The sequence below is a fragment of the Vibrio sp. 10N.261.46.A3 genome (assembly GCF_041472995.1).
Taxonomy (GTDB): Bacteria; Pseudomonadota; Gammaproteobacteria; order Enterobacterales; family Vibrionaceae; genus Vibrio; species Vibrio coralliirubri.
Genome location: NZ_JBFRRH010000082.1, coordinates 1 through 57,671 on the forward strand (window position 1 = coordinate 1; position 57,671 = coordinate 57,671).

The following is a 57,671-nucleotide window of genomic DNA, read 5'->3' on the forward strand; positions in this document are numbered from 1 at the left end:
TCAATGATCACGGGTATAAAACAAAAGTGAGATTCAATTAGTTTTTCTAAAAAGAATCACCCATTTCAAGTTAGTTTTTTTCATTCGTGAAAATTTAGTTTGTCCCTTACATTACGCGCCTAGACTATTCACAGATCAACCCTTCAACCTTAAAGTACGCTAACTGGAGATCGCTCTCATGCAAGGCTTAGAACTCGCAATCTTTATGCAATTCTTCCTTGGGCTTGTTGCTGCCGTAAACCCTATCGGCATCATGCCTGTTTTTGTTTCTCTTACTGCTCATATGCCGCCAGAAGAGAGGAACAGGACAGCCTTACAAGCAAACATTGCTGTTGCCGTGATCTTGATTGTGTCGCTTGTTGCGGGGCAAATGTTGCTTGATATGTTCAGCATTTCACTAGACTCATTTCGTGTGGCAGGTGGTTTGTTATTACTGAGCATCGCGTTCTCGATGATGAGCGGTAAGCTCGGTGAAGATAAGCAGAACAAACAAGAAAAATCTGAATACATCAGCAAAGAGCAAATCGGTGTTGTTCCACTGGCTATGCCGCTAATGGCAGGTCCGGGTGCAATCAGCTCGACCATTGTTTACGGGTCTCGCTACCCTGCTGCTATTGATACGGTCGGCATCGGTATTAGTATCATCGCTTTCGCAACATGCTCTTGGCTTTTGTTCCGTTCAGCGCCGGTTATCGTTCGCTTTTTAGGTCAAACGGGTATCAACGTGATCACTCGTATCATGGGCCTGATTCTTGGTGCATTGGGCATCGAGTTCATCGCCAATGGTCTACGCAATCTGTTCCCAGGTTTGGCATAACGTTTAACGACATTTCGGTGCTCTATAAAGGGCAACAATATTGAAATATAGATGAGGCGAGTAAAGCAATTGGGCTTTCACTCGCCTCGTTATTATGAAGCTTGTATAATGACTGTTAATGCATTTAACAGAAGACGAACCTCTCCTTATGTCACGCAAGCCACTCAAGCATCATTTGTACGTCATTATCTTTGGTACTCACACGCCAGCCGGACGTGCATTTGATATATCTCTGATCGTTGCAATCTTGGCTTCGCTGTTGGTTCTGATCTTAGAATCCATTCCTAATGTGATGACCGAATGGTCACAACAGCTGCGTTATATCGAATACACCTTCACTGCGCTCTTCACTCTTGAGTATTTGTTAAGGCTCTATTGCTCTCCAAAACCAAAATCTTACGCCACCAGCTTTTATGGTGTCGTTGACCTATTGGCGATTCTTCCGACCTACCTAGCGATCATCTTCCCAGGCGCTTCATTTATGGGTGTGGTGAGACTGCTGCGTGTGATGCGTATCTTCCGAATCCTAAAGCTGGTTCGCTACCTGCAAGATTCCAATATTCTGTTGCGCTCACTATTAATGGCACGACGAAAGATACTGATCTTCTTTAGCACCGTCGGCATCTTGGTGGTTATCTTTGGCGCACTGATCTTTGTTATTGAAGGTCCTGACAATGGCTTCACCAGTATCCCTCACAGTATCTACTGGGCGATCGTGACTATCACTACGGTCGGTTATGGTGACATGGTGCCGCAGACCGCGCTTGGTAAAGCCATAGCCTCACTGACCATGTTATTGGGTTACTCTATCTTAGCGGTGCCGACCGGGATCATTACTGCAGAACTCAGTAATGAGATGAACTCACACAAAGAGTTGGTTAAGTGTCCTAACTGCAACCGAGCGGGTCATGATTCGGACGCCATCTATTGCAAGCACTGTGCTAGCGAATTAGCAGATCCAGACAAGCGGGTCGTCACCGACGAGACCGAATAAAAGCCAAAAAAAGAGCTCCTAAGAGCTCTTTTTTGTTAACTATCTAACTAAAGCAACTAACAACCATCTGTGAAAACTTCCACTTGGTAGTCATCATTTGCTTCCATTGCAGCCGTGTATTTCACATAGCACTGGGTCTTCTCGATAGCGGTATTGAAGTCATTAGGAAGAACGTCCGACAAATATTCCGATCGGGTAATCAGCCATAGGTCTGGGTCGCTCACTGGCCCATTATTATGCGCTGCCCATGTCCACTCTGTAGTCAGGTCATGAAACCCTGAATCAATCGCCAAAAAGTTTTCCATTCCCCCTTTTTCAACCGCGGGGTAACCAAACTTCACTCGCCCGTACTCAGGAATCAAATATGATTCTTGGTCTTCCATACCTTCTACTGCGGCTTTTTCAAACGCCAAATCAGCCGCAGTATGGACCGATGCTCCTAGCCCTTCCATAACCGAAGCCCTAGCGTCATGTTGTATGTTTAAAAACCTAGGTGCTGCGACAACAGCTAAAACACCAATAATGACGATAACAACAATCAACTCGATAAGAGTAAAACCTTTAAGGTTTGCTTTCATTTTCTAGCTCCAACTTTAAGACGCACGAAAGGTAAGGTTTTAAAGTCAGGCTTCTGTCATCAGAAACAAAAAAAGCGCCCTAAGGCGCTTCTTCGTAAATTATTCTCAAAAGTGAGGCAGTTACGCTTTCTCAGCAAGGATAATGCGCAGAGTACGACGTAGTGGTTCTGCAGCACCCCAAAGCAGTTGGTCACCAACAGTGAAGGCGTTTAGGAAATCGTTACCCATCGACATCTTGCGTAGACGACCGACTGGTACAGACATTGTGCCTGTTACTTTCGCTGGTGTTAGCTCCTGTGCCGTGATGTCACGGTCATTAGGAATCACTTTAACCCAATCATTGTGCGTTGCGATGATCTCTTCGATCTCGTCCATTGGCACGTCTTGCTTAAGCTTGATCGTTAGTGCTTGAGCGTGACAACGCATTGCACCGATTCGTACACAAGTACCATCGATAGGGATTGGTTGACCATCTAGACCAAGAATCTTGTTTGCTTCAACACCGGCTTTCCACTCTTCTTTGCTCTGACCGTTTTCACGCTTCACATCGATCCAAGGAATCAGTGAGCCTGCAAGCGGAGCACCAAATTGGTCTGTTGGGAATGAAGATGAACGAATCGTATCAGCCACTTTCTTATCGATATCAAGAATTGAACTTGAAGGGTTCGCTAACTCAGAACTTACGCTGTCGTTGATCACACCCATTTGTGAGATCAGCTCACGCATGTTCTTAGCACCCGCACCAGAAGCTGCTTGGTAAGTCATGGCACTCATCCACTCAACCATGCCTTTCTCGTACAGGCCACCTAGAGCCATAAGCATTAAGCTCACAGTACAGTTACCGCCAACGAACGTGTTGGTGCCACTGTGAATGCCTTGCTGAATTTGAGCCAAGTTAACAGGATCAAGAGTGATGATTGAATCAGCGTCCATACGCAGAGTAGAAGCTGCATCAATCCAGTAACCTTTCCAACCTGCTTGACGCAGTGCTGGGTATACTTTTGATGTGTAATCGCCGCCTTGACAGGTAATCACAGCATCAAGCTGTTTTAGGCTATCAATATCAAAAGCGTCTTGAAGTAGACCCGCATCTTTACCACCTAAAACAGGGGCAGGAATACCAATCTGAGATGTGCTGTAATAAACAGGCTCAATCAAGTCGAAGTCTTTCTCTTCAACCATACGTTGCATCAGTACAGAACCAACCATACCGCGCCAACCAACTAGACCTACTCTCATCGCTCACTCTCCATGTATAAATTAAAAATTGCTCTCCCCCATCTATAAGTTTTTCAGAAACAGAACTCAAGTGCTTTTTGTCAAAAAGTGTAACTTTTTCGTTTCTTTTAAGTGAACGTAATGAATCGTGCAGTTATCTCTGTATCGACATTCCATCTCCACCTCATTGATTAAGCGCTCATTATCGTCAGATTCAAACATTTACATCGCCAAAATCGATTCAATCGACGCTCATCACAAACAGTAAATCCCTCTTTTAAACCAAGGTTAATCAGAGTTTTATTTTACAAAATGAAAACAACGTGCGACAGATTTCAACATGTAACAATCATGAATGTAACAAAAATTTAGATTATGAAACCACAATTGATTGAGTTAACAGTCAAATATCACAACTTGGACGTATTTTTTCGATATAATAAACTAATTACTGTAGTGTCCGTTTTGCACCACACACTATAACGAAGCACTATAAATGCTCGAAATCACAAGAGGCTTTTATGAAGCAGAGTAAAACTCGCCTACCGAACCTATTGCAGGTATTCATCGCGTTAGGACTATTTCTATCCCTTGCTTTTTCCTTTACTGCAAAGCTTGACCTTCCAATTCAACTTGCCTTGTATATTGGCTGGTTCATTATCATGGTTCTTGGTATTCGTCTTGGACACCAATACAAAGACTTAGAAAAAGCAGCACTCAAAGGAATATCCAATGGCTTAGGCGCAGTTTTAATACTTTTAGCCGTTGGCGCTCTTGTTGGTACTTGGATCTCAGGCGGGATCGTACCTACTATCATTTACTATGGTCTGAAAGCTATCCACCCTTCTATCTTCCTTTTAGCGACCATGATCATCTGTTCTCTAACTGCATTGGCGACCGGTACTTCTTGGGGTGCTGCGGGTACAGCAGGTATCGCGATGATGGGTATCGGCCAAGGTCTAGGTGTTCCAGCACCGATTACTGCAGGTGCCGTGCTGTCAGGTTGTTACTTCGGTGACAAGATGTCTCCGCTTTCTGATTCAGTGATTCTGGCTTCTTCAATGTCTGGTGTTGAAGTAGTTGAACACATCAAGGGCATGTTGCCAGTTGCGTTAATCAGCTACGTAATTACCGGTATCATGTTCACTGCGTTTGGTTTCCACTACGCAGGCAACGTTGATATGAGCCAAGTAGACTCTGTCATCAAAGCGATGGAAGTTCAGTTCTACATCACGCCTTACTCATTCGTTCCAGTACTTATCGTACTTGGTCTGTTGGCTTTCCGTATGCCTTCATTCCCGGTCATCAGCTTTGGTTCTCTGCTGGGTATTATCTGGGCAGTCATGATCCAAGATATCGACTTCCTAACGGCATTCAACACTGCTTGGGCACCGTTCTCAATCTCATCTGGCGTCGAGTTTATTGATTCGATTCTTAACCGTGGCGGCATGTCTTCAATGCTAGGTTCAGTTGCGGTTATCGTATTTGGTCTAGGTTTCGGTGGCTTACTGGATAAAGTGGGCGTACTAGAGACAATCGCTAAGGTGTTTGAGCGCCGCGTAAACAGTGCAGGTTCACTAGCGACGAGCACAATTGGTACGGCTTTCATGGGTAACGTGTTCGGTTCTGCAATGTACGTATCGTTAATCCTTACGCCAAAAATCTGTGCGAAAAACTACGACCGTTTAGGCTACAAGCGTAAGAACCTATCTCGTAATGCTGAGTTTGGTGGCACGCTAACGTCGGGTATGGTTCCGTGGAGTGACAACGGCATCTACATGGCGAGTATTCTTGGTGTTGCGACGCTGTCTTACGCACCCTTCATGTGGTTAAGCTTCATCTGTATCATCGTGACTATAGTGACGTCTTACATGGGTTGGTTCGTTGATAAGTGTGAACCAACAGCACCAGCGTTTGAAGCTGAAGACGCGACAGAGTTAAGCAAGCAACAAGCTTAAGTTCAGGAGCTAACGCTTTCGAACTAACTCAAAACGTTAATAGATAAATGCAAAAAGAGCGCCCTAGAGCGCTCTTTTTTTGATCTGCTGATTTACTTATTTATCTATCTATCTATTGGCGGTTCGTTTACCCAACCAGTAACCGATACCTAACGGGGCAAAGAACACCACTAAGATAAACAGGATGAAGTAAATAATCACACCTTTGATTAACTCCATCAGTTTATCAATTGCAAGTACCACCACCTCTTGAGAGACACGATCAAGGTCTTGAGTGAACAACTCTCTTTCTGAAGTCACAATGCCAGCAATCTCGATGCGCTCTTTCGCAATCATCTCTACCAGTGCTTCTCTCTCACGTGTGACCATTTTTTCTAACGCCACACGTTCATCGCTCAGCATCGCTAATTTTTGGTCGGTTTTATCGCTCAGGTCGTTGAGCAATGGCTGCATTTCTGTCGACATAATAGAAGCCAGTGTTTGCATGTATTCCGGGTTGTTCTCAATGAAGTCTTGCATGCTTGCTGATGTTTGACGAAGGCTTTCCAGCGTCATCGATAGGTCTTCACCCGTTAGTGAGCTATTCAATGCAACCAGCTCCGCCTTCCACGACATCAGTTTCGGTGTCTGGTCAGCCATAAGGCTTAAACGATCAGATGCGTCACTCATGGCTTCTGGCATGGTGCCTAAGCTCTGAACGATTTGCGATTCGTCTTTACCAAGGTAACTTAGCCATTCACGGTAAGCAGGTGTGCTTCTGAATGTGAGGTCTTTAAACGGGTGGCTAGCAGCAAACTGAGCAACGAACGCTTTGCTGCTTTTGAAATCACTCGAGCTCAATACACCCTTTGCCAGTTTCTCGGCTTCTTGGTCAAGAAAACGAGCAGTCTCTACAGCATCATCCGTGGCGAACAGATCCGCACCATCGCCTTGGCTATAAAACTGATTCATTTGGGCAGTGAAAACCCACGAGTCAATTAATGCAGACATAGGGGAAGTTTGGTAAGCCGCTTGTTGTAAGCCCTGCTCTGCATGGATCTTCCAAAGCAACACATAAGACTGATGTAAGGTGTCATCAGCAGGGTAAGATTGCGCGATAAGATCGGCCGAGTCTTCTACTCGAGTAAAGAACATCTTGGCGTATTCACGCGTCATGATCCGAGCATTTAACTCTTGTTGAGTGAGAGGCGTCGTTTGACTATCTAACTTAACTTCTAAGAGAGAACAACCACTTAGCACAATGCTAAGCACCAACACCATCCAACTTCGACTCGAAACTCGTAACATATAAACCTCTGACAAAGACTAAGGGCGCGGATTGTATGAGCGCTTCGTCAGAGTATTGTCAAAAATCCTGTAAAAGTTAACGCTGACTGTCTAAATATTCATGAGCAGAATCCACAGAGGCTTTTATAGCCTGCTCTAGTTCAGCCAAATCATGTTCACTGATCGCTCTGGACTGCTTCATTGTCATTTCAATACTTGCGGCAATGATGGCTAACCGAGACGCTTTAATACTGCCAGCCACACCTTTTAAGCTATGTACAATGCGAGCCGCGGAGGTTTCATCTTTAGTCAACAAAGACTTAAACTTCTCGTAGTCACCGGCGTGGTCTTGTACAAACACACCAAGTAAGAGTTCGACAGATTCAGCATCACCATCGAGCGTTTCTAACATGTCTTCAATATCAATCGCAGGCTTTGAATCTGTGACACTGGCAATGTGTTTCTCGACTACTGATGCCTGCTCAGAGGCTTGCTGAATAGAGTCTTGCGGTACAACGGGTTGGCTTGTAACGTTAATACTCTGCGGAGGTTGAGAGGCGGAATACTGGCGCGTTGGCCTGTTCTCGGATACATAAGCGTCGCTATCTGCTTGTTTCACTGCTGAGGAAACAGCATCGCTATAAGAAGCGTCTTCCTTACTTGAATTAATTTCTAGTTCAGAGCTGAATTCTTGGTCTGCTTCTTTCATCGTTTTTGTGGACCTAACGCCCCAAAACACTATCCCGCTCATCGCTACCAAGCTTAAACCTAGCATCACCAACAATAGGTTAAATTGACGATCATGAAACTCAGCTTCGAGTTTTATGATCTGTTCATTCACTGAGTTTTTCTTAATCTTATCAACCAAATAGTTAAGCTGAGCGTAATCACTCAACAACGCTGACGCATCCGCCAGTAACTGCTGGAGTGCATCTTGCTCTTCGGTTTCTAGTGAATAAGATTTTTCCAGAATGGAATCAAAGGCGCGATAAGTCGCTGACGAACTTTGATTGTCAGAATACATGGCTTCAAATACTACAACTCCGAATTCGTTGAGGAGTGGTTTTAGCTTAGGGGAAAGCTCTTTATCAGCACGCAAAATCTTAATGTTATCAACGATGTCTTGAACTTGGCTTTCGATTGGAATGAACTCATCGAACTTTTCAAGGAACTGATCAGCTACGTACAACAGTTGGTTCACATCAGGACGAAACAAGGCGTGTTGGAAATCAGATTCAATCTGCAGTCGGATCGAATAAACCAACTGAGCGTCGAGTGCGAGATCATTGATACGGGAAACTCGCAGCGGTTCTGAGAAATAAAGCGATTGCCTCAATTCATTGACTCGAATACCGAGCTCTTCGATTTGAGCAAGAGAATGGGTGTAGGAACGGCTTAGATTAAGAAGAGCCAATGAAGGAAGTAGCCACAGAGCCAAGAGCACAACCAAGAAAGTGGCTGGTTTTTTAAAGCGTTTGGGCTTTGCTACTGATTGTTCCATCTATATTCCTTGTGCGTGTTAACTTGAAGCCATGACCGTAGCTAAAAGATTAAGCACAAAATAAGCGACAACGTCCTGCTGCCGCTTTTATCCGTTAACTTCGGACTATGACTTATTGCGAGTCAGTTGGTCACGTAAGTTCGGTGGAGTGCCTTTAATCGTTAGCGTGTCTGTCTCCGGATCGTAAAAGATACGTTCGCCTAGAAGCAGACTATCAAAACTAACATTCAAACCGCCACCAGCACCAACAAATTTTGTTAGTTTACGCATAGTTGCGCGATCGGCTGGGAAGCTGTCTTCTAACTCGTAGCCTTGCTCACTAGTATAGTCAAAGAAGCTTGTGCCATCTGTGCTTGCTGGCAACTCACCAGAAAGTTCACGAACTTGCACTTCATCGCCCGCTTTGAGTTGCTCGTTACAGTAATCCGCAACCTGCTTTTTGTAGCTGATCGCTTCTTCTTTCTCTAATTTAGAGTCAGAAACGAAATCTTCTACCGCTTGCATCAGTACTTGGTTTTGCTGTTTCGCATCCAAACCCACTTCAGCTTGTAAGAAATCTAAGAAGAAATCCGCGACTTTACGGCCAACACGTCCTTTAATATAAGTTAAGTAACGGTTTGACTCTTTATCAGTCTCATAAGTTGAAAGGTCTAGGCGAGCCGCGATATCCATTTTTGAGATATCAAGGTAGTCAGTCGCACTAATATCAAGCCCTTCAGTGACCTTTAGGCTTTGGTTTGAAGGCAATAAACCAATGAAAAGGTAATCTGTTGCAAGTGACTGATATTCAGCCATTACCAAGATACCTTCGTCAGCGAATGGGTACTTTGATAGTTCGTCTTTTAGACGTTGCGCACTCTTTTGAGAAAAATCGTAAAAGTTTGTCTCACCAGCACGAAGTTGATGCAACCACTGCTGGAATTCGCTGTCAGATTTGAAAGAACCAAACCCTTTGCCTGCTTTTGAATTAAAAACACGGTGAAGTTCAGCAACTAGGCTTTCAGATGAAGCATCGTTTTCTAGAGATTCAGCACGATAGTTAACAATCAGCTCATCCTGATCGTTCTTGCTCAGCTGGTGTAAAATTACGTTGGAAAGGTGAAGGCTCATAGTGAAAATATTACCGTTCAGGTTTCAGTTGTCGTGCATAGTAGGTTATCATAAGCCGCTTTTACTATCATTATTAGAGTCCTTATGCCGATTATATCTAAATACACAGATGATCAAGTTGAAAAAATCCTAGCTGAAGTAGGTGCTGTACTAACTAAGCACAAAGCTTCGCCAGAACTTTCACTGATGATCGCTGGAAATATCGCAACCAATGTCTTAAATCAGAATGTTGCTGCTTCACAACGCAAAGGAATTGCTGAAAAATTTGCCGAGGCTTTAATTTCTTCTCTTGAAGATAAAAAGTCTCACTAAATTTGATTGACGGATAAAAGAATTATAAATGGTAGACAGCGCAAACTCATATAGCGATCGTGTATCTCGACTGGTTGGTTGGGGTCACTGGTTTGCATTTTTCAACATCATTGCTGCGATGTTGATTGGTACTCGTTATATTACTCAATCTGCTTGGCCAGAAACCTTGCTAGGTCAATTCTATTTGGCTGCATCGTGGGTTGGTCATTTTGGCTTTTTAGTGTTCGCGCTCTATCTATTAGTGCTGTTCCCGCTCACTTTTGTTCTTCCGTCGAGGAAGTTATTACGTTTGGTTGCCGTTATCTTCGCGACCATAGGTTTAACTGTCCTGTTGATTGATACCCAAACGTATCAAAATATAAACCTCCACCTGACGCCTGTCGTGTGGGAGGTTTTATTCAGTGGAGAGGAATCTGCATTCACGTCTGATTTGCAGCACCTCTTCATTGTTATGCCATTTATCTTCTTACTACAGCTTGGTCTGTCTGAGTGGGTTTGGCGTAAGCAGCGTAAACTGTCTCATAAACACATTGGCCGTCCGATTACCGCCGTCTTCTTCTTGTGTTTCATCAGCAGCCACTTGACCTACATGTGGGCTGATGCGTATTTCTATAACCCAATTACTAGCCAGAAAGCGAACTTCCCACTGTCTTACCCAATGACAGCGAAAAGCTTTATGGAAAAACATGGTCTATTAGACCGTGAAGAGTACCTTGAGCGTTTAGAAGCGAATAAAGAGACCGTAAACCTAGTTAGCTACCCGCTAGAAAAAATTCAATACAACCGCCGCAGTGATGATCTTAATATCCTGATGGTGAGTGTGAACAACCTTCGCTCTGACGCACTTAATGCGACAGCGATGCCAAACAGCTATGCCTACGCACAACAGTCGATCAACTTCACCAACCACTACAGTTCAAGTAACGATATGTTTGGTATTTTCGGCTTGTTCTACGGCCTACCGAGCAGCTACGCAAGCAGCATCGAAGCTCAAGGGTCAAGCGCAGTATTGCTCGATGTTTTAGAGAATCACGATTACAAGTTTGCTGCTTTCAGTGGCGACAACTTTAGCGATGCACTTTACTCGGATATTATCTTCCGAGGCCGTGATGTGATGCCAGAGCAAGCAACTTATGATGACCAGAGTGCAATAAAAGCTTGGTCTGACTGGATTCAATCACCGCAAGCTAAACGCCCTTGGTTTAACTTTATTGAACTAACTACACTGGATAACTTCGCCAGCTACGATTCAAGTTCAGAGTCGGACTCAACGTTAACGACAGCAGAGCGTTTTGCAGCAGACTATCAAAAGTCCGCGACAGCGGCCGACGATCAGTTAGCAACTATCTACGCTGAACTGGAACGCTTAGAGCTCGCCGACAACACAGTGGTTATCATTACCTCTAACCACGGTACTGAGTTTAACGAAACCAAAACCAACAGCTGGGGTGCAAACTCCAACTACAGTCGTTATCAGTTACAAGTACCACTGTTTATTAGCTGGCCTGGTAAGTCTGCTTCTGAATACACTCACCGTTCTAGTCATCTAGACGTGTCAGTAACACTGATGCAAGAGCTATTGGGTGTATCTTCGAACCCAACGGATTTCAGTAGTGGTCGCAGCCTGTTTAATGAACGTAACAGAAAGTGGATCCTCGCAGGCGACTCTCGTGAACTTGCGCTTGTTACTGATCAGCAAACAACGGTGTTAGATAAATTCGGTAACTACAAATTGTACGACCAGAATTACAAGCGCCTGAAAAACGTAAGCCCTCGCTTACCTGTGTTGATGCAAGGCCTGACTGAGCTACAGCGTTTCTACACAAAAAATGACTAAATAATCAGCAAACAGAAAAGGGAAGCCAATGGCTTCCCTTTTTTATTGCCGTGAATGATTAGAAAACAAGCAACAAAACAAAATTATGAAAATTAAGGGTTTACAAGATCCTCTGCCCCTTATATTATTCACGCCACTGGAGGGATGGCTGAGTGGTCGAAAGCACCGGTCTTGAAAACCGGCAACCGTTAATAGCGGTTCTAGGGTTCAAATCCCTATCCCTCCACCACATTAAAGAAAGCCGCTGAGAAATCAGCGGCTTTTTTGTATCTGGCGTTTACGTAAAGAACTTACGTAGTTTCTACTACGCCACCTTTCGGCTCACTTCAAAACGCCCGATCAATTGGTCTAAGCGGCTCAATGCATTGCCCATCAAGGACACTCGACGCGCGAGTTGCTTAGTCGACAGTTGTAAGTCAGATATTGAACGTTGCGCTTTATCTGCCGTTTGCCCATTTTTCTGACTATTCTCATCTAGGTTAGACATCGTGGTAAAGAGATCGCTCACCGCTGCTTGAATTTGCTCACTGCGAGCATTTGAGTCGACTGTTAAGTTTCCTTTACTCACATTCTCAACGCCTCGCTCCATGGACTCAACAGCACTGCGAGACTTACTATGCAGCTCTTTCATTAGGTCACTAATATGATTAGCGGCTTGTGAAGTACGATCAGCCAGAGTTCTTACTTCAGAAGCGACGACAGAGAACCCTCTCCCGTGTTCACCTGCTCTTGCCGACTCGATGGCCGCATTCAAGGCCAAAAGGTTAGTCTGCGCGGTAATGTCAGTAATGATATCTATAATGTCAGACACCTTGGTCATTTCATTATTCACCTCATTCACGCTATGCGCCGAGCTTTCTACGATATTGCGAACAATCTCCATGCCTTCGACAGACTGGTTGTATTCCTTTTCCGCGCTCAGGACGGCTTGTTTCATCACCGTATCCATTTGCGTTGCTGAGACACTCGCATGAGTAATTTCACTCTGTTGATGCTGACTCAACTGAAGCATATTGCTTAACGCTTGTGATGCATCATCACTGGTTTGCTTCATCACGACACTGCGACGAAACATCGATTCAGAAACCTCTCTAACTTCGTGACTCGCATGGATCAACTCACTCACCGTGTTATCTAAATTGTCGATAAAACTGTTAGTCCAGCGCCCTAAGTTGCCAAGTTCATTATGACTGAATGTGGTGGGATCTAGTCTCCGACTTAAGTTGCCATCACCTTCGGCTAAGGTCTGCATTACCCCGGTCATTTCGTGAATCTTCTTCGCTAGTGGTTTGGCGCTAACTAAACGGAATAAGCCCAATGAAAGGAAGGCACAAGCGAACATAATGCCGCTCTGCATAACAGGTGTGAGTGTATAAAGGTTGGCAAACAATAATGGAACAAATAGAGGCAGTAGCATGCAGCTGATGAAGTGTTTAGATAAGGTATAACTTAGGCTTCGGTCTCTGTAGACCTCTTCTAAATCGGACTCACACATCATGCCAAAGGTATCTGGTGAACCATCCAATTGAAAGGTGATACCTTTGCCAATAACGGGTATGTGGCGATAGTCGGAATACCCGGGATAATCTATAAACAGGTTACTGCCATTTTTAATGGTTTCTCTTACGCCTGGGTGAAGCTGGTTGGTGGCTGGGTTCGTAAAGCGAATCTCAAATTCGGTGTGCTGCTGGATCTTAACCGTTCCCCAATCAGTATGAATCCCTTGCTTTAAGTTCTCGCCGTGTGAAAAGGTATTATCTTCAAAGCGAGAACGAGAGAGCGCAACCCCCGGCTGAGTATGAGGATCATGAATGGAGTCGACCATAAAGATATAGTTATCACCCGACTCGCTATAAATATGCCCCGCTTCTCTTTGAATAATGTCACCAATAACATCATTAGGAACACGACCACATAGGAATTGCTGGGCACCTTCATCCCGAGAAAAGGGGACATAAAACATCAGCGTTACTTGATCATGAAACGATGAACTCGACGCCCCTACGTTCAACGTGCGTTGATCCATATACGGCCCATGAAGATAACGCTTTGAAGCCCCTTCAACTAAAGCCTTCTTGTCTCCAAGAGTAACCCCAATATGTTCATGATAACTCGATGCTTGTGCGACCCCCTTGGCATCGACGATCGCCAACTCAGAAAAATCCGTACTGCGTTTAAGAAGGCTAGCTAACGTCCCCTGAGCTTGTTCTTCCGTTCGACTTGCTAAATAAACCGCAGAGTCTTCTAAAAAATCCCATTGATTCTTGACCCAGTTATGCAGAAGTTGAACTCGCGTGTGAGCAATACTTTCAAAAGCTTGTTCAAGCTCCTCCGTCCTACTTCGATTGAGGAAACAAGCTCTGCGCATAGCCAGTTTTCCTGTTGCGCCAAACCAATTAAGCCAACTGCGTTCCTTGTCCGTCAGGTTCATTTTTATCCCTTGTGTTTTTATAGACACATGGGTAAAGCAATTTACAGACCACAATTAATCACACAAATACGTAACTAATTAATAAAAAAGTACTTTATATGAATCATAATGGTGCAAGCGTGTCTTTTATGGTGCAAGAGGCCTTATTTCACACCATCATTTCAATGAGCTATCAGTCGCCAATTTGAGAGGTTAACCGTAAACATGATAAGCCGCTTTTAACAGCTGCATGTGAATCGGCACCAAATCTTGATGTTGAGTTCGATATCCGCCACCGACTACGCAGGCCATCGGAATAGACTCTGATTTCGCTAATTCAATCATGAAACAGTCGCGTTCAAATATCCCTTGTGTCGAGACATTCAAATAACCCAGTTCATCGTCTTGATGGATATCGATCCCCGCATCATAAATAATCAGATCAGGTTGATGGTGAGCAATCGCTAACTTAGTGACTTGTTCAAAACAACGTAAGAACTCTTCATCTCCTGTTTCACGACTTAACGGCACATCTAAATCAGACAACGGTTTTCGTGCAGGGAAGTTTTTGTCGCAGTGGAACGACAAAGTAATGATGTCGTCATTCTCTTGGCAAAGTGTTGCTGTGCCATCACCATGATGAACGTCGCTATCGACGATCAGCACTTTATCGATATGTTCAAAGGTCAGCGCATGTTTTGTCGCTAAAACCAGATCGTTCAACAAACAAAAGCCACTGCCAAAATCATGATGCGCATGATGATAACCACCACTCAAATGAATCGCTAAACCACTCTCTATTGCCATTTCAGCGGCCAAGCAGGTTCCACCACTTGAGTAGAGTGTTCTCTCAATAAGTTGCTCGCTCCACGGGAAACCGATGCGTCTCATTTTAGCCGCAGGCAAATTACCAGACACGAGCAAATCGACATATTCGCTATCGTGAACCTGTTTTACCTGTTCAACCGAAACCGGCGTTGGTTGGCACACTTCAAACTTGCTTTTCCATCGAGGTTCACGATCCATCAGCGCCTCAACAGCACTATGCAACAACTGATATTTGTTGATTGGGTAGCGATGACCTTCGGGTAAAGGTAACTGTGAATAGATTGGGTGGTAAATTAAAGGAATCATAATCAGGTTAATTGCGTATCTTTCTCAAAATCATAACAGTCTCAGACTTGGCGACAACCTGAATTAATGATAATGATTATCGTTACTATCAATTAACGAAAAGAGACAACAATGAAAAGCGTAATACTCATCTTTGGGGTGATCTGCGGCTCAGCGGCAGCAGTAATGATTTTTGTAGGAATGCTAATGGCCAGTTGGTGGAGCGTTGATTTTCTCGTGTTAAGCCATCAAACTTAACTAATTGAACTGAAAAGGAATCACCATGAGCGTTATTTTTATTACTGGGGCGAACCGCGGCATTGGCTTAAGCCTGACTCAACAATACCTGGAAGGTAACCACAAGGTGTACGCGACTTATCGTGATGACAATTCAGCAAAAGAACTGCTCTCACTCGCAGGCCACAACACTAACCTGACCTGTATTCAATTAGAGATAACCGATTACCAAGCAGTAAGCCAACTCCCTTCGCACATGGAGTCGATTGATATCTTGATCAACAACGCTGGCTACTATGGACCAAAAGGCTATGGGCTGGGTAATACCGATGTTGAAGAGTGGCGTCGTGTATTCGAAGTCAACACCATCGCTCCACTAAAGCTTGTCGAAACGCTATTGCCGCTACTAGAAGACAGCCATATCAAAAAGGTCGCTTGTCTATCCTCTAGAGTCGGCAGCATGACCGAAAACACCTCAGGCGGCGGTTATATCTATCGCTCCTCTAAAGCCGCTCTAAACTCCGTGGTGAAGAGCCTAAGCAACGACTTAACCGAGAATGGCTTTACGGTGTTAGCACTGCATCCAGGTTGGGTACAGACCGAAATGGGCGGCCCTAATGCTCTGATCGACACCGACACTTCAGCTTCTGGCCTGATTGAAGTCATCGAGTCCGCGAATACTGAAGTAAGTGGTCACTTCTTCAATTTCGATGGCAGCGAAATAGACTGGTAACCCGCAGATGAATGTAGGCCCTCTCTCAAACCTAGTAAAGCACTCAACGCTGTTTTGTCTGACAGTGATGCTAGCTGGCTGTTTCAGTGATGGCCCCAGCGACTTGTTCGACGACTATCAAACCAAGATAGCCAGAGTACAAGATGCTGACAAGACAAAAGAGGAATGGGAATTTGAAAACCTACCGAGAAAGCGAGAACTGCTTCTTGACGTGCCCTCACTCTCTATCGGCCTCATCGACAGCTACCAGCTTCGTCAGTGTGGACTGTTCAATCTGATTGCAGAAAGAAATTCGGTTCTGGGCAAGGTCGCGGATGAGTTTCGTAATTACGATTATCAAGTCGCGCTACTTCAAGGCGTGGGCAAGTGTTTATCCAGCAATGAATTAGACCCAGAGATCGTAGAATTGTTAAGAGACATTGAGCAACAGAAACTCGCACAGTTTCCACTGCATCAATGGAATCTAATCTATGCCAGTGATGCGATGCAGTCACAAATGCGGGGTAGTCAGTGGTTACGCGCTGATATCGGCGATCAGGTACGACAAACCAGTGATGCCTTAGAACACATCAATCAAGCGTTAAACACATCGCTCGTTTCCGGCAAAACCATTGAGGTTCAAGAAGTACTAGAGAAGAGTTCGACCCTTGGGGATTTGTACTACTCGCTCACGCGAGCTTCGGCCGAACTTGATACCATTACCAAACAGCTGACAACTTTTGATGCCAACATCATCTGTGGTAAACAACGAGACACGACCAAGTTTCGTTATCTCAACAATGTGTTCGAGCAACAGTACATAGGTAAGGTTCAGCCTTACATGGCGCAACTGGATGGCTACTATCAACAGTTAGCCCCGCAACTGGGGATGTTTGACGCGCAACCTGAACTGCACAGTTATTACTTTCCCATTCAAGATGCGCATCACGCCTTTCGAGCATCAACTCGTCGCCATGTCGACTATTGGCAGCAACTGTTTAAACGTTGTGGCCGTAAAGTCGGACGTTAATCCCAACCTCAATAAGTCTTAGCTTTTAGTGCCCTTCTTAGCGGAAGTACCTTTCTTAGCATACGTACCTGTCTTGGTATAAGACTTCTTCGCACCACCGCCTTTGCGACGTTTAAAAGCCGGTCTTTCGACTTTAGGAAGATGACGCAGAGACTCAGGAACTTCGCCTGTTTTTACCTTGCCCATCAAACCATCAATCTTGCTTTCTAGCGCTTGCATGAAAGGTTGATACGCTTGATTTCGTTCTGCCATGCCTTGCAACTGGTGCTCCCAATGTGCCGTCATGTCTGGGAAGGTCGAATCCTCAGGTAAGGCATGAATCAAACCTCTGCCCGCAGGGCTACTATGAATGCTCTTACCTTGGCGCGTTAGCAGTTGCCTTTTGAATAGAGTATCTAAAATGCCCGCACGGGTTGCTTCTGTGCCAAGGCCGTCGGTCTCTTTCAAAATGGCTTTAAGGTCTTTGTTCGCGACAAAGCGCGCGATACCTGTCATCGCTTGTAGCAAGGTCGCTTCCGTGAAGTGTTTTGGCGGCTCGGTTTTCTTATCGCCAATCACACCTTCACGACACGTCAACACAGAACCTTTATCTAGCGGTGGAACCGCATCAGTTCCATCCCCCTTCTCTTCGGTATCTGTTTTACCCATCAACGCCTTCCAACCAGGGTTAATAAGCTGACGCCCTTTCGCAATGAACACGCCACCAGCAATATCAAAGACCAGCTTAGCATCAGCAAAAACCGCGGGTGGGTAAAACTGCATTAGATACTGGCGAGCGATTTGCTGATAGATCTTCATCTCATTAGCAGATAAGCCATTCACCGATGATTTCTTCGGTGTCGGGATTATTGCGTGGTGAGCGTCGACCTTGCTGTCGTTCCATGCTTTTGATTTAAGAGAAAGATCCGCACCTTGAGCTCCACTTTGAAGCTCTTTCGCATTGTTAGCGATTGCGTCTACTACCGACTCTCTTTGTGAGTAGTGATCTTTAGGTAAATAACGACTATCAGAACGAGGGTAAGTGATGAGTTTGTGTTTCTCGTACAAAGACTGACACGTGTCGAGAACCTGCTGAGCACTCATACCGAAACGCTTAGACGCATCAATCTGCAGTGCTGACAGCGAGTAAGGCAGTGGCGCAGCTTGTTTACTTTGCTTTTGCTCTGATTCCGTTACCGTCGCGGGTTGATTCGCAATTCGGTTAGCCACATTCTCAACCAGCTTTCGATTGAGCACGCGCCCTTCTTCATCTTGCCATGGTTTACATGCTTCGCTTGGCTTCCAACGCGCGCGAATATCAAAGCTCTGGCCGTTATTTTGATAAGGGATCAAAGCGTGCAGCGTGAAGTAATCTTTGGGAATGAAATTTTCGATCTCTTCATCGCGCCTTACGACCAAACCAAGTACAGGCGTTTGTACTCGCCCGACCGACAACACACCTTGGTAGCCCGCCTTTTGACCTAACAAGGTGTATGCACGAGTCATATTCATGCCATATAGCCAGTCGGCTCTAGAGCGTGCTAATGCAGAAATAGAAAGTGGGATAAAGTCGCGGTTACTGCGCATTTGAGAGAGCGCACGCTTCACGGCTGGTAAGTTCAAGTCGCTGATTAGCAGCCTGTCCATCGACTCTTTCTTAGCCTTGGATACCTTGCAGTAATCGATTACTTCATCCACCAGCAGCTGCCCTTCTCTATCCGGGTCACCCGCATGGACAATTTGGGTCGCGTCCTTCAATAGCTTTCGGATCACCGTGAGCTGTTTGCTTGAAGTCTTGCGCGGTCTTAGCTGCCATTGCTCTGGCACAATAGGAAGATCGGCTAAGTTCCACTTCTTATAACGGTCATCATAAGCATCTGGCTCAACCTGCTCCAATAAGTGTCCAATACACCAAGTCACCACATCGCCATTACCACATTTGATAAACCCTTGGTCTTTCTTTTGTGGATTAGGCAGTGCAGCGGCGATCGCGCGGCCGAGGCTTGGTTTTTCAGCAATAATAAGGCGAGACATGTTTTTCCAGATGCTACAAACAATTAGAGCCACATTATCTAATGTGGCTCTAATAAATCAAGAAAAACTGGTTGTTTATACAGTTAGCCTTCAAAAAACTACTGACTACCAAATATGCACTACTTAAAACATACCTTATACAAACTTTCGTAACTAGCTGACTTGTTTTGAATCTACCAATGACTATGCGGCCACAGCCTGTAATGGCTCTAGAAAAAGCAACGATTTTTACACTATATTATTGGTTTTATTTATTTTTTCCTAACGAGAGAACTAGCGTAATAATAATGAATTGATCTTAGGCAGCGTTCTTTATTAATTGATCCAAATCAATACTCGAGTTTGGTGGTTCTCGTTAAATACGGAAAAATACAAAGGTAAATAGCGTTTATCAATCCATATACAATTGGAGTTGTTTTAAGACAAAAATGCGGTTTATAGTGCGGAGTACAAATCAATACAAGGGAGGTAAAATGGCTATACATAGACAATAAAAAAGCCCACTCAAAGCGGGCTAATTTATCTGTATCACTCACGTTGTAATAAGCAGAGTTTAAAATCTTTGTAGGAGAAGAATTTAAACTTTAAGACAACGATTATGACGGCTTGTTTCACGGCGAATCATATCAAAGTCTATGTAAAAAACAACGTGCTAAACTTACTTAAACGAGTATACGAGTATGTTTCAAAAGTTAAACTCTTTACTAGATGTAATAGAATCAGTTTTAGCGATTATCGACTTCTTAGTTGCTGAAGACTTCCAACTACCTACAGCTATTATGGCTTTTATCACCAGATTTAGTTTTTAGATTTAGTTGTGCGGCCCTATCTTGGGCTGCTTTTGCTCACTTATAAGAACTCAACGAACTTAGAGAAATCGCGCTCTGGCACTTTCATTGGCGTACAGCCCGGCGTACCTAAGTAAAGGAAACCAACAATTTCGTCGTCGCCTTCTAGGCCAAATGCTTGGTGTACTTCTGGGTGGAACATCCATTTACCTGAGCGCCAAAAGCCTTGGAAACCTTGTGCGACTGCGGCCATTTGCATCGCCTGTGCAGCACAGCCCGCAGACAGATGTTGTTCGATAGCAGGCACTTTCTCGTGCTCAGTCACTTTTGCAATCACGGTGATAACCATTGGAGCTCGGAACGGCGCTTTTTTTACTTTCTCGATAACCGCTTCTTCGCTTTCATCCGCTTCAGCGGCGCGCACCAAGATGTCTGAAAGCTTCTGTAGGCCTGAACCTTGCGCGATAACAAAGCGCCATGGTGTTAGTGCACCGTGGTCTGGCGCACGCAGTCCTGCCTTGATGATGTTTTCTAACGCCACACCTTCAGGTGCCGGATCAGAGAGTTTTGCGATTGAGCGTCTGTTGAGCAATAGATCCAAAGCATCCATTTGAAGTCCTTACTATTTCTTTATTATTTGTATACTTGAACTTTAGCACAGAATACAAACGATAATAAATCTCAACGGCTGTCCATTTAGGCTAGATTAGAAACAATAAAGGCTCCTAAATCTATGACTTAGGAGCCTTGTTCAAAGTCTAACTCAGCAAATTAAGTAACAATATCTACCGATAAGATTACAGTTTGATAGCTGATTCTATAACTTAATCGCTAGCTCAACACCTTGACGAATTGCGCGTACTGCATCCAATTCACCCGCGTAATCGGCGCCGCCTATCACATGCAGTTTGCCACCAAACTCTTGCCACATGTCTTCGAATGGACGAACTGACACCTGACCTGCACATACGATAACCGAGTCAGCATCCAGCACCTGCTCTTTCTTACCAACGCTGATATGCAGACCTTTATCATCAATCTTGTTGTAGCTTACGCCACCCAGTAGGTTCACACCGCGTTTTTCTAGGGTGCGCTTATGAATCCAGCCTGTAGTCTTGCCCGGACCTTTACCAACACGACCCGCTTTACGCTGCATCACCCAAACGGTTTTATCGCTGAACGAATCAGGGTAAGGGTAAAGCCCACCTGGGTGTTCCATATTCTTATCGATGCCCCACTCATGCAGCCAGTCATCTAAACTGTGCGAGGTAGGCTCGGTTAGCATGGTTGCTACATCGACACCAATACCACCGGCACCAACAATTGCGACCTTTTCGCCTACTGGTGCCTTTTCGCGAATCAAGGTTTGGTAGTCGACCACGTTTTCTTGGTCGATGCCCTCAATATCGAGCTTTCTTGGTTCAACACCCGCAGCCATCACCACTTCATCGTACTTCAACAACATCTCAAACGTTGCTTCAGTATCCAGTTTCAGGTTCACGCCTGATGCGTCGATTTGGTTAGCAAAGTAACGAATCGTTTCTCTGAACTCTTCTTTGCCCGGAATCTGCATTGCCAATCTAAACTGACCGCCGATACGGTCATTTTTCTCAATCAAGTCAACCTTGTGTCCACGTTGCGCTAGGGTCGTGGCACAAGCTAAGCCAGCAGGCCCAGCACCAACCACGGCAATAGTTTTGGTCGCTTCGGCAGGCTGAACAACAATTTCAGTCTCGTAACAAGCGCGTGGGTTAACCAAACAGCTCGCGCGTTTACCTTTAAACACATTATCCAGACAAGCTTGGTTACAACCGATACAGGTATTGATGAACTGAGCTTGGTCTTGAGCCGCTTTATTAACAAAGTCTGGGTCTGCCAAGAATGGACGCGCCATTGAAACCATGTCGGCCTGTCCTGAACTGAGGATACGTTCGGCCTCTTCTGGCGTGTTAATTCGGTTACATGTCACCACTGGGATCGACACGTATGGTTTCACTTTTTCCGTCACCCAAGAGAATGCGCCTCGTGGCACTTGCGTCGCGATAGTCGGAACACGAGCCTCATGCCAACCAATACCAGTGTTGATGATAGTCACGCCCGCTTCTTCTAGCTTCTGAGCCAAAAGAACAACGTCTTCAAACGTGCTGCCTTGCTCAACCAAATCCAGCATCGACAGTCGGAAAATAATAATGAAATCTTTACCCACCGCTTCGCGAATCGATTTAACAATCTCTAGTGGGAAACGCATACGCTTCTCGTAAGAGCCACCCCATTCGTCGTAACGCATGTTGGTACGCTTACAGATAAATTGGTTAATCAAGTAACCTTCCGAGCCCATGATCTCAATGCCGTCATAGCCAGCAACTTGAGCAAGCTCTGCACTATTGGCAAAGGCACCGATGGTCTTTTTGATCTGACGAGGGCTCATCTCACTCGGTGCGAACTTAGCGATTGGCGCTTTAATACCCGAAGCACTTTGCGCGAATGGGTGCATGGCATAGCGGCCAGCATGCAGCAACTGAAGGGCAATCTTACCACCATGCTTGTGCACGGCTTCGGTAACAACTTGGTGCGCTTTTGCGTGCTTCACTTTACTGAATTCAGCACTAAATGGGGTCAATCTGCCACGTAAATTAGGAGAGAAACCACCGGTAACAATAAGGCCAACGCCTCCTTTTGCTCGCTCTTCATAAAACGCGGCGAGTTTGTGGAGACCTTCTTTATTTTCTTCTAAACCTGTATGCATTGATCCCATCAATACACGGTTACGTAACTGGGTAAATCCAAGATCGAGTGGTTCAAGTAAATGTGGGTACATGGCAGACATCACTTCTATTATTTTATCCTTGTGGTCTGACCACAGTATAGTTCAATTACCAAAAGTTCAAACAACCGTTTACATTTTTGTAACACCGATCATAATGCTGAAGGTATTAATCGTTCAGAAACCCTTAATTTGACTACACTTAATGAGAATATATATCGATTAACAATTCTTGGTGTAGTTTGAGCTTGGGAATTATCGTAGGATACTAAGCAGTTCATATTATTGAGATTAATGGTACTACGGCTTGTTAAAGCGACGTGATCTCACTGCGGAGACAGAATGAAAAAAATATTCAAATTTATAGGCATGATCTTTAAAGGGATTTGGAAGCTCATTACGTTTGTACGTCTTGCGCTGGTTAACCTAATCTTTTTACTCAGTATCGCCATCATCTACTTTGTGTACTTCCATTCAGATACGGCTCAACCGACGGTTCCACAAGATTCGGCTTTAGTGCTTAACCTGTCTGGCCCTATTGTGGAACAAAGTCGCTATATCAATCCGATGGATTCGGTCACCGGTTCGCTGCTTGGCAAAGACCTTCCAAAAGAGAACATCCTGTTTGATATCGTTGAAACGATTCGCTACGCAAAAGACGATGACAAAGTTACTGGTATCGTTTTAGCACTCAAAGAGTTGCCAGAAACTAACCTAACTAAGCTACGCTACATTGCTAAAGCGTTGAATGAGTTCAAAGCAACAGGCAAACCGATTTATGCAGTGGGTGACTTTTACAACCAAAGCCAATACTACCTAGCCAGCTACGCAACTAAGGTCTTCCTATCACCAGATGGTGGGGTTCTTCTTAAAGGCTATAGCGCTTACTCGCTTTACTACAAAACGTTGTTAGAGAAACTAGACGTAAACACGCACGTGTTCCGTGTGGGTACTTATAAGTCAGCTATCGAGCCTTTCATTCGTGATGACATGTCAGACGCAGCGAAAGAGTCCGCTTCTCGTTGGTTAAGCCAGCTATGGGGTGCGTACGTTGATGACGTCAGCAACAACCGTCAGATCGATGCTAAAACACTGAACCCAAGCATGGACACCTTCTTGAAAGAACTTGAGTCTGTGGACGGTGACATTGCAAAACTGGCCGAGAAACTTGGCTTAGTGGATGAGTTAGCGACACGCCAACAAGTTCGACTAGAGCTTGCCGATGTTTTCGGCAGTGACGGCCAAGACAGCTACAACGCGTTTGGTTACTACGAATACCGTGCAACCATGCTTCCAGACATGACCAGTGAATCTCACGACGTTGCCGTGATTGTAGCGAGCGGCGCAATTATGGATGGCAAGCAACCACGTGGCACGGTTGGCGGCGATACCACTGCAGCCCTGCTACGCCAAGCACGTAACGACGATAAAGTGAAAGCCGTTGTACTTCGTGTAGATAGCCCAGGTGGCAGTGCCTTTGCTTCTGAAGTTATTCGCAATGAAATAGAAGCGATCAAGCAAGCGGGTAAGCCGGTTGTTGTGTCGATGTCGAGCCTTGCTGCTTCGGGTGGTTACTGGATCTCGATGGGCGCGGATAAGATCCTAGCTCAGCCAACCACACTAACGGGTTCAATTGGTATCTTCAGTGTTATCACCACCTTCGAAAAAGGGCTGAATGATATTGGTGTTTACACAGATGGCGTTGGTACCTCACCTTTCTCTGGTCTTGGTATTACGACTGGGCTTAGCGATGGCGCGAAAGACGCGTTCCAAATGGGCATTGAAAACGGATACCGCCGATTCATCAGCCTAGTTGGAGAAAATCGCGGTCTGGAAGTCGATGCTGTCGACAAGATTGCTCAAGGTCGAGTTTGGACAGGTCAAGATGCGATTCAGAAAGGCTTAGTCGATGAGATTGGTGATTTCGATGATGCGGTTGCAGCAGCAGCTTCACTTGCAGAGCTTGAAAGTTACAACATCTACTGGGTAGAAGAGCCACTTTCGGCTACTGAACAATTTATTCAAGAATTTATGAACCAAGTTCAGATGTCGATAGGCCTAGATATTCAATCGATGATACCAAGCAGTTTACAGCCGGTTACTCAGCAGTTAGCTCAAGATAGCCAGCTGTTAGGCAACTTTAACGACCCACAAGGCCGATACGCTTTCTGCTTAAATTGCCAAGTTCAATAAGTTGAGCCAATAACTCAATAACTAAGGGGTGCCTCTGTGTGAGGTGCCTCTTTTTATTGCATGATAATTCGCTATAATCGCCCCCCTGTTCCCTACATCACACTAAGTATTAATCGCCATGGAAAGAAAACACATCTATATCGCGTACACCGGCGGCACAATTGGCATGCAGAAGTCTATTGACCACGGCTATGTTCCTGTCGCAGGTTTCATGGATAAGCAGCTAGCTGGCATGCCTGAATTCCATCGCCCAGAGATGCCTGAGTACACCATTCACGAATACTCTCCATTAATGGACTCTTCAGATATGACGCCACTTGATTGGCAGACTATCGCTGATGACATTCGCGCGAATTACGATAAGTACGATGGTTTCGTTATCCTGCATGGTACAGACACTATGGCTTACACTGCCTCAGCACTGTCTTTCATGCTTGAAAACCTCGGCAAACCTGTGATTGTTACGGGCTCTCAGATCCCATTAGCAGAGCTTCGTTCAGACGGACAAGCAAACCTGCTGAATGCGCTACACATTGCGGCAAACTACCCAATCAACGAAGTGACACTGTTCTTCAACAACAAGTTGATGCGTGGTAACCGAAGCACTAAATCACACGCAGATGGCTTCAATGCGTTTACGTCTCCAAACCTGAATCCTTTGCTAGAAGCGGGTATCAATATCCAACTTAGCAATAACGTAAAGGTAAACGAACAACCTGAAGGTGCTTTCAAGGTTCATAACATTACTCCGCAACCTATCGGCGTAATCACAATGTACCCAGGCATCTCACACGAAGTTATCCGTAACACGCTATTACAACCTGTTAACGCGATGATTCTGCTTACTTTTGGTGTGGGTAACGCACCACAAAACCCAGAACTGCTTCAGCACTTGAAAGATGCCTCAGAGCGCGGTGTTATTGTGGTGAACCTAACTCAATGTTTGGCGGGTAAAGTCAACATGGGTGGTTACGCGACAGGTTGTGCACTGGCAGAAGCGGGCGTGGTCAGTGGTTATGACATGACACCAGAAGCGGCATTGGCGAAGTTGCATTATCTATTAAGCCAAAACCTAGGCTACGAAGAAGTGAAGGCTCAGATGCAACAAGTGTTGCGCGGTGAGATGAGCTTATAACCGGTTCAAGGATTCACGTTAAACCCAATTATTCTATGAAAGCAACGGCGGCTTAACGTGAACTAAATCGTTTTATTGCTTATAAATAAACGAGTTAAACTAAAAGGGGTGGCACATTGCCACCCCTTTGTTGTAATTTAAGCTTAATGATTCGGGTTAACCCTAACAATGTCTTCTTGATCTGACTTAAACTGTTTCTTTAGTTCAGACTTAGATTTAAAGCTAATCTCACCACCAGCTGCAATTGTCATATGTTGAGCTTCAGAGTTATGTTTAGATTGGTATAACATAACCGCTTGCATACACGAGTCGCGCTGTTCTTTTGAGAGCGCCGTACCTTCTGGCCATTTACCCGTTTCAACTGCGTAGGTTAAACGTTCGTAGACCTCGGGTGTCATTGCGCTAAGAAGTTGTTCTGCATCCATGGTAAAGCCTTAGTTTTAACAATTTTCACCAGAAAATAACCCGTAACAGAATTGAGTCAAGAACCTGACCAATAATAAGTGCATCTGATCACAAGTGAAGGAATATGAAAATTATGAAATGGTTGGCGATTATCCTATTGCCTTTCACTCTGGTTGGGTGTCTTGAAGGGAACAAAAATACCGATCAACTGTGCCAAAGCAACCCGGGTCTTCAGTGTGAACAATTGAACATGAACGATGGGCAATGTCGTGTCGCACGTACCGACCTCATCTGGCATCGATTTGAAGTTCAGAAGCAACCCACCGAAATCAACAAAATTAAAGAATTCGAATTAGTCACTGCCTACAAAAAGTGTCTAGAGCTCGCGGCACAGATCGAAACGATCGATCAATCTAAGCTGCAAGAGCGTCGCTTTACCTCTTTAATGCACAGTATCGAAGAGTCTGAGCGCATTGTTGATGAGCTATCGAAATCCGATACACCGGAAACGCTGTACTTCTTGTGGTCGCAAACTGGGGACACCAATGCCAGACGCAGTTTCCTACAACTAGAAGGCTCTGAAGCGTTAAACACAGCCGAGATGCAGTATGCCTTGGCAACCTTCTATACTACCCGCAATCATATAAAGACACTTAAGCTACTCAATAATGCGTTAACGCTTTCTAATGGCTCGGCAGCCAACACTGAAATCTTCAAGTCGATGGCCAGTATCAACCACAGCCTGGGTCATATGGAAAAAGCGTACGTTTGGGCGATGGTTGCCAAAGACTTTGATGTGCCGATTGCTTCTGAAGCCGAGCTCACCGTGTTGTATCATTTCGACAAGGCAACCTATAAGAAGCTAAATAAAGACGCAGACAACATTGTCGAAGCGATTGAGGATGGAATTTACAGCCCTTCAATCGTCCCAAGTTACTGAGCGCTTCATTTATAGTGTTCTAACTTAAGCTTCTTATTCTCCTGCTTTCAAATAAAAACAGCTACCTTTTTGGTAGCTGTTTTTATTTGTACTAGAGTTAAATCTGAAATCTTGGACGTTTCAGCATTCCTAAATCGACAAATGCGACCTGTAAGGATTAGACAATAGTTACAAGTTATTTCGTACTTTCGTCATTTTTGTTGAAAATTAACGACACTGAATTAACACAGAACCGTTCACCTGTGGTCTTCGGACCATCAGGAAAAACGTGACCTAAATGACTATCACAGGCGGTACAACGGATCTCTACACGCTTCATTCCGTGACTTAGATCTTCTATATAGCGTACAGCTTCATCATTCACTGGGGCATCAAAGCTTGGCCAACCACACCCAGAGTCATATTTGTTATCCGACAGAAACAAAGGGCTTTCACAGCATGTGCAGCTATAGACGCCAGTCTTATGGTTGTGCAGTAACTTACCGCTATATGGGGCTTCAGTACCACGTTCACGACACACTGCAAATTCGTCGTCTGTTAGGCGTTCACGCCAGTATTCATCAGGCTTTATCATATTTCCTCCCTTTTGAATCACGTTAATATCTCTCCACATTCTCAGTTATTATATTTACTTTTTTCTATAAAGGCTTGCATATCACTCGTTTTGTAGCACATACTTTCTCACCAGGAAACATTGTACATATACACTCATAAGTGAATCATCATTTAGGGGTATTTTACCCAACTGGAAGGGTACAGAGCCACTTGCAATGGTCAATTTTCAACCACTTACACCCAATTGTTAAGAAAAGCGTCGCTTTTTTTTGACATTAAACAAGTTAAGTCGGATTATCTATTGCAGATGTATACTGGATTCTGTAATTTTACTACCAGTTATCTTTAATCAGAAATTAAGTTGTGGAGCAACTACAATGACTATCAAAGTAGGTATTAACGGTTTTGGCCGTATCGGCCGTTTCGTATTCCGCGCAGCTCAAGAGCGTGCAGACATCGAAGTAGTAGGTATTAACGATCTAATCGACGTAGAGTACATGGCATACATGCTTAAGTACGACTCAACTCACGGCCGTTTCAACGGTACTGTTGAAGTTGAAGGTGGTAACCTAATCGTTAACGGTAAAACTGTACGTGTTACAGCTGAGCGTAACCCAGAAGACCTTAAGTGGGATGCTATCGACGTAGACGTAGTTGCTGAAGCAACTGGTCTTTTCCTAACTGACGAGACTGCACGTAAGCACATCACTGCTGGCGCTAAGAAAGTAGTTCTTACTGGTCCTTCTAAAGATGCAACTCCAATGTTCGTAATGGGCGTTAACCAAGCATCTTACGCTGGTCAAGACATCGTTTCTAACGCTTCTTGTACTACTAACTGTCTTGCACCTATCGCTAAAGTACTTAACGATAAGTGGGGCATTGAGTCTGGTCTTATGACTACAGTTCACGCTACTACAGCAACTCAAAAAACTGTAGATGGCCCTTCTGCTAAAGACTGGCGCGGTGGCCGTGGTGCTTCTCAAAACATCATCCCATCTTCAACTGGTGCTGCTAAAGCTGTAGGCGTTGTTCTTCCAGAACTAAACGGCCTTCTAACTGGTATGGCTTTCCGTGTACCAACTGCTAACGTATCTGTAGTTGACCTAACAGTTAACCTAAAAGAAGCTGCATCTTACGAAGAAATTTGTGCTGCAATGAAAGAAGCTTCTGAAGGCGAAATGGCTGGCGTTCTTGGTTACACTGAAGACCAAGTAGTATCACAAGATTTCATCGGTGAAGTTCAAACTTCAGTATTCGATGCTAAAGCTGGTGTTGCTCTAACTGACAAATTCGTTAAAGTTGTATCTTGGTACGACAACGAAATCGGTTACTCAAACAAAGTTCTAGACCTAATCGCTCACATCTCTAAGTAATTTCTTTTTAGAAATCGCTTTAGATAAGCATTAGCGAAGACTGTTTTGAGCAGACTTTGAAAAAGGCGACCTTAGTGTCGCCTTTTTAATACCTGCTATCTTTTAAACCGCGTCTGTCTAAGCCTATCAAGATAGCCCAAATGCAAAATTCAATTCTAATACTGACTCTGTTTATCACTCATAAAAACACAAGCATCACTCTAGTCAGCATTTGAATTCAATTTCCTTAGAAGGATCATGTAATGGATTTATCTACTCTACCTGCACTAGCGGTACTTTCTGACAACGTGACTATCGTTGAACACGAAGGTGTAAAACTGGTTCGCATTATCCACGATCAAGCAAACGCAGCGATTTCACTGTTTGGCGGCCATGTGGTGTCATTCCAACCGCAAGGTCAAGAAGACCTGATTTGGATGAGCCAACAAGCTAAATTCGACGGTAAAACGGCTCTGCGTGGTGGTCTTCCAGTATGTTGGCCTTGGTTTGGTCGCATTGCAGCACCAGCACATGGTTTTGCCCGTTCAAGTGAATGGCAATTGGTTGAGCACCGTGAAAACGAAGCTGGCGTGATTGTAAGCTTAGGTCTGAAGCCAAGCGAAGAGACGCTAGCAGTATGGCCTCATCAGTTTGATGCACGTTTGAATGTTGAGATCGGCGAGCAGCTAAAAGTAACGCTGGACGTGAAGAATACAGACTCTCAACCATGGACTTTCTCTGGTGCACTACACACTTACCTAAACGTTGGTGATATTCACACCACAACCACAACAGGTATGGGTGCTGAGTACATTGATAGCCTGCAAGGTGGCAAGATCTGCCAAGGCGGTTCTGAACTGGTACTGACCGACACAATTGACCGTGTTTACACGCAACCAGAAGCGCAAATCTTTGTTGCTGACAAGAAGCTGGATCGCACGCTAACAGTTGAAAACCACGGTCATAACTCTGCAGTACTGTGGAACCCGTGGGCTGAAGGCGCTGCTGGTATGGGCGACATGCAGGACGACGGTTACCTAACCATGCTGTGTGTTGAATCAACACTGCACGCACCAAGCCTAGAAGCAGGAAAAACATTACAGCCTGGCGAAAGCCACCAGCTGATTACGGTCATTTCCTCAAACTAGACCTCTAGCGAGTTTAATTAAAAATAAAAATGCAGCTCATTGAGCTGCATTTTTTATTGCCCTAACCTCACACGCATCGCCTAGTAATCAATGCTTTAACACAAGCCTATTAGTCCATCACCTCTTTGTTCAACCCCGCACCATTTAGCTCCCATCACTCTAGTTTATAAATATAACTATCAATTCATTAATTATTATCAATTACTGCCGATAAATAAGTACCTATGATAGAAAGCTCAATAACAAACTTCCTTAAAACCACTTAACAACACCTCAATGAAGACAGGATAGTGAATTCATGTTCGAGAAATACAAAAATCAAAGTGTTGGCTTCCAACTTAAGTTGGTCATTTTGCTGTGCTTGCTTATCGCCTTTGGCTCCATTGCGACACTCGTGTATAGAAATGCCTCTCAGGTGTTATTAGACAACACGTTGAAAGAACACCAATCCAAAGTAGAAGCGATGGCCAAAACCATCTCTGGTCAGTTCGATGCCTACCTGCACACCGCCAAAGTTTTAGAGTCCACTTTTCGTAACGGTTACCTAGCAGGTGTTTATGTTGAAAGTTATGACGTTGAGTTCAACGGTCATTCCATTCCTAACATGACTCAATACGGTGAGAGCCTAATAAACGACACCAAACTCGTTGATAGTTTTACCCGAGACACAGGTGCCGTAGCCACCCTATTTTCCCCATTTGGCGACGACTTTATTCGTGTGTCGACTTCTCTTAAAAAGCCTTCAGGCGAACGAGTCGTTGCGACCACGCTAGGGAAAAATCATCCTGGCTATAGCAAGCTCAAGAATGGCCAGCCTTATTACTCTCAAGTTAAGCTCTTCGGCCAACGTTACATCACCTACTATGCGCCTTTGACCAATGCTCAAGGCAAAGTAAACGGTATCTCTTTCATTGGTCTGCCAGTAGAAGAGGCGACTCAAAGCCTGTTTGAATCTCTGCGCTCTGTATCATGGGGTGACACCGGATACACCATCATTGTTGATAACGAGAAAGAGCATCAAGGCCAGTACTTACTGCACCCGACTAATGTTGGCGATGGTAAATCGATTGTTGACGTGGCTGACTACGACGGCAACAAACCTTTCTATCAGATCTTTGAACAGCCATCAGGTCTAATTCTATATCCATACAAGGTTAAAGAAACCGTTGGTGAGAAGTACCTTGTCTACACTGAAGTTCCTGGGTGGGATTGGAAACTGCTTGGCGGTACTTTTATCAAGGAAGTGACTAAAGGTAGCGACGAATTGCTCAAGCTCATCGCCATTATTGCGACCTTAATTGCTGCCGCCACCATCGTCGCGTTAACCTTCGTGTTGAACCGCACATTGACACCGTTAACGACTTTAAACGAGTACATGCTACGTCTAGGAAAAGGCGAAGTAAGCCTGCATATTCCAAACAATGGTAAGCAGACCAAGAACGAGATCAGCAATCTGAATACCGGTGTTGCGAACATGGCAGCCCAGCTGAACACACTCGTGGGCGAGATTCGTGCAACCAGTGACCAAGTACAGAACAGCTCAAGCAGTGTGTCACAAGATGCTAGCCACAACTTGAGTCAATCTGACCGCCAACAAGCACAGGTTGAGCAAGTCGTTACTGCCATAGAAGAGATGGCCACCTCTGCTGAATCAGTAGCGCAGCAAGTGAACAGCATTGCTGAAAATGTTCGCCTTGCTAATGAAGACAGCCAGAAAGGTTTAGAAGTCGTTGAAGGTGTGTGTATTGATGTTGCACAGCTGAACGATCAATTAGACAAATCAGCATCGGCCATCGAGCAAGTAAGCGCTGATAGCGAAAGCATTCAAACCGTCACCAAAATGATTGACGACATTGCAGAGCAAACCAACTTGCTTGCATTAAACGCTGCAATAGAAGCGGCGCGTGCGGGTGAGCAAGGTCGTGGCTTCGCCGTAGTAGCCGATGAAGTGAGAACATTGGCTCATCGCACACAAACGTCAGTCCAAGACGTAGTGAGCATCATCGAGAAGCTAAAATCTTCGACCCATAATGCCGTAAACCTTATGACGCAAAGCCAATCGAATGCAAACCAAGTACTCGATAAAGCGCAAGAAGCAGGCACCGCACTAGAGTCGATTGCTTCTCAAGTTGAATCTATTGCTTCTCAAGCTGAAACCATTGCTGCGACATCAGAAGAGCAAGCTCAGGTTTCTCAAGAGATAGCAGCGAACGCGCATGCGATCAGCGACTTGAACCAACAAAGCCGTGAAACCAGCGCTAAGACCTCACACAGTGCTGATGAACTTCAGAAACAAGCGGAATCGTTGAAGAATCAAGTTAACTTCTTTAGCTAAAAGCTGAGTTCTCTGTTTTATCAGCGACTCGCTCATAACTAATAGAGCCAACCATTCGTTGGCTCTATCTCTTCACTGACTGGTTCTATCTACTCTCGGATTGCCGTTAACCAACACAGCTGCGTTTATTCTAGCGCCCCACTATGCTTCCTGTTAAAATTTTGGACTTGAAATTTCTACCTCGAGTTCGCAATGACTTACCAATGCCCTTTGTGTCACCAACCTTTATCTCAAAACGATCGTACGTTTAAGTGTGAAAAGAACCATCAGTTCGACCTAGCGAAAGAAGGCTATGTCAATTTGATGCCTGCGCACCACAAACGCTCAAAAGATCCAGGTGACAACAAAGAGATGATGCAGGCACGTCGTCGTTTCCTTGAAGGTAACCACTATGACCCAATGCGCCATGCGGTGGTGACATTGTGTTCTCGCTATCTACCAGCTGAGGCACCTAGCCTATTGGATATTGGTTGTGGCGAAGGGTATTACACCAACGAAATTGCTGTGAATCTTCAAGAAAAGAATGGTGCGACTTTTGGCCTAGACATTTCTAAGATTGCTATCAAATACGCCGCTAAACGCTACCCTGCTGTCGACTTCTCAGTTGCATCAAGCCATCGACTACCCTTTGCTGAAAACAGCTTAGACGGCATTCTACGCATTTACGCGCCTTGCAAGGCTGAAGAGCTACAACGCACCATCAAAGATAATGGTGTGATGATCACCGTGACACCAGCTAGCCGACACCTGTATCAACTGCGTGATGCAATTTATGATGGCGTTCGCTTGCACGACGAAGATCCAGAAGTGATCGAAGGTTTTACGCTTGAGCACCAAGAGCAACTAAACTATATGATGGAACTATCGGGGTCAGATGCATTCGACCTGCTACAGATGACGCCGTTTGCTTGGAAGGCGAGTGAAGAGTTTAAACAACAACTCACCGAGGCAGAGCAATTCAACTGTGAAGCTGACTTTATGCTGCGAGTGTACCGCAAACAAATTTAATTGATATTGATTATCATTTGTATTGAAATCTTATCTTGCCTCCTTTAGTATGCGTGTTCTTCAAGGAGGCATTTCATGCAACGTATTATTCTTATCGGATTAGCTACTCTTCTCACAGCTTGTGCTAATCAACCTGCAAAAGACACTTCTCAAAAAGTGGCTCAAACGGAATCCGTTTCCACATTCTATGACTACCAGTTCGCTTCTCCACAAGGCGAAACACTTTCTCTCGATGCATTACCCGAGCAGCTAATTGACGCTGATGTGGTTCTTATTGGCGAATGGCACACGCATTCTGCGATTCACCGCTTCCAAACCGACTTCTTAAAAGCGCGCCGCAACGCAACACCCAACATTGCGCTTTCAATGGAACAGTTCACTCGAGAGCACCAAGCCACGCTCGACCAATACTTAAACGGTGAAATTGGCGAACAAACTCTCATGTCTCAAGCGGCAGCTTGGCCGAACTATGAAAGTGATTACCGCGCATTAGTTGAGTTCGCAAAAGCCAACGACGTCGATGTTATTGCGGCAAACGCACCAAAGCCATTTGTGCAGTGTATTGGGCGTAAAGGATTACCTTATCTAGACCAATTGTCGACCGAGCAACGCCAATGGATTGCCGCCGAAGTGAATACTGGCGATAGCCCATACAAAGAAAAGTTCATGGCTTCTATGCACCACGGTACGCCCGAGCAAACAGAAAAGCAGTTTGCCGCTCAGGTTACCTGGGACGAAACCATGGCTGAGTCGATTGTGGATTACCTAGCATCAAACCCTGATAAACAAGTGATTCATGTGGCTGGCAAGTTCCACACCGAGGGTAGTTTAGGGACGGCGGCATCAATTCTACGTCGTAACCCTGATTTAAAAATCGCCATCATCAGCCCAGTTGAAGCAATTTCAGCGGATAGCAGTGATTATCAGCTTGAAGTGCTTTCGCCGCCGGCTCGCTTTGTTAAAAAAGAGAACCGAATGAAGGCATACAAGCACCTATCAAAACGTAGCGCTAGCCTAGAGTGTGACTAGGATCTGTTGATCCACTCTTCTAAGCTAAAGAGTCGATGGGCTAATCCTAGATAATTAGCCCATCGTCACAACTTGATCACGTTCCCGTCATTCATCCTAACTCTATCTAAAATCAAACATTCTTATCGGCACAAGACTTGCTTAGTAAATAGACGATTTAACCAAGCAGACGAAAATGTAATGTGCGAATAAAAAACATCACTATCGATGATTAATTGCACAAGTTTTTCACACCTCTGCCGATACTATATTTAAGGATAGGTAAGGAGAGCGATATGACGCCAGTAGGAACGAGTAATACTCAGCTGTATTCACCTTCGCAAATGAATGCACAAGCTAAAAGCACTGGAGCTGAAAAGCCTGCACCTCTTAAGGTTGAGCAAAATACTGTTAAGCTTTCTGATGAAGGCAAAGCCCTATTATCTGCACTTAAAGAAATCGATAAAGAAGCCAAGAAGGTCGAAGCTGAAAACGCGACCGTTACCGATAAGGTTGAGTCATTTGCTCATGGCGCTTTAGGTATGGATCACCCAGATAAGATTGAAGAAGAGGACGATGGTTCTTATTCAGCAGGGCAATACTTATCCGCAGCGGCAACCGTTGGTGGCATCCTACTCGCTTTAATCTAACTTTATCCCCAGTTACTGCACTTTCCTCTCTGCATTAAAGCGATTTGTCGTCACGACAACAGACCCGATTTGGTCTAAAAAACGAGTTCATTCCATAATTCCGCTCTCATTTTAATGGAATAATACTCGTGAAAAACACTTTTGAGCTTATTGACAAGCCGACCTTCTTTGGTGCTATAGCACTCCTACTCACGATAGTTTTCCCGCTCATTTTGTTCCCTGCACAGGGCGCAGACTGGATTGCGGTTGCGAAAACATTCATGACGGACCAACTTGGATTTTTATATCTTGCGCTAGGCCTCGCTGCCTGTGCATTTATGGTTTACGTTGTGTTCAGTGATATGGGACAAATTAAACTAGGCGAAGCTGATGAAGAGCCTGAATTCAAAACAGCATCATGGGCTGCAATGCTATTTTGTGGCGGTATCGGTGCAAGTATCTTGTACTGGGGCTGTATTGAGTGGGCTTACTACTACCAATCACCGCCTTTCCAACTAGAACCTGGCAGTGAAGAAGCGGTTCGTTGGGCGGCAACTTACGGTCTGTTCCACTGGGGACCAATCGCTTGGTCTATCTATCTGATCCCTGCGATTCCTATCGCTTACTTCTTCTATGTACGTAAACAGCCAGTTCTAAAGATCTCTAGTGCGTTAATGCCTGTTCTTGGTGAACACCGCAGTAAAGGCGTACCTGGAAAAATCGTCGATATCCTTTTCATTTTCGGTCTATTAGGCGGCGCTGCAACAACGCTAGGTTTAGCTGCACCTCTGATCACTGAAGGTCTGAATCACCTATTTGGTCTACCTAAAAATAACCTAACGCAAGTGATGGTGCTTTTAGTGTGTACTGCGATTTTTGCTTACTCATCTTATGCTGGATTGGAAAAAGGCATCAAGATCCTAAGTAACATCAACTTCTGGGGTGCGATGGGCCTACTGGCTTTCGTTCTGATTGCGGGTCCAACAATCTTCATGTTAGAAACGGGGTTAGACTCTATTGGTCGTCTACTGTCTAACTTCTTCGTGATGGCAACGTGGGCTGAACCATTTGGTGGCTACGGTACATTCGAAAACACTCACTTCCCACAAGACTGGACGATTTTCTACTGGGCATGGTGGCTAGTATTTGCACCGAGTATGGGTCTGTTTGTTGCGCGTATCTCTCGCGGCAGAACCATCAAACAAATGGTGTCAGGTTCTATCTTCTTCGGTTCTCTAGGTTGTTTCTTATTCTTCATGATTCTAGGTAACTACGGCTTATCACTTCAGCTTTCTGGTGAGCTAGATGTGGTTGCTATCCTGAATGCAGAAGGCGCAACCAAAGCTATCTTCTCGATGCTTGCACAACTGCCAATGAGCACGCTAGTTATCGCGGTATTTACACTACTGTGTATCATTTTTACTGCGACAACCTTTGACTCAATCTCATACATCCTAGCGTCTGTTGTACAAAACAACGTGACAGAAGAGCCAATGCGTTGGAACCGTATGTTCTGGGCATTTACTCTGTCGTTTTTGCCAACGATCCTGATGTTCTTAGGCGGTCTAAGTACACTACAAACGGCGGCGATTGTTGGTGGCCTACCGCTGCTTGCTATCTCTGTCATGTTGATGATTTCAGCGGTTCGTGCGACTAACCTCGACCTACGTCATCAAGATGCGTACATCGAGCCAACGATCAACATCGAAGAACTGCCAGACATGGACCCTTGGTCTGCTGAAGGTATGGCACTGGCTCAATTTGAGAAAGAAAAAGATGCTGCGCAAGAAGCCGCAGAACTTGAGCGTGTTGCTTACACAGAACTTGCCGCAGTGAAGAAAGAAATTCGCGCTTATGTGTTAGAACAAGGTTCACAAATGGAAACTCATGAGTTACCAGAGAACCTACAACAAGCACTTGAGCAGGCCGAGAGTAATCTTAGTGCCGCACAAGCGAAAAAGATCGAGTTATCTGAGCAAGCTCAGAATGCTCGTATCACGTTCAACCAGGTGGTTGCAGACTTACCGCTTGCTTGACATTAGCCATGACACAGTCCATTGATTTGGACCCTCCTAAATACGACAAAGGCTCACAGAAATGTGAGCCTTTTTTTATTCGGGTGATTGACTAGTCTTCGTTAACTAGCGGTTTGGGTGGTTCAAGATGTGGTCTTCCCAATCGACAACATCGATTTCGTAAACTACTTTGTTACGAACGCTTTCACCTGCTGCATGCATCTCTGCTTTTGATCCTGTGATCAATGGGTGCCACTCAGGGATCGGCTTAGATTCTGATAGAAGACGGTAAGCACAAGTGTCTGGTAGCCAGTGAAATTCATCGATCTTGTCACGAGTCAGCTTCAAACACTCTTCACCTGAAGTGAAGCGGTTCGGGTAGTCTTTACACGAACATGTTTTGTCGTTTAACCAGCTACACGCCACATTGGTGTAGTAAACTTCATCGCTATCTTCATCCATTAATTTATGCAGGCAGCACTTACCACAACCGTCGCAAAGTGATTCCCACTCGTTCTCGGTCATTTGCTCTAGTGTCTTTTCTTGCCAAAATGGATTCGTCATAGGATTACTTCTTACTCTTTTACTGGGGTGCGTGTTATACCGCTAGCCCATAAAAAGTTCAAGGATAATAATTGTTCATTCTTTGATTCAATCAACAGCTGTCACTCTCATCATTTTTTGCTACTATCGCGCACCCTGTTATTTAGTGAGTTTAATTTGATGGAATGTCGTCTAGGTTGTGGAGCATGTTGTATCGCTCCAAGTATTACATCTGCTATTCCTGGAATGCCTAATGGTAAGCCTGCTGGCGTACGCTGCATCCAATTAAATGAGCAAGATCTCTGCAAATTATTTGGTCAACCTTCACGCCCGAAGGTATGTCACCAATTCAAAGCTTGCCCTGTCATTTGTGGTAAAACCGACCAAGAAGCCCTTGATAACCTGATCGAGCTAGAAGCCATTACCTAAGATTAGCTGACCTTTTCTTCCTCCTATATGCCCAAGATTTCACAATTCTGCGAAATCTAAACTATCTTGTTGATACTGGTACAGATTAATAAGGATCGTTATGAATAGGTATATCGCAGAAATGTTCGGTACATTTTGGTTGGTGTTAGGTGGTTGTGGTAGTGCCGTCTTAGCCGCCGCTTTTCCCGATGTAGGTATCGGCTTACTCGGGGTTTCCCTCGCCTTTGGTTTAACCGTACTCACCATGGCTTTTGCTATTGGCCATATATCTGGCTGTCATCTCAACCCTGCTGTTACTATTGGACTGTGGAGCGGTGGTCGCTTTGATGCCAAAGACGTCGCACCTTACATTATTGCCCAGGTCATTGGCGGTATTATCGCGGGTGGAGTGTTATTTGTGATTGCTTCAGGCCAAGCAGGCTTTGACGCTACGGCATCTGGTTTTGCATCAAATGGTTACGGTGAACACTCACCGGGCGGCTACTCGCTCACAGCAGCACTGGTCTGTGAAGTGGTCATGACCATGGTATTCCTATTCGTGATAATGGGCGCAACTGATTCAAAAGCGCCTGCTGGGTTTGCACCTATCGCAATCGGCCTTTGTTTAACTCTGATTCACCTTATCAGTATCCCTGTCACTAACACCTCTGTGAACCCTGCTCGAAGTACCGGCGTGGCTGTATTTGTCGGTGACTGGGCTGTTTCGCAACTATGGCTATTCTGGGTTGCACCAATTATTGGTGCCGTGATTGGCGCGATGATATACAAAGCGGTGAGAGGTTCAGATTAAACTCTGAAAAAACGTCTAAAGCAACAAAAGAAAAAGCCGCTTAGTGATGATTCACCAAGCGGCTTTTTTAGATCTTATGACGACCGAGTAAGGAGTGCGAAAGCGTGGTGCCATCCACCAGCTCTAGCTCACCACCAACGGGAACACCATGAGCGATACGGCTTGCATTCACTTCATGGGCATTACATAGCTCAGCAATGTAATGCGCTGTTGCTTCCCCTTCAACTGTTGGGTTAGTCGCTAGGATTACTTCCGAGATATCACCACGACGCAGGCGGTAGTCCAAAACATCGAGACCGATGTCACTTGGACCAATACCATCAAGTGGTGAAAGGTGGCCCATCAATACAAAGTAACGGCCTGAATATTGGCCTGTCGCTTCTATTGCTGCAATATCTGCAGGGCTCTCTACTACACAGATTTGACCATTTTCCTGACGTTTAGGATTGGTACAAATATGGCAAGTATCTTCTTCAGTAAAAGTACGGCACTCATTACAGTGACCAATTTCGGTCATTGCTTGGCTAAGAGCTTCAGCCAATTGTAGGCCGCCTTTTCTATCGCGCTGTAACAAATGAAAGGCCATACGCTGCGCCGACTTGGGGCCAACCCCAGGTAGACAACGTAAGGCCTCCATCAAATGCTCCAGCATATGACTGGTACGCATATTTAACCGTTCTGATTTTCAAGTAATAGCCTGTTCAACACAAGCCACCACCTGAATTAACCTTTAAGAATAAGTTACTTAGAAAGGCATCTTCATACCTGGTGGAAGTTGCATTCCGCCAGTTACGCTAGCCATTTTCTCTTTTTGAGTTTCTTCAACGCGACGAGCCGCATCGTTGAAAGCAGCAGCGATAAGATCTTCAAGCATCTCTTTATCGTCTTCCATTAGGCTTTCATCGATATCAACACGGCGAACGCTGTGGCTACCAGTGATCGTTACTTTTACAAGGCCAGCACCTGACTCACCTGTAATTTCCATATTTGCGATTTCTTCTTGAAGCTTTTGCATGCGCTCTTGCATTTGCTGGGCTTGCTTCATCATGTTGCCCATACCGCCTTTACCAAACATGTTAATACTCTCTGGTCTAATTGGTTTATTAAAATTAATTAAGCTATACGAGCTTAAATGGGGGTTAAAACAGTGTGATTCAACCCCTCGATGTTCAGTTCTCAGATTTGCTTATCTGGGATGATACGCCGGTCACTAAACAAGAAAACGTTCTAGATAGGACGAACGCTGTCTCTGTCGAGTTCAGCGGCAAAACGTCTTTCAATGAACTGTACGTTGGCATCGTTTTCTAAAGCGGTAAACGCGTCTTTCAACTTACCTTGATACAATCGTTCTCGTAATTCTAGCGGCGTTTCTCCACCATCACCGATTTCAACACTCAAATGACACTCTTCTCCAAGCACAGTATTGAGAGACTGCAATAGCTCACTCTGTGCACGGTCCGTATTCAAGTGAGCTTGGCTCGCTCTTAACGTTAAAATGATTGATGTGTCGTTTTTAGCAAACACTGAGTTCAATGCTAACTGTTCAACAAGCTTGGCTGTCTCTAGCTTTTGAATCGTGGCGGACCATTCATCTTGAGCAATCGACTCTTGAAGCAATTTGTCGACCATTTCTGGTGTCTTAATATGCTCTAACGCACGCTTGATTTGAGTAGGTGTTAGCTCTTTGCTCACCTCTTTCACTACAGGTTTAGACGGTTTCCAGCGATAAGGTTCATTATCGTTGGTCACATTTTCTGTCGAAGAGGCTGATAAAGAAGCTGGCGACACCCGCTCAGAACCACCGTGTTGCTGAGCAACTCGATCAAGAACTGAAGTTTTAGCAGGTGTCGCTTTAGCCTTTTTTGGCGCCGAGCCTTTGTTTTCTGTTGCCGAACTGCCTCTACGTTGAGAACGTAATTGGTGGCGTAAACCACTCACAGGCGAAGTTGCACGCGCTGGCTGCTCTTGCGGAGCAGAAGGTGCAGCGCTTGGCTGTTGAACCTGACTCTGGTTTTGATAATTCGTTTGTTGCTGCTGAGGCTGCTCTGCACCGTAGCTTGGACGCTCATCATAAGCAGGAGGCGCATCATACTGGCTATGCGGGTAATCCTGTTCTGGATAACCTTGGTTGCCTGAGTGATCAGCGTAACCTTGCGAATCTGAATACTGTGCTGGATTCTGCTGCGGAGCCTGTTGTACGGGTTGCTGCTGCATAGGCTGCTGTTGAGGCGCCTGTTGTCGCATTTGAGGCTGTCTCGGAGCTGCCATTGGCGCAGGTTGACTCACTGACTGAGCAACGTTCTGAGCTTGAGCTGCTGGAACTGGCGCTGGGCTTGCCGACTGAGTCGAGATTGCAGTAGCAACCGCAACCGCTTGTTCAGCTGGTCTAAATGCCAACATGCGTAAAACCACCATCTCAATACCAACGCGAGCGGTTGGCGACAATGGTAAGTCTTCACGACCTTTCAACACGATCTGGTAGTAGAGTTGAATGTCTTGTGGACTAAGCGCTTTGCTAAGTAGTTCAAGCTTCTCTGCATCAGGCTGTGCCTTATCTAATGTAGATGGCAAAGCTTGGAACATCGCTAGACGATGCAGTTGAGTCGCAAGCTGATTCAGCAAACCATCCCACTCAACACCGTTCTCAGCAAGGCTTTGGATACACGCCATCGCTTGTTGTGGCTGCTTACTGCTAATCGCTTCAAGCAAGTGGATAGCTTGGTCGGTATCCAGTGTTCCGAGCATGTGAGCAACAGTATCTGTTACGACATTGCCGTTACCTAATGCGATAGCTTGGTCTGTAAGGCTTAGTGCATCACGCATACTGCCATCAGCAGCATGAGCAATCATTCCAAGCGCACGAGACTCAGACGTCACATCTTCTTGTTCAAGAATATGATCGAGCTGCTCGTGAATATTATCAACGCTGATCGGCTTAAGGTGGAACTGCAAACAACGCGACAAGATCGTCACTGGAAGCTTCTGTGGATCCGTTGTTGCGAGCAAGAATTTCACATACTCAGGCGGCTCTTCTAAGGTCTTTAAAAGCGCGTTAAAGCTATGCCTAGAAAGCATGTGTACTTCATCGATTAGGTAAACCTTGAAGCGACCACGTGCAGGCTTGTACTGAACATTGTCCAGAAGCTCGCGGGTATCTTCTACCTTAGTACGTGATGCCGCATCAATCTCAAGTAGGTCAACAAAGCGACCTTCATCGATTTCTTTACAGGTTGCACATTCACCACAAGGTGTTGAGGTAATGCCTGTTTCACAGTTGAGTCCCTTAGCAAACAAACGGCCGATGGTCGTTTTACCGACACCTCGTGTACCGCTGAACAGGTATGCATGGTGCAACCTGTTCTGGCTAAGGGCATTCTCTAATGCTGTTAAAACATGGGCTTGACCAACCACTTCTTTGAATTTGGTTGGTCGCCATTTTCGCGCTAACGCAAGATAGCTCATGAATAATTCCGAAAAGGATTAGTGACCGTCGAATTCGCAGATGCTAAACACTTCTAGGCCTAAGCCTTGTAAGCGCTTATCACCACCGATTTCTGGAAGGTTAATAACAAATGCAGCGTGTTCTACCACACCACCAAGCTGACGAATCAACTTTGTTGTTGCTTCAATCGTACCGCCCGTTGCTAGCAAATCATCAACCATAAGCACTTTATCGCCTTCAACGATAGCATCAGTATGGATTTCTAGAGTGTCGGTGCCGTACTCAAGCTCATAAGATTGTGCCACAGTTTGACGAGGCAGCTTGCCCGGCTTACGAACAGGAATGAAGCCAACACCTAGCTCAAGAGCAAGAGGCGCACCAAATAGGAAACCACGAGCTTCAGTACCAACGATCTTAGTAAAGCCCATGTCCTTGTATGTTTCCGCTAGCAGGTCGATAGTCGCTTTGTAAGCTGCTGGATCTTCCATCAAGCTTGTTACGTCACGGAACAAAATACCCGCTTTAGGGTAATCTGGAATGCTTTTGATGCTTGCTTTGATCAGAGAGATTTTTTCTGTGTTCATAATCTTATGCACTTCATTAGGCCGCTTTCCAAACTCTCGTTAACGAATCAAACATCAACGCTTGGAATTAAGGAAAGGTACGATTGGTATTCATTGCAACGAGAGTCATAACTCTGATTGCTGAAATAATAAACGCCCGCTATACAAGCAGGCACACTGGCTTAATGGTAGTGATTTTCTTTGCTGTCAGCAACCAACTCATGGGTTGGAAGTCGCATAAACCATGTGAGAAGAATAACAAGTACGCAAATTAGGAAAGCCTTGACCCAAATGATAGGGGCAAAGTAGATGGATAACGCAAAACTCAACAAGATAAAGAATACGCCACGCGTTTTAACTTGTTTGGTGACGGCACCGTGTTGATACCAATTGTTCAGCAAAGGACCCAGCGTTTTGTGCTCATGCATCCATTTATGGACTTTCGGATTACTTCGCATGAAACATGCGCTAGCAAGAAGTAGGAAAGGAGTGGTTGGCAGAACGGGCAAAACTATCCCTAGAACTGCGAGAAATATACAAAGGCCACCAGCAATATTGAGGCTTAAAACTCGAACGCTAATTGTGGCCTCCTTGAGTTAGCTATCACCAATCGGCGACGACAGCTTAACTAGAATGTTGCGTAACCATTAAATACACGGATCAACGTAAGTGTTGCTGGTAGCAATGGAATCATTAAAAATGCGGCTAAAAATCCTAAAAAGTAGAATACATTAAACGGGTCTTGAAAGTCTTTGTTATCTGCCATGATTGCTTCTTGTTTTTGTTAGTAAAGGTAAGTATCCGGCGAACCAAACCCGCTTTGCTAAATCGACATTTAACAAAAAAGGCATAGCCACACCATTTGCGCAACTATACCTTAATCAATTATTCACAAAAACCGAGGAAATATAGGGTTAATCAGTAGACCCTTGGTGTATGTCTAAACTGAAACTTGCCGATCCAAGTAGGCTCAACGAAAGTTGGCAGCCCTGTTCGATCGGAAGGTCCCGCGTAATAAAGTTCTTCTTGCAGTTCTCGCCCAAGCGCTCACCTGCTGCAATATGTTGATTCAATTCACCATTCGACCATTGCCCATCTAAACCCGCAGGTAAAATGGAGATGGTTCCCTCGGCAAGGTCTGCAACACCAAACAAAGCATTCACTGGGGTGGAACATTTAGAGCAACGAATCCCCTTCTCTAGAATCTCAGCGATATCTTTGAGATCAACGTTAAAATCTTTTCTGTTTCTTATGTAATCGTGGAACAGCGCTCTCACTAACAATGTTGTCGCGGAGCCGCCATTATCAGACGACGATGAATCGACGAGGTAAAAAGCAAACTGCCCGTTCATCATCCACGCATAATCAAACACAAGTGGCATCATCTCTGTTGATTGCAGTAACCGGTAACTGCAACGCCATGATCCTTGTCGCGTATCTTTCTCTGGAAGCAACGCATGCAGTAAGTCTTTTGCTGCGCTTGGGTTATCTTGAAGGTAATTCAGATGCCAATGCAGTTCTTGGTCTTCAGGGATCTCTCCCCCGTCATCCACACAGAACCATTGGCTCGAAAAATCTCGTTGGTCTGAAATGTTATCGAACGAATCTGTCAATGTATTCGCAATCGCACTTCCTAGGTGACGGTGATCCTCTAACGGTTTCGCTAAGAAGTCTTTAATACCAAATCGCAAGGCTTTCGCCACATCAGACATATCATCAGTGCCGGACACCACGATCATAGGCAGTGACGGGTACTCTAAACTGAGCTCTTCCACAAGCTCGATGCCATCAAGTATTGGCATTGATAAGTCACACACAATTAAATCTGGCGCTGAGTCTCTAAGTTTCTGCAAAGCGTCCAGTCCATTTTCAGCCTCAACCACTTTATAACCGACCTTGTCTAGGTACGCGCTGGTTATACGGCGAAAAATAGGATCATCATCAACCAACATCACGCATTTTTGGTTAATTACTTCCTGAGCCGAGGTCATTACTGGCTGACTGTGAGTTTTGTACATAATCTATAACCTCACAAAACTAAGTCGAATTATTATTGTTATCTGTTCTAAGAACTAATATAAAACTTAGTAATAAAATGCTAAATACACAAATTTGCACTCTTTGCTGGTAATTCGTGACGAGGGTTGGAATACTTGTAAATAGTGCAACGAGTTGACGTAACGCAAACATTGATCTCACTGTTACGTATAAATTAGATGAGATTGTAAACAAATGTGTCTGGATTTATGAAATTAGATGATTTAAACCTCTTTCGACTCGTCGTTGAAAATGGGAGCTACACCGCAACATCGCGCAAGACTATGATTCCGGTTGCGACCATCACACGACGCATCCAAGCCTTAGAAGATTCTTTGAACCTTAGGCTTCTAAATAGACACGCGCGTAAACTTTCTTTAACAGAGGCAGGCGAACGTTTCTTCAATGAATGCTCTCCGCTGTTGCAACGTCTTTCTTCTACCGCAGAAGAGTTAACTGACGTGTGCAAAGGCGCTTCCGGTAAGATTCGTATTACGGCACCCTCAAACCTGACCAAGCGCATGATGATGCCAATGTTCAGTGAATTCATGACTCAATACCCTGATATCAATATTGAGCTGATGATGAACAACCAAGCGGATCAGCTGGATCCAACGGAATGGGACGTAATTTTCCGTGTCGGTCCACAGCGTGATTCAAGCCTAATCGCTCGAAAAATCAGTGAAGTCAAAGATATTCTTATCGCGAGCCCTGAGTACTTAGCGAAGAACCCAGCTCCAAGCCATGCTGAAGAACTAGCGAACCATTCGCTACTCAAAGGCTACCCGCTAATTAAGTGGCAGCTGAGTAATTCGAATGAAGAGACGGTGGTGAATAGCGAGAAAGGCCGTTTCAACGCCAATGCGCTTAATGTCGTGAGACAAGCGTGCTCAGAAGGCCTAGGTATCACCCTGATGCCTGACGTGATGATTCGTGAATACATTGAAGATGGCAGCTTAGTGCAAGTCTTAGAAGACTGGAGCGCTAACCCTCGTGACATTTACATGCTTTATAACCACAAAGACCACCTCCCAGAGAAAGTGAGATTGTTTATTGATTTTGTGATCGCATACCACATTCATTAAGGTCAATCCCCTTCTCTATAAACAAAAAAACCAGAGCCGATGCTCTGGTTTTTTATTTTCTGTATCGCTAGCGACACTCTTTATGACTAACGAAACGCTCTAACTAAGCGCCTTCATTGTGTAACTCTAAGTTAGCAAGATCTTGTTGAATCTCACGTTGAACCTTTGAGTCATCATTACGCAAAGAGTCTAGGAAATCTAGGTACGCTTGGTCGATATCGCCAGTCACATACTCGCCGTTAAATACAGAAGTATCGAAACGAGAAATGTCTTGATTGCCCATGCCCACTGCAGAAATCAGATCTGGTAGCGTTTGGAAAATCAATGCGTCTGCGCCAATCTGCTTACAAATCGTTTCGTTATCACGACCATGAGCAATCAGCTCTGTCGCGCTCGGCATATCAATACCGTAAACGTTAGGGAAGCGAACCTCTGGAGCTGCTGAAACCATGAAGACCTTGTTTGCGCCAGAATCACGAGCCATCTCAATGATCTGCTCTGATGTTGTGCCGCGAACGATAGAATCGTCAACCAAAAGAACGTTCTTACCTTTAAACTCAGAGCGAATTGCGTTGAGCTTGCGGCGAACCGACTTCTTACGCTGTTGCTGACCAGGCATGATGAATGTGCGGCCAACATAGCGGTTTTTCACGAAACCTTGACGGTATGGCTTATTGATCGCTTGAGCGATTCGTAACGCAATATCGTTTGATGTTTCAGGGATTGGGATAACCACATCAATATCTAAGTCTGCGTACTCTTCTTTAATACGCTTACCAAGCATCTCACCCATCTCAACGCGTGCGCTGTAAACCGAGATTTTGTCGATGAATGAATCTGGGCGTGCAAAGTATACAAACTCAAAGATACATGGGTTTAGTTGTGGGTTATCTGCGCATTGCTTAGTGAAAAGCTCGCCGTCGAACGTTGCGTAGATAGCTTCGCCTGGCGCTACGTCGCGCATGAAGTCGAAACCAACAGCATCGAGTGCTACCGATTCAGACGCAACCATGTACTCTGTTTTACCTTGAACTTCACGCTTACCAAGACAGAGTGGACGAATACCATGTGGGTCACGAAATGCAATCATACCGTGGCCGATGATCATCGCAGTTACTGCGTAAGCACCACGAATTGTACGATGCACGTTTGCCACAGCGCGGAAAACGTCATCTGAAGTTACGTTACCTTTAACGGTATCGATCTCATGAGCTAATACGTTCAGTAGAACTTCAGAGTCAGAGGTTGTGTTTACATGACGACGGTCTTTTTCGAACAACTTCTCACGAACTTCGTTTGCGTTCGTCAGGTTACCGTTGTGCGCCAACGTAATGCCAAAAGGAGAGTTTACGTAGAAAGGCTGAGCTTCAGACGCACTTGAACTACCCGCAGTAGGATAACGAACATGGCCAATACCAACTTCACCTTGTAGGCGCTGCATGTGTTTTGCTTCAAAAACATCTTTTACTAAACCGTTCGCCTTACGCAGACGGAAACGATTGCTTTCTATGGTACAAATACCAGCGGCATCTTGGCCACGATGCTGCAATACCGTTAAAGCGTCATAAATAGACTGGTTTACAGGTGTTGAACCCACGATTCCAACAATACCACACATGTCCTAATCCTCGATTTTTCGACATTAACTGGCGCTAGAGCGCGCCAGATAAGAAACTAGATGTTGCTTGTAAATGCTCGAAGAACGGCGCAATGATTCGACTAAATTCCGGAACCAATTGCGAATTCTTCCACCACTCAGAACTTGGGAATGCAGTAAACGCATCCATGAAAAACAACACTGCAGAAACAATCAAAACACCACGTAAGCCACCAAAGACGACACCGAGGATTCTGTCTGTACCTGACAGGCCTGTTTTCTGAACTAGTTGACCGATGACATAGTTAACTAAGGCACCCACAACTAACGTTGCAACAAACAATGCTGCTATCGCAGTTCCGTTTCGAAACATCTCATCTTCGATATTGGTGAAGTACATCGCTAATTTAGCGTAGTACTGGCTAGCAATAAAAAATGCTCCAAACCAAATAACGAGTGACAAGGCTTCTTTAGCGAAACCACGAACTAAACTGATCACGGCAGAGAAGCCGATCACGCCTAAAATGACAAAATCTAACCAATTCATGAATTCTTCATCTTAAGTTGGCGCGCATTTTAACAGAAAAAATGCTGACGCAAACGTTTTCTTATGGATTTAACGGTTTAAATTTGAGCAACTGGCCTTTTGAACCCGTAATTTTTTCTAATTCCTTAATTTGTCGCTCAAGTTTGGATTTAGAGACATCCGGACCAATAATTACTCGCGTAAATGTTTTTTCTTGCTTGGTGTGAGCCTGATAACCACGCTTTTGCAGATCCTTAACAACGTTTTTTGCGTTGTCAGCATTCTTCAAAGCCATCAATTGAATAATCCAAGCACTGTCTTGGTATTCATTTTTTTCCGGTACTGGCTTAACCACGACTGCCACTTTGTCTGCTTCTTTATCATTAGAAGAAGACGCAGTTTGCGTGTTTGAATTATCAGTACGACCACTTTCAACCACTTGCTCAACCGGAGAATCTGGTAGCGCTATCTGATCTTCAACGGGATCGAGTACTTCAAACACTTCAACATTACTATCAAGCTCAGGCTTAATCGGAATGCTTGCAAACTCTTCTTTATAGTGGAGCTTCTTACCATCTAGCACATCGGGTAATACAATCACGCCAATAGCCACTAAAATGATGGTGCCGACTAATCGGCTTTGGAATTTACTTGCCATTTAGTTTCCTTTTTTCTGCCAATGCTCCAACACTTCACCCACGGTATGGAAAGAACCGACAACCAACACAACATCGTCACCTTTAACAGAAGTTAAAGCCGCTTCAAAAGCTGTGACAGGGTTTGAATGCTGCTCTACGCCTTCGGGTAGGCTTTGACACAATTCAGCAGCTGTCGCTGCGCGTGGCCCTTGCAATGAAGCTGGATACCAATGAGTTGCGATTAGCGCTAATACTTCCAATGTCGCTGGGATATCTTTGTCATGAAGCATGGCGACTACAACGTGTAAATTTTTACCTGCATACTTCTTCGTAACTTGCTGTGCAAAGTATTCAGCGGAATGCGGGTTGTGCGCCACATCAAGCACAATCACGGGTTGTTGGCTAATTTGCTGCATACGCCCTGGAAGCTGCGCATTCTTCATGCCGTTAACCACGTTCACGTCACTAATACTAAGCTCTGATGTGCCCAATGCCATCAACGCTGTTGCAGCGTTAGGTAAAGGCAGGCTTGGAATAGGTAGCGATTCTAGTTGGAATGCACCACTGCGCCAGTTCCACGTATCACCGTCAACATCATAAGTGTATTGAATACCGACTTGGTAGAACTCAGCCTTAATGTCATCAGCGTGCGCTGCAACCGTAGCCGGTGGCTTGGGTTGACCACAGATAGCGGGTTTACCACTACGATAAATGCCCGCTTTCTCAAAGCCAATCACATTGATGTCATCACCTAGCCAGTCAACATGGTCGACAGCCAAACTAGTAATCACAGAAACATCATGCTCAACGATATTGGTCGCGTCTAAACGCCCGCCTAAACCCACTTCTAATAGCACAACATCAACCGCTTCAGTTTGAAATGCGCGTAACGCCGCTAAAGTGCCATATTCGAAAAAGCTCAGGCTGATTTCGCCACGCTCTTTCTCAATGAAATCGAAAGACTGAACCATCTTTTCATCAGATAGATCTTGGCCGTTGATACGAACACGTTCGTTATAGCGAATTAAGTGAGGAGAGCTGTAGACACCAACTGAGTAACCAGCGTCCAATAGAATCGCTTCCATCAGTGCACATGTTGAGCCTTTGCCATTGGTTCCGGCAACAGTAATAACATGTTGAGCAGGTTTGGTGAGGTTTGCCTTAGAGGCGACGGCCTGAACTCGGTCTAATCCAAGATCAATAGCGGTTGTGTGGATGTTTGATAAATAATCAAGCCACATCTCCAAAGAGGATGTGGCTTGAGGAATAGGTTGTTGACTCATCTAACTCATAACCATAATTAAGTTGGTTTGTTAGAAGGTACTTTACCCTTTTTCTGGCGCTTCTGGTACTTCATAAGTAGCTTCATTCGGTGAATCGTTCACAGAAACTACTAATGGTGAAGGCTGGTTGGTCATTTTAGCAACAAGGCTTGCAACGCGCTGACGCATCTCACGACGGTCAACGATCATGTCGATAGCACCGTGGTCTAGTAGGAATTCACTGCGTTGGAAACCTTCAGGAAGGTCTTCACGTACCGTTTGTTCGATTACACGACGTCCAGCAAAACCGATCAGTGCTTTTGGCTCACCAATGTTGATATCGCCAAGCATTGCCAAACTTGCAGAAACACCACCCATTGTTGGATCAGTCATGACTGAAACAAACGGTAGGCCTTTCGCAGATAAACGCTCAAGCGCAGCACTGGTTTTCGCCATTTGCATTAGAGACATCAATGCCTCTTGCATACGAGCACCACCACTTGCAGAGAAACACACTAAACCACAGTTGTTCTCGATAGCAGCATCTACCGCTTTCACGAAACGAGCACCAACAACAGAACCCATTGAGCCGCCCATGAATGAGAATTCAAAAGCACACGCTACGATAGGTAAACCCAATAGTTCACCTTTCATTGCAACTAATGCGTCTGTTTCACCGCTGTTCTTTTGAGCAGCAGAGATACGTTCTTTGTAACGCTTAGAGTCTTTAAACTTCAGCTTGTCTTGTGGCTCAAGATCAGCACCTAGTTCAACACGCTCACCTTTGTCTAGGAATGTATCCAGACGGCGACGTGCTTTCATGCGCATGTGATGGTCACATTTTGGACATACTTCTAAGTTACGCTCTAGTTCAGCATGGTACAGAACCTGCTCACAAGAAGTACATTTAGTCCAAACACCCTCAGGGATAGACGCTTTACGAGATGTTACGATGTTGCTTTTTTCTAAAATCTTTTCAAGCCAACTCATGGAAGACCTTTTTGTTTCGATTCTTCCGCTTGATTGCGAAAGAAATAAATTTGGGAATTATGCGTGGGAATTAAAGCACATAAAACAGCAACTGTAGATAAAAAACTGGTTGTACCTATTTTCTGGGACTATCTTACGCACTAAACCGTAATAATTTTTGAACCTAAGTCTCACATTTAGTTCAAATTATCCGGTAAAAATAGAGGACCAATTGGCTCTCGTGGTAGCTCAAAATGTTCAGGATAATCAACATCCACCAGATACAAACCTTCCGCTTTTGCAGTTGCGCCGGCTACTTTTCGATCTTTAGCTTCTAAAAGCCACTGGATCCACTCTGGTTTCTGCTCCCCTTTACCTACAGCAATAAGGCTACCAGTAATATTCCTCACCATGTGGTGAACAAACGCATTCGCTTTAATATCGATCACAATGTAGTGTCCATGACGAGTCACGTTCAAGTGAATCATGTTTCTCCATGGGCTACGAGATTGACAGTGTGTTGCCCTAAACGAAGTGAAGTCATTCTCACCAAGTAAGTACTGACCCGCTTCATGCATTTTTTTCTCATCAAGATGACCATGATAATGGCTCACACCTGAATTCAAAATGCCTGGGCGTAGTGCATGGTTAAAGATAATGTAGCGATAACGGCGGGCAGTAGCAGAAAAACGAGCATGGAAATCCTCATTCACTTCTGTCGCCCAACGAACCGCAATATCTTTTGGCATGTTGGCATTCGCACCCATTGTCCATGCCACCATTTTACGATCAACATTCGTTTCAAAGTGAACGACTTGTCCCGTACCGTGAACACCGGCATCTGTACGACCTGCGCACATAACTTCTACAGGGTGATTCGCGACAACTGAAAGAGCCTTTTCCAATTCTTCTTGGACACTTTTCACGTCTCGTTGGCGCTGCCAACCAAAGTAGTGGGTACCGTTATATTCAATACCTAAAGCAATTTTCATGTTCTTGTTCTCTTTGAAAATGGGCGAGAAGTATATACGGAAATCAGTGCTAGCCCAAATAGGATGGGGCTAAAACTTTAATAAACAATCAGCATCGACCGAGACGATGCTGTTGAAAAACCAAATCAAACGATAGCGCTCTGCATTGCCTTAAAATAAAGGGTAACCAACGCTACCCTTTCTGATTTGTAAATTTATCGACCGTTTAACGTATCGATAAGATTTTTTGCCTCTCGACGAATATCATCGCTGCCATCAACGATCGCCTCTTCTAGAAGCTTAATTGCCCCTTGCGAGTCACTCATCTCGATGTAGATTTTGGCCAAATCAAGCTTACCCGCAGCTTCTGCATTGCTGTCGACATCATAATTGCCAATATCACCGATAACATCAGGGAATTCGTTTAAACCAACATCCAGTTTAAGCTCTTCATCGTCTGGATTAATGACTTCTTCACCTTCTTGCTCGACTTGAGCCATCAGTTCATCAATCGTCATGTACTGCTTATCACGACTGTTGCCTGATTCGGTTAGGTTGTCTTGTTGAGCCCAATTCTCTTCTTTGATTTTCGGTTCAGCTTGCTGCTCAGCCGATGCCCAAATCTCTTGTTGGTCATCAGGCACATCATTATGCATGCTCGATTGTTGTTCTGGCGCTAGGTTAAAGCCTTTCCAGTCTTCGCCGCCAACTTCAAGCATGGCGTCAATATCTAGCCCTGCGCTATCAATCGAAGTTGCGTCCAATGGCTTATCGAACATGTTGTCGACAGAGTCTTGAACATCTTCAGAAAGCAACTCAGCTAGTGCTGTCTCATCAAAGTCATCAAAGCCTTCAAGTGGTTCGTCTTGAAGCGCTGTAGGCGTTGAGTTTGGTTCTGAAGCCGCGCTCAGTGATTGTTCTGGCTGTGTAAAACCAGCCGGTTCAGAGTCTTCAGCATTCGAGAAATCATCGGCTTGACTGTAGCTCTGCGGGTTTGAGAACAGATCATGCAACGCATCTTGCTCTTCGCCTTGTGGGCTGAAAGAAGTCAATGGTGTCGGTTTCTCTGCAAACGCATCGGAGATCGCTTCATCTTCACCGTATTCCGGTAAATCAAACTCATCAAACTCTACGCCTTGGTCTTCCGCCACCGGCTCAGCATTGCTTTGCTCAATATCATCTAAAACAGAGTCTGCTTTTGCGCTTTCTTCATCGTACTCCGGAAGATCAAGGTCATCGAACTCGAACTTCTCTGTGTCAGGCGCTAAGTCTTGCTCTAACTGCGCTTCATCAGGCTCACTCACCACTTCCGCTAACGCATCGTCTTCACCAAACTCTGGAAGTTCGAAGTCATCGAATGAGAACTCTTCTTCGCTTTCTGGTTGCGCAGTTTCAGCCTGTGGTGCGGCATCTAGTTGAGGCTCAGTGGTTGGTTGCGATTCAGCACTTGGTTGAGAGTCAATAGCAGGCGTTGCTGGCTCTGGTGTTGATTCAGCATCAGCTTCCGCTAGTGCGTCTTCTTCACTAAACTCTGGTAACTCGAAATCATCAAACGAAAATTCTTCGTCGCCTTGCCCCTGAGCTGTAACTTGGGCTTCAATTTGAGGTTCAACACTTGGTTGAGCATCAATAGCAGGCGTTACTGATTCTGGTGTTGATTCAGCATCAGCTTCCGCTAGTGCGTCTTCTTCACTAAACTCTGGCAACTCGAAATCATCAAACGAAAACTCTTCGTCGTCTTGCTCTTTAGCTTCAGCTTGAGGCTCAACAGCAGGCAATACTGATTCTGGTGTTAATTCAGCATCAGCTTCCGCTAGTGCGTCTTCTTCGCCAAACTCTGGCAATTCAAAGTCATCAAACGAGAATTCTTCTTCGTCTTCTTGTCCTAGAACTTCAGCTTGTTCTGCTACTTCCGCTTGTGGTGTAGCTTCAACTTGCGGTTCAGTATCTAACTGAGGTTCAACGACAGGTGGCACTAGCTCTGGTGTTACGTCAGTTTCCGCTAATGCTTCAGGTTCAGACGCCTCATCTTCAATCAGCCAATCATCGTCTTGTGGTACGCCGAATTCATTCGGAATGATCTCTGGCATGTTTGCAGCACGAACTGGCTCTGGCTCTGGCTCTGGCTCTGGCTCTGGCTCTGGCTCTGGCAAGGATTCAACGATATCTTCAAGCTGATCGCTACCTTGGATTTTCGGTTCAAAGTCAAAATCAGAGGTAACGTTCGCTGGCGACTCTACATCGTCGATGGCTTCAGCTAACCAGTCTTCAACCGTCTCTTCATCATCTTCAGAGATATCATTTAAAGAGGATGGCAAAGCTTGATCTTCGAAGCTAGCAGCAATGTCTTCACGCTGTTCTTGGACGTCGGCTTCTTTCGGCTCTGGTTCTTGTTGTGCGGTTTCTTCTTGAACTCGCTCTTCAAAATCTGGTTTGTCAAAATCAGAATTCTCAGATAACAGCGAGTCGATATCCAATTCATCATCTTCAACCGATGATTCGGTTTCTTCCGCTGATACCTCGTTGCTATTTGAAAGAGGCGCTTGCTCTGGTTCAACCGTATTGTCAATTGATGGTTCAACAGGCTCTTCTATTGCTGGCAACAAATCATTGTCATCAGAAGTCATTAACTCATCAATCAACGCTTCATCTGTTGTTTCTAGCGAGTCATCAAGCAAAGCATCCGTTGCTGGTGCGACACCGAACAAATCATCGATAAAACCATCACGATTAAAGGCTTCATCATTTTCTGGCTTAACGTCAGCGCTGTCTTGAATCAGTTCAGAATCTAACGATTCATCACTAACGACTTCAGGTTGTAGTGTTTCACTAATGTCCGAAGGCTGCTCAGGCTCAACTTCGGATCTTTCCGAGGTTAACGGAGTAAGCTCAACGCCTGAGTCCTTTTCAGGCTCATTGTTAACGTTGTCAAAACCAAAGGCTGCGTCCAACTCTTTATCAAACGTCTTATCTTCAGATTCAAGCTCGTCTTCAATGCCACTTGTCAGTAAGTCATCAAATGGGTCTAGAGATTCTGATTTTGATGCATCCGCTGAAAGCTCATCATCTGACAATTCACTATCAAGGAAATCATCCAGTAAGTCGGTACTTTCGGCGTCGAGTTCGAAATCATCGTCGTCAGAGTCACCTATTAATTCATCCAAGGTTTCCGTGCTGTCTTCTGCGATGTTGAGGTCATCATCGGTCGATAAACCAGAAAGCTCTTCAAGTTCAGATAAGGAATCAAAGCCTAGAGGCTCACTTTCAGACTCATCATCCGAATCGTCCCCTAGCATCTCATCAAGAAGGTCTGTCGAGTTACTTAGGTCTACGTCATCGCCTGCCAGTTGCTCATCAAGCAGATCAACGCTGTCTTGAGTTTCTTCGTCTACGATTGGCTTATCGAACTGAGACAGAATGTTTTCGATATCATCGTCAGACGCCAAACCACTGTTTAGGTTAGTGGCAATCTCATCGTCGCTATCGAGGTTGAAAGGGTCATTCGCTTGATCGTTCTGAGCAGCAACCTGGGCAAAGATGTCATCAATATCATCATTCGCTGTCGGTGACGCTGGCTCAGGGGACTGTTGTTCAGAGATTAGAGCATCAATATCAAAGTCGTCATTGCTCAAATCAGCAGGCTTAGTCTCGCTTTGTTGCTCTGAGATAAGCGCATCGATGTCAAAATCATCACTTGCTGGTGTTTCAGTGTTAGAAGACGAATCACTTTGCTCTTCCGAAATCAGAGCATCAATATCGAAGCTGTCATCATCTTCGTCATCAAGAGCAAACAGGTCATCTAATAAAGATTGGTCTAGCTCGTTGGAACCGAGATCTTCAGTTTCAGACTCTTGAGATAGTAGAGCTTCAATATCATCAGCAGACATTGCGTTATCATCAGAAAGGTCGAAGTCGACATCATCAGTATCGACGGCGCTTTCCGCAGTTTTGTCTAGCGCACGTTCCATCTCTTCAAGACCAAGCGCCTTCTCTTCGCCATTGACATTAATGCCGTTGCTGCTGTCTAAATCTAGATCGTCGAAGTTGGTGTCTAAATCACCGTTTTCTCCAATGCTGGCAAACGGGTCATCGTCTTCACCATCTAGATTAAAATCGAGATCAGATTCATCTAAGCCGGCAAAGACATCATCCTCTTCGGCTAGCGCTTGATCGTCAAACAGCTTGTTGGCGTCATCTTCCGTACCAAACAAGTCATCGTCTAAAGACAGCTCGTTAAGGTCGTCCATCTCGTCGCCCAATGTAATAGGTGCAACGGTACTTGGTTCTGGCTGGAGCGGTTGTTCTTGAGTCGTCTGCTGTTGCTCATCATTTTTAGAACGACGGCCTAACAGCATCACAACGATCAAACCAATGAGCAGACCTGGAATAATCGCCAGAGCCGCTACTAACCAACCATTCGATAACAGTTCGTCCATGGCACTTGGTGCCATTTTTTCAATTTCAGCGTTCTTTCTGCGCTCTTCATCAAGCAGTTTTTCCACTTCGCTACGAATGCGATCTTCATCGCTGAGCTCAGTTTTTAGCTCATCCACTTCCGATTGAACATTCGATAACATCAAACGAAGTTGGTGGTTTTTCTCTTCAAGTGACAGCAGTTCAGTTTCTGAAAGCTCTAGCTGCTTCTCTAACTTGTTCATCTCTTGGGTTGGTGCAGATTGAGCTAGAGAAGATTGAGTTGTAGACAATGGCTTTTTAGCGGTTTCATTAGTGCTTACTTGCTTAACAGGAGCAACATTTTTTGCATCAGAACTCGGCGCTTTGGGTTTTGAAGCGACAGGCTTACTTGCAGGAGCATCAAGCTTAGCAAGATGTGAGTTCATGATGTTGATAGCTTGCTGCGTCGAGCTTGCACGTGCTTGCTCTAAAGAAGGCACTCGTAAATTACTGGCAGGCAGCAGGCTATGGATATTCTGGTTTTCAAACGCTTGTGGGTTTAAGCGATAAATAGCCAACAGGGTTTGTTGGACTGAGACGGAGTTATCAGGGCGTAACTTTGAGGCAATAGACCACAATGTTTCTGAGCCACGAGTTGGACCATAGAAACGAGAAGGCTCAGCGCTATTCGATTGCGCTCTTTGAAGAGGTTCTGAAAACGTAGGCGCTGATTGTATCTGGCCATTAGGCCCTACAACTCGAATGGAATCTGCACGAACAACGGAAATCTGAGTCGCAATGATAAAGGCAAAAGGCATTAACCACGGCTTGAAAATTTGATACATAAAAGGCTCAGCTAGGTGCTTAAATTCGGAAAAGTGATGATCTATTAAATATATCGGATAAATGACGTAAAACTATAGAGATGAAAACAAAAAATGTGTTGCAGCAACAATATTCGCAGCAATTTCACACAATTTGACTAACAATATTTTTAATCGATTAAAAAAGCCCCACTAAAGAGTGAGGCTTGTTTATCAAAG

The 57,671-nt window shown here is 44.9% G+C and carries 46 protein-coding genes and 1 tRNA gene; 21 read left to right on the forward strand and 26 right to left on the reverse strand.

The features are described 5' to 3' along the window. Positions 1-178 precede the first annotated feature (178 nt). Positions 179-817, forward strand: a complete 639-nt coding sequence (locus AB4484_RS18870; RefSeq protein WP_004734056.1) for a YchE family NAAT transporter — start codon at positions 179-181, stop codon at positions 815-817. Positions 818-965: 148 nt separating this feature from the next. Next, complete coding sequence (locus AB4484_RS18875) at positions 966-1,811, forward strand: ion transporter (protein WP_050620964.1); 846 nt, start codon at positions 966-968, stop codon at positions 1,809-1,811. 56 nt (positions 1,812-1,867) lie between these two features. Here the strand turns inward: AB4484_RS18875 and AB4484_RS18880 are convergent, their stop codons facing one another. Together AB4484_RS18880 and asd are read right to left on the reverse strand one after the other, a co-directional pair. Beyond that, positions 1,868-2,389, reverse strand: coding sequence for a prepilin-type N-terminal cleavage/methylation domain-containing protein (locus AB4484_RS18880; protein ID WP_048615153.1), 522 nt, complete (start codon positions 2,387-2,389; stop codon positions 1,868-1,870). Positions 2,390-2,509: 120 nt separating this feature from the next. Further along, on the reverse strand, positions 2,510-3,628 hold the full coding sequence (gene asd / locus AB4484_RS18885) for an aspartate-semialdehyde dehydrogenase (RefSeq protein WP_017629874.1): 1,119 nt from the start codon (positions 3,626-3,628) through the stop codon (positions 2,510-2,512). Between the two features lie 500 nt (positions 3,629-4,128). Between asd and nhaC the strand changes: the two genes are divergently transcribed. Then, a complete protein-coding gene (gene nhaC, locus AB4484_RS18890; RefSeq protein WP_372079788.1) occupies positions 4,129-5,565 on the forward strand; it encodes a Na+/H+ antiporter NhaC in 1,437 nt (478 codons plus the stop codon). A 108-nt stretch (positions 5,566-5,673) separates the two neighbouring features. Here the strand turns inward: nhaC and AB4484_RS18895 are convergent, their stop codons facing one another. The 3 genes from AB4484_RS18895 to yejK all read right to left on the reverse strand — a co-directional run bounded on the left by AB4484_RS18895 (position 5,674) and on the right by yejK (position 9,442). After that, complete coding sequence (locus AB4484_RS18895) at positions 5,674-6,852, reverse strand: chemotaxis protein (RefSeq protein WP_372079790.1); 1,179 nt, start codon at positions 6,850-6,852, stop codon at positions 5,674-5,676. A gap of 76 nt (positions 6,853-6,928) precedes the next feature. After that, positions 6,929-8,332 carry an Hpt domain-containing protein gene (locus tag AB4484_RS18900; RefSeq protein WP_372079792.1) on the reverse strand — a complete coding sequence of 468 codons (1,404 nt, stop codon included), beginning with the start codon at positions 8,330-8,332 and terminating at the stop codon, positions 6,929-6,931. A 105-nt stretch (positions 8,333-8,437) separates the two neighbouring features. Continuing rightward, positions 8,438-9,442, reverse strand: coding sequence for a nucleoid-associated protein YejK (gene yejK, locus AB4484_RS18905; protein WP_017061190.1), 1,005 nt, complete (start codon positions 9,440-9,442; stop codon positions 8,438-8,440). Between the two features lie 84 nt (positions 9,443-9,526). Here yejK and AB4484_RS18910 point away from each other — a divergent pair, with 84 nt between their 5' ends. The 3 genes from AB4484_RS18910 (at position 9,527) to AB4484_RS18920 (ending at position 11,820) form a co-directional block, all read left to right on the forward strand. After that, complete coding sequence (locus tag AB4484_RS18910) at positions 9,527-9,754, forward strand: YejL family protein (RefSeq protein WP_004734063.1); 228 nt, start codon at positions 9,527-9,529, stop codon at positions 9,752-9,754. Between the two features lie 28 nt (positions 9,755-9,782). Then, complete coding sequence (locus tag AB4484_RS18915; RefSeq protein ID WP_052878973.1) at positions 9,783-11,591, forward strand: DUF3413 domain-containing protein; 1,809 nt, start codon at positions 9,783-9,785, stop codon at positions 11,589-11,591. Positions 11,592-11,729: 138 nt separating this feature from the next. Beyond that, positions 11,730-11,820, forward strand: a tRNA-Ser gene (locus tag AB4484_RS18920). A gap of 75 nt (positions 11,821-11,895) precedes the next feature. Here AB4484_RS18920 and AB4484_RS18925 read toward each other — a convergent pair. Together AB4484_RS18925 and AB4484_RS18930 are read right to left on the reverse strand one after the other, a co-directional pair. After that, positions 11,896-14,022, reverse strand: coding sequence for a methyl-accepting chemotaxis protein (locus AB4484_RS18925; protein WP_372079794.1), 2,127 nt, complete (start codon positions 14,020-14,022; stop codon positions 11,896-11,898). A gap of 192 nt (positions 14,023-14,214) precedes the next feature. Next, entirely contained in the window at positions 14,215-15,135 is a 921-nt protein-coding gene (locus AB4484_RS18930; protein ID WP_372079796.1) for a histone deacetylase, read from the reverse strand. A gap of 262 nt (positions 15,136-15,397) precedes the next feature. Between AB4484_RS18930 and AB4484_RS18935 the strand changes: the two genes are divergently transcribed. Together AB4484_RS18935 and AB4484_RS18940 are read left to right on the forward strand one after the other, a co-directional pair. Then, a complete protein-coding gene (locus AB4484_RS18935; RefSeq protein WP_372079798.1) occupies positions 15,398-16,084 on the forward strand; it encodes an SDR family oxidoreductase in 687 nt (228 codons plus the stop codon). A gap of 7 nt (positions 16,085-16,091) precedes the next feature. Further along, a complete protein-coding gene (locus AB4484_RS18940; RefSeq protein WP_372079800.1) occupies positions 16,092-17,093 on the forward strand; it encodes a DUF3080 domain-containing protein in 1,002 nt (333 codons plus the stop codon). An 18-nt stretch (positions 17,094-17,111) separates the two neighbouring features. On the opposite strand, the gene AB4484_RS18945 is transcribed toward AB4484_RS18940, so the two are convergent. From AB4484_RS18945 to AB4484_RS18955, 3 genes are all read right to left on the reverse strand, one after another. Beyond that, complete coding sequence (locus tag AB4484_RS18945) at positions 17,112-19,106, reverse strand: DNA topoisomerase III (protein WP_372079802.1); 1,995 nt, start codon at positions 19,104-19,106, stop codon at positions 17,112-17,114. An 849-nt stretch (positions 19,107-19,955) separates the two neighbouring features. Continuing rightward, on the reverse strand, positions 19,956-20,504 hold the full coding sequence (locus AB4484_RS18950) for an NAD(P)H nitroreductase (RefSeq protein WP_017070328.1): 549 nt from the start codon (positions 20,502-20,504) through the stop codon (positions 19,956-19,958). Positions 20,505-20,711: 207 nt separating this feature from the next. Next, entirely contained in the window at positions 20,712-22,721 is a 2,010-nt protein-coding gene (locus tag AB4484_RS18955) for an FAD-dependent oxidoreductase (protein WP_372079804.1), read from the reverse strand. 279 nt (positions 22,722-23,000) lie between these two features. Here AB4484_RS18955 and sppA point away from each other — a divergent pair, with 279 nt between their 5' ends. Both sppA and ansA read left to right on the forward strand, forming a co-directional pair. Next, positions 23,001-24,851, forward strand: a complete 1,851-nt coding sequence (gene sppA / locus AB4484_RS18960; protein WP_048615120.1) for a signal peptide peptidase SppA — start codon at positions 23,001-23,003, stop codon at positions 24,849-24,851. A gap of 118 nt (positions 24,852-24,969) precedes the next feature. Then, entirely contained in the window at positions 24,970-25,986 is a 1,017-nt protein-coding gene (gene ansA, locus AB4484_RS18965; RefSeq protein ID WP_019823767.1) for an asparaginase, read from the forward strand. A gap of 143 nt (positions 25,987-26,129) precedes the next feature. On the opposite strand, the gene AB4484_RS18970 is transcribed toward ansA, so the two are convergent. After that, on the reverse strand, positions 26,130-26,411 hold the full coding sequence (locus tag AB4484_RS18970) for a YeaC family protein (RefSeq protein WP_010437067.1): 282 nt from the start codon (positions 26,409-26,411) through the stop codon (positions 26,130-26,132). A 113-nt stretch (positions 26,412-26,524) separates the two neighbouring features. Between AB4484_RS18970 and AB4484_RS18975 the strand changes: the two genes are divergently transcribed. Further along, entirely contained in the window at positions 26,525-27,331 is an 807-nt protein-coding gene (locus AB4484_RS18975; RefSeq protein ID WP_372079842.1) for a DUF2989 domain-containing protein, read from the forward strand. Between the two features lie 175 nt (positions 27,332-27,506). Here AB4484_RS18975 and msrB read toward each other — a convergent pair whose 3' ends face one another. Then, positions 27,507-27,944 carry a peptide-methionine (R)-S-oxide reductase MsrB gene (gene msrB, locus AB4484_RS18980; RefSeq protein WP_019823761.1) on the reverse strand — a complete coding sequence of 146 codons (438 nt, stop codon included), beginning with the start codon at positions 27,942-27,944 and terminating at the stop codon, positions 27,507-27,509. Positions 27,945-28,263: 319 nt separating this feature from the next. On the opposite strand from msrB, the gene gap reads away from it, so the two are divergent. From gap to AB4484_RS19015, 7 genes are all read left to right on the forward strand, one after another. After that, complete coding sequence (gene gap / locus AB4484_RS18985; RefSeq protein WP_017059382.1) at positions 28,264-29,259, forward strand: type I glyceraldehyde-3-phosphate dehydrogenase; 996 nt, start codon at positions 28,264-28,266, stop codon at positions 29,257-29,259. Between the two features lie 242 nt (positions 29,260-29,501). Continuing rightward, the gene (locus tag AB4484_RS18990; RefSeq protein WP_372079806.1) at positions 29,502-30,386 is read left to right on the forward strand and encodes a D-hexose-6-phosphate mutarotase; all 885 of its coding nucleotides are present in this window, start codon (positions 29,502-29,504) and stop codon (positions 30,384-30,386) included. Positions 30,387-30,684: 298 nt separating this feature from the next. Further along, positions 30,685-32,721, forward strand: coding sequence for a methyl-accepting chemotaxis protein (locus tag AB4484_RS18995; RefSeq protein WP_372079808.1), 2,037 nt, complete (start codon positions 30,685-30,687; stop codon positions 32,719-32,721). A gap of 192 nt (positions 32,722-32,913) precedes the next feature. Next, positions 32,914-33,729 carry a 23S rRNA (guanine(745)-N(1))-methyltransferase gene (gene rlmA / locus AB4484_RS19000; protein WP_372079810.1) on the forward strand — a complete coding sequence of 272 codons (816 nt, stop codon included), beginning with the start codon at positions 32,914-32,916 and terminating at the stop codon, positions 33,727-33,729. A gap of 75 nt (positions 33,730-33,804) precedes the next feature. After that, positions 33,805-34,758 (forward strand): ChaN family lipoprotein, encoded by a 954-nt coding sequence (locus AB4484_RS19005; protein WP_372079812.1) that lies wholly within the window; start codon positions 33,805-33,807, stop codon positions 34,756-34,758. Positions 34,759-35,033: 275 nt separating this feature from the next. Further along, positions 35,034-35,387, forward strand: a complete 354-nt coding sequence (locus AB4484_RS19010) for a hypothetical protein (protein ID WP_372079813.1) — start codon at positions 35,034-35,036, stop codon at positions 35,385-35,387. 128 nt (positions 35,388-35,515) lie between these two features. After that, positions 35,516-37,402, forward strand: a complete 1,887-nt coding sequence (locus AB4484_RS19015; protein ID WP_060982255.1) for a BCCT family transporter — start codon at positions 35,516-35,518, stop codon at positions 37,400-37,402. A 105-nt stretch (positions 37,403-37,507) separates the two neighbouring features. Here AB4484_RS19015 and AB4484_RS19020 read toward each other — a convergent pair whose 3' ends face one another. After that, on the reverse strand, positions 37,508-37,945 hold the full coding sequence (locus AB4484_RS19020) for a YcgN family cysteine cluster protein (RefSeq protein WP_048610470.1): 438 nt from the start codon (positions 37,943-37,945) through the stop codon (positions 37,508-37,510). Positions 37,946-38,104: 159 nt separating this feature from the next. Between AB4484_RS19020 and AB4484_RS19025 the strand changes: the two genes are divergently transcribed. Then, positions 38,105-38,353, forward strand: a complete 249-nt coding sequence (locus tag AB4484_RS19025; protein WP_017059389.1) for a YkgJ family cysteine cluster protein — start codon at positions 38,105-38,107, stop codon at positions 38,351-38,353. Positions 38,354-38,453: 100 nt separating this feature from the next. Then, positions 38,454-39,143 carry an aquaporin Z gene (gene aqpZ, locus AB4484_RS19030; RefSeq protein WP_248397420.1) on the forward strand — a complete coding sequence of 230 codons (690 nt, stop codon included), beginning with the start codon at positions 38,454-38,456 and terminating at the stop codon, positions 39,141-39,143. Between the two features lie 67 nt (positions 39,144-39,210). On the opposite strand, the gene recR is transcribed toward aqpZ, so the two are convergent. From recR to AB4484_RS19060, 6 genes are all read right to left on the reverse strand, one after another. Beyond that, a complete protein-coding gene (gene recR / locus AB4484_RS19035) occupies positions 39,211-39,810 on the reverse strand; it encodes a recombination mediator RecR (protein ID WP_019823189.1) in 600 nt (199 codons plus the stop codon). 78 nt (positions 39,811-39,888) lie between these two features. Then, positions 39,889-40,218 carry a YbaB/EbfC family nucleoid-associated protein gene (locus AB4484_RS19040; RefSeq protein ID WP_050647394.1) on the reverse strand — a complete coding sequence of 110 codons (330 nt, stop codon included), beginning with the start codon at positions 40,216-40,218 and terminating at the stop codon, positions 39,889-39,891. Between the two features lie 152 nt (positions 40,219-40,370). Beyond that, entirely contained in the window at positions 40,371-42,605 is a 2,235-nt protein-coding gene (gene dnaX, locus AB4484_RS19045) for a DNA polymerase III subunit gamma/tau (RefSeq protein ID WP_372079815.1), read from the reverse strand. 18 nt (positions 42,606-42,623) lie between these two features. After that, positions 42,624-43,169, reverse strand: coding sequence for an adenine phosphoribosyltransferase (gene apt, locus AB4484_RS19050; RefSeq protein ID WP_017101994.1), 546 nt, complete (start codon positions 43,167-43,169; stop codon positions 42,624-42,626). A 161-nt stretch (positions 43,170-43,330) separates the two neighbouring features. Beyond that, the gene (locus AB4484_RS19055; protein ID WP_029225617.1) at positions 43,331-43,702 is read right to left on the reverse strand and encodes a YbaN family protein; all 372 of its coding nucleotides are present in this window, start codon (positions 43,700-43,702) and stop codon (positions 43,331-43,333) included. Between the two features lie 360 nt (positions 43,703-44,062). Further along, positions 44,063-45,166: a response regulator gene (locus AB4484_RS19060; protein ID WP_048610462.1), complete on the reverse strand. Its 1,104-nt coding sequence runs from the start codon at positions 45,164-45,166 to the stop codon at positions 44,063-44,065. Between the two features lie 228 nt (positions 45,167-45,394). Between AB4484_RS19060 and AB4484_RS19065 the strand changes: the two genes are divergently transcribed. Next, positions 45,395-46,270 carry a LysR family transcriptional regulator gene (locus AB4484_RS19065; RefSeq protein WP_017067604.1) on the forward strand — a complete coding sequence of 292 codons (876 nt, stop codon included), beginning with the start codon at positions 45,395-45,397 and terminating at the stop codon, positions 46,268-46,270. Between the two features lie 103 nt (positions 46,271-46,373). On the opposite strand, the gene purF is transcribed toward AB4484_RS19065, so the two are convergent. The 7 genes from purF to AB4484_RS19100 form a co-directional block, all read right to left on the reverse strand. Next, positions 46,374-47,888: an amidophosphoribosyltransferase gene (gene purF, locus AB4484_RS19070; protein ID WP_017066676.1), complete on the reverse strand. Its 1,515-nt coding sequence runs from the start codon at positions 47,886-47,888 to the stop codon at positions 46,374-46,376. Positions 47,889-47,922: 34 nt separating this feature from the next. Then, entirely contained in the window at positions 47,923-48,414 is a 492-nt protein-coding gene (locus tag AB4484_RS19075; protein WP_009848678.1) for a CvpA family protein, read from the reverse strand. 61 nt (positions 48,415-48,475) lie between these two features. Beyond that, positions 48,476-49,051 carry an SPOR domain-containing protein gene (locus AB4484_RS19080; protein ID WP_017063432.1) on the reverse strand — a complete coding sequence of 192 codons (576 nt, stop codon included), beginning with the start codon at positions 49,049-49,051 and terminating at the stop codon, positions 48,476-48,478. Next, positions 49,052-50,314, reverse strand: coding sequence for a bifunctional tetrahydrofolate synthase/dihydrofolate synthase (gene folC, locus AB4484_RS19085; protein WP_372079818.1), 1,263 nt, complete (start codon positions 50,312-50,314; stop codon positions 49,052-49,054). 42 nt (positions 50,315-50,356) lie between these two features. Then, entirely contained in the window at positions 50,357-51,283 is a 927-nt protein-coding gene (gene accD / locus AB4484_RS19090) for an acetyl-CoA carboxylase, carboxyltransferase subunit beta (RefSeq protein ID WP_017062348.1), read from the reverse strand. Positions 51,284-51,459: 176 nt separating this feature from the next. Continuing rightward, on the reverse strand, positions 51,460-52,254 hold the full coding sequence (truA, locus tag AB4484_RS19095) for a tRNA pseudouridine(38-40) synthase TruA (RefSeq protein ID WP_004734161.1): 795 nt from the start codon (positions 52,252-52,254) through the stop codon (positions 51,460-51,462). A 194-nt stretch (positions 52,255-52,448) separates the two neighbouring features. Continuing rightward, the gene (locus tag AB4484_RS19100) at positions 52,449-57,473 is read right to left on the reverse strand and encodes a FimV/HubP family polar landmark protein (RefSeq protein WP_372079820.1); all 5,025 of its coding nucleotides are present in this window, start codon (positions 57,471-57,473) and stop codon (positions 52,449-52,451) included. Positions 57,474-57,671 lie beyond the last annotated feature (198 nt).

Excerpts from the sequence above, each read along its gene's own strand:
- AB4484_RS18870 (WP_004734056.1), top strand. The coding sequence starts at position 179 with ATGCAAGGCTTAGAACTCGCAATCTTTATGCAATTCTTCCTTGGGCTT.
- AB4484_RS18875 (WP_050620964.1), top strand. The coding sequence starts at position 966 with ATGTCACGCAAGCCACTCAAGCATCATTTGTACGTCATTATCTTTGGT.
- AB4484_RS18880 (WP_048615153.1), bottom strand. The coding sequence starts at position 2,389 with ATGAAAGCAAACCTTAAAGGTTTTACTCTTATCGAGTTGATTGTTGTT.
- asd (WP_017629874.1), bottom strand. The coding sequence starts at position 3,628 with ATGAGAGTAGGTCTAGTTGGTTGGCGCGGTATGGTTGGTTCTGTACTG.
- nhaC (WP_372079788.1), top strand. The coding sequence starts at position 4,129 with ATGAAGCAGAGTAAAACTCGCCTACCGAACCTATTGCAGGTATTCATC.
- AB4484_RS18895 (WP_372079790.1), bottom strand. The coding sequence starts at position 6,852 with ATGTTACGAGTTTCGAGTCGAAGTTGGATGGTGTTGGTGCTTAGCATT.
- AB4484_RS18900 (WP_372079792.1), bottom strand. The coding sequence starts at position 8,332 with ATGGAACAATCAGTAGCAAAGCCCAAACGCTTTAAAAAACCAGCCACT.
- yejK (WP_017061190.1), bottom strand. The coding sequence starts at position 9,442 with ATGAGCCTTCACCTTTCCAACGTAATTTTACACCAGCTGAGCAAGAAC.
- AB4484_RS18910 (WP_004734063.1), top strand. The coding sequence starts at position 9,527 with ATGCCGATTATATCTAAATACACAGATGATCAAGTTGAAAAAATCCTA.
- AB4484_RS18915 (WP_052878973.1), top strand. The coding sequence starts at position 9,783 with ATGGTAGACAGCGCAAACTCATATAGCGATCGTGTATCTCGACTGGTT.
- AB4484_RS18925 (WP_372079794.1), bottom strand. The coding sequence starts at position 14,022 with ATGAACCTGACGGACAAGGAACGCAGTTGGCTTAATTGGTTTGGCGCA.
- AB4484_RS18930 (WP_372079796.1), bottom strand. The coding sequence starts at position 15,135 with ATGATTCCTTTAATTTACCACCCAATCTATTCACAGTTACCTTTACCC.
- AB4484_RS18935 (WP_372079798.1), top strand. The coding sequence starts at position 15,398 with ATGAGCGTTATTTTTATTACTGGGGCGAACCGCGGCATTGGCTTAAGC.
- AB4484_RS18940 (WP_372079800.1), top strand. The coding sequence starts at position 16,092 with ATGAATGTAGGCCCTCTCTCAAACCTAGTAAAGCACTCAACGCTGTTT.
- AB4484_RS18945 (WP_372079802.1), bottom strand. The coding sequence starts at position 19,106 with ATGTCTCGCCTTATTATTGCTGAAAAACCAAGCCTCGGCCGCGCGATC.
- AB4484_RS18950 (WP_017070328.1), bottom strand. The coding sequence starts at position 20,504 with ATGGATGCTTTGGATCTATTGCTCAACAGACGCTCAATCGCAAAACTC.
- AB4484_RS18955 (WP_372079804.1), bottom strand. The coding sequence starts at position 22,721 with ATGTCTGCCATGTACCCACATTTACTTGAACCACTCGATCTTGGATTT.
- sppA (WP_048615120.1), top strand. The coding sequence starts at position 23,001 with ATGAAAAAAATATTCAAATTTATAGGCATGATCTTTAAAGGGATTTGG.
- ansA (WP_019823767.1), top strand. The coding sequence starts at position 24,970 with ATGGAAAGAAAACACATCTATATCGCGTACACCGGCGGCACAATTGGC.
- AB4484_RS18970 (WP_010437067.1), bottom strand. The coding sequence starts at position 26,411 with ATGGATGCAGAACAACTTCTTAGCGCAATGACACCCGAGGTCTACGAA.
- AB4484_RS18975 (WP_372079842.1), top strand. The coding sequence starts at position 26,525 with ATGAAATGGTTGGCGATTATCCTATTGCCTTTCACTCTGGTTGGGTGT.
- msrB (WP_019823761.1), bottom strand. The coding sequence starts at position 27,944 with ATGTGGAGAGATATTAACGTGATTCAAAAGGGAGGAAATATGATAAAG.
- gap (WP_017059382.1), top strand. The coding sequence starts at position 28,264 with ATGACTATCAAAGTAGGTATTAACGGTTTTGGCCGTATCGGCCGTTTC.
- AB4484_RS18990 (WP_372079806.1), top strand. The coding sequence starts at position 29,502 with ATGGATTTATCTACTCTACCTGCACTAGCGGTACTTTCTGACAACGTG.
- AB4484_RS18995 (WP_372079808.1), top strand. The coding sequence starts at position 30,685 with ATGTTCGAGAAATACAAAAATCAAAGTGTTGGCTTCCAACTTAAGTTG.
- rlmA (WP_372079810.1), top strand. The coding sequence starts at position 32,914 with ATGACTTACCAATGCCCTTTGTGTCACCAACCTTTATCTCAAAACGAT.
- AB4484_RS19005 (WP_372079812.1), top strand. The coding sequence starts at position 33,805 with ATGCAACGTATTATTCTTATCGGATTAGCTACTCTTCTCACAGCTTGT.
- AB4484_RS19010 (WP_372079813.1), top strand. The coding sequence starts at position 35,034 with ATGACGCCAGTAGGAACGAGTAATACTCAGCTGTATTCACCTTCGCAA.
- AB4484_RS19020 (WP_048610470.1), bottom strand. The coding sequence starts at position 37,945 with ATGACGAATCCATTTTGGCAAGAAAAGACACTAGAGCAAATGACCGAG.
- AB4484_RS19025 (WP_017059389.1), top strand. The coding sequence starts at position 38,105 with ATGGAATGTCGTCTAGGTTGTGGAGCATGTTGTATCGCTCCAAGTATT.
- aqpZ (WP_248397420.1), top strand. The coding sequence starts at position 38,454 with ATGAATAGGTATATCGCAGAAATGTTCGGTACATTTTGGTTGGTGTTA.
- recR (WP_019823189.1), bottom strand. The coding sequence starts at position 39,810 with ATGCGTACCAGTCATATGCTGGAGCATTTGATGGAGGCCTTACGTTGT.
- AB4484_RS19040 (WP_050647394.1), bottom strand. The coding sequence starts at position 40,218 with ATGTTTGGTAAAGGCGGTATGGGCAACATGATGAAGCAAGCCCAGCAA.
- dnaX (WP_372079815.1), bottom strand. The coding sequence starts at position 42,605 with ATGAGCTATCTTGCGTTAGCGCGAAAATGGCGACCAACCAAATTCAAA.
- apt (WP_017101994.1), bottom strand. The coding sequence starts at position 43,169 with ATGAACACAGAAAAAATCTCTCTGATCAAAGCAAGCATCAAAAGCATT.
- AB4484_RS19060 (WP_048610462.1), bottom strand. The coding sequence starts at position 45,166 with ATGTACAAAACTCACAGTCAGCCAGTAATGACCTCGGCTCAGGAAGTA.
- AB4484_RS19065 (WP_017067604.1), top strand. The coding sequence starts at position 45,395 with ATGAAATTAGATGATTTAAACCTCTTTCGACTCGTCGTTGAAAATGGG.
- purF (WP_017066676.1), bottom strand. The coding sequence starts at position 47,888 with ATGTGTGGTATTGTTGGAATCGTGGGTTCAACACCTGTAAACCAGTCT.
- AB4484_RS19075 (WP_009848678.1), bottom strand. The coding sequence starts at position 48,414 with ATGAATTGGTTAGATTTTGTCATTTTAGGCGTGATCGGCTTCTCTGCC.
- AB4484_RS19080 (WP_017063432.1), bottom strand. The coding sequence starts at position 49,051 with ATGGCAAGTAAATTCCAAAGCCGATTAGTCGGCACCATCATTTTAGTG.
- folC (WP_372079818.1), bottom strand. The coding sequence starts at position 50,314 with ATGAGTCAACAACCTATTCCTCAAGCCACATCCTCTTTGGAGATGTGG.
- accD (WP_017062348.1), bottom strand. The coding sequence starts at position 51,283 with ATGAGTTGGCTTGAAAAGATTTTAGAAAAAAGCAACATCGTAACATCT.
- truA (WP_004734161.1), bottom strand. The coding sequence starts at position 52,254 with ATGAAAATTGCTTTAGGTATTGAATATAACGGTACCCACTACTTTGGT.
- AB4484_RS19100 (WP_372079820.1), bottom strand. The coding sequence starts at position 57,473 with ATGTATCAAATTTTCAAGCCGTGGTTAATGCCTTTTGCCTTTATCATT.